The organism is Planctomyces sp. SH-PL62, assembly GCF_001610895.1.
Lineage (GTDB): Bacteria > Planctomycetota > Planctomycetia > Isosphaerales > Isosphaeraceae > Paludisphaera.
Genome location: NZ_CP011273.1, coordinates 3,860,771 through 3,918,441, shown reverse-complemented (window position 1 = coordinate 3,918,441; position 57,671 = coordinate 3,860,771). Strand labels below are relative to the sequence as shown.

General features: G+C 67.8%; 45 protein-coding genes and 1 tRNA gene (2 of these 46 running past the window's edge). 19 read left to right on the top strand and 27 right to left on the bottom strand.

The annotated features are described in order from the left end of the window. Together VT85_RS15250 and VT85_RS15245 are read right to left on the bottom strand one after the other, a co-directional pair. A protein-coding gene (locus VT85_RS15250) for a type IV pilus twitching motility protein PilT (protein WP_068416886.1) crosses the window boundary here: on the bottom strand, window positions 1-131 show its beginning. 982 nt of this gene lie to the left of the window's left edge; 131 of the gene's 1,113 nt are visible here — the first part of the coding sequence; the start codon lies at window positions 129-131; the stop codon falls past the left edge of the window. A 307-nt stretch (window positions 132-438) separates the two neighbouring features. After that, complete coding sequence (locus VT85_RS15245) at window positions 439-2,175, bottom strand: GspE/PulE family protein (protein ID WP_068416883.1); 1,737 nt, start codon at window positions 2,173-2,175, stop codon at window positions 439-441. A 425-nt stretch (window positions 2,176-2,600) separates the two neighbouring features. Between VT85_RS15245 and VT85_RS15240 the strand changes: the two genes are divergently transcribed. From VT85_RS15240 to VT85_RS15230, 3 genes are all read left to right on the top strand, one after another. Next, window positions 2,601-3,869 (top strand): PQQ-dependent sugar dehydrogenase, encoded by a 1,269-nt coding sequence (locus VT85_RS15240; RefSeq protein WP_068416881.1) that lies wholly within the window; start codon window positions 2,601-2,603, stop codon window positions 3,867-3,869. Window positions 3,870-3,953: 84 nt separating this feature from the next. Further along, on the top strand, window positions 3,954-5,525 hold the full coding sequence (locus tag VT85_RS15235) for a UxaA family hydrolase (RefSeq protein WP_068416878.1): 1,572 nt from the start codon (window positions 3,954-3,956) through the stop codon (window positions 5,523-5,525). A 1-nt stretch (window position 5,526) separates the two neighbouring features. Beyond that, a complete protein-coding gene (locus VT85_RS15230) occupies window positions 5,527-7,644 on the top strand; it encodes an ArnT family glycosyltransferase (protein WP_197490741.1) in 2,118 nt (705 codons plus the stop codon). Between the two features lie 9 nt (window positions 7,645-7,653). Here VT85_RS15230 and VT85_RS15225 read toward each other — a convergent pair whose 3' ends face one another. After that, window positions 7,654-8,964, bottom strand: a complete 1,311-nt coding sequence (locus VT85_RS15225; protein ID WP_068416874.1) for a hypothetical protein — start codon at window positions 8,962-8,964, stop codon at window positions 7,654-7,656. Between the two features lie 90 nt (window positions 8,965-9,054). Between VT85_RS15225 and VT85_RS15220 the strand changes: the two genes are divergently transcribed. From VT85_RS15220 to VT85_RS15205, 4 genes are all read left to right on the top strand, one after another. Further along, the gene (locus tag VT85_RS15220; RefSeq protein ID WP_068416871.1) at window positions 9,055-10,044 is read left to right on the top strand and encodes an NAD-dependent epimerase/dehydratase family protein; all 990 of its coding nucleotides are present in this window, start codon (window positions 9,055-9,057) and stop codon (window positions 10,042-10,044) included. Window positions 10,045-10,562: 518 nt separating this feature from the next. Next, window positions 10,563-11,120: an FHA domain-containing protein gene (locus tag VT85_RS15215; protein ID WP_068416868.1), complete on the top strand. Its 558-nt coding sequence runs from the start codon at window positions 10,563-10,565 to the stop codon at window positions 11,118-11,120. Continuing rightward, window positions 11,117-11,515, top strand: a complete 399-nt coding sequence (locus VT85_RS15210; protein WP_082858624.1) for an FHA domain-containing protein — start codon at window positions 11,117-11,119, stop codon at window positions 11,513-11,515. Before VT85_RS15215 ends, VT85_RS15210 begins: the two co-directional genes overlap by 4 nt. 308 nt (window positions 11,516-11,823) lie before the next feature. Further along, window positions 11,824-12,957 carry a hypothetical protein gene (locus VT85_RS15205; RefSeq protein ID WP_156512885.1) on the top strand — a complete coding sequence of 378 codons (1,134 nt, stop codon included), beginning with the start codon at window positions 11,824-11,826 and terminating at the stop codon, window positions 12,955-12,957. A 146-nt stretch (window positions 12,958-13,103) separates the two neighbouring features. On the opposite strand, the gene VT85_RS15200 is transcribed toward VT85_RS15205, so the two are convergent. Continuing rightward, the gene (locus VT85_RS15200; protein ID WP_068416862.1) at window positions 13,104-14,876 is read right to left on the bottom strand and encodes a DUF885 domain-containing protein; all 1,773 of its coding nucleotides are present in this window, start codon (window positions 14,874-14,876) and stop codon (window positions 13,104-13,106) included. A 445-nt stretch (window positions 14,877-15,321) separates the two neighbouring features. On the opposite strand from VT85_RS15200, the gene VT85_RS15195 reads away from it, so the two are divergent. Next, window positions 15,322-15,921: a histidine phosphatase family protein gene (locus tag VT85_RS15195; RefSeq protein ID WP_068422086.1), complete on the top strand. Its 600-nt coding sequence runs from the start codon at window positions 15,322-15,324 to the stop codon at window positions 15,919-15,921. 100 nt (window positions 15,922-16,021) lie between these two features. Next, entirely contained in the window at window positions 16,022-16,867 is an 846-nt protein-coding gene (accD, locus tag VT85_RS15190) for an acetyl-CoA carboxylase, carboxyltransferase subunit beta (protein WP_068416859.1), read from the top strand. 15 nt (window positions 16,868-16,882) lie between these two features. Here the strand turns inward: accD and VT85_RS15185 are convergent, their stop codons facing one another. Next, window positions 16,883-17,671 carry a PIG-L deacetylase family protein gene (locus VT85_RS15185; RefSeq protein ID WP_068416856.1) on the bottom strand — a complete coding sequence of 263 codons (789 nt, stop codon included), beginning with the start codon at window positions 17,669-17,671 and terminating at the stop codon, window positions 16,883-16,885. Between the two features lie 281 nt (window positions 17,672-17,952). On the opposite strand from VT85_RS15185, the gene lexA reads away from it, so the two are divergent. Together lexA and rnhA are read left to right on the top strand one after the other, a co-directional pair. Continuing rightward, the gene (gene lexA / locus VT85_RS15180; RefSeq protein WP_068416853.1) at window positions 17,953-18,561 is read left to right on the top strand and encodes a transcriptional repressor LexA; all 609 of its coding nucleotides are present in this window, start codon (window positions 17,953-17,955) and stop codon (window positions 18,559-18,561) included. 128 nt (window positions 18,562-18,689) lie between these two features. After that, a complete protein-coding gene (gene rnhA, locus VT85_RS15175) occupies window positions 18,690-19,181 on the top strand; it encodes a ribonuclease HI (RefSeq protein ID WP_068416848.1) in 492 nt (163 codons plus the stop codon). A gap of 36 nt (window positions 19,182-19,217) precedes the next feature. Here the strand turns inward: rnhA and VT85_RS15170 are convergent, their stop codons facing one another. The 7 genes from VT85_RS15170 to VT85_RS15140 all read right to left on the bottom strand — a co-directional run bounded on the left by VT85_RS15170 (window position 19,218) and on the right by VT85_RS15140 (window position 28,528). After that, window positions 19,218-20,693, bottom strand: coding sequence for a hypothetical protein (locus VT85_RS15170; RefSeq protein WP_197490739.1), 1,476 nt, complete (start codon window positions 20,691-20,693; stop codon window positions 19,218-19,220). Between the two features lie 131 nt (window positions 20,694-20,824). Next, window positions 20,825-22,225: a sigma-54-dependent transcriptional regulator gene (locus VT85_RS15165; protein WP_197490737.1), complete on the bottom strand. Its 1,401-nt coding sequence runs from the start codon at window positions 22,223-22,225 to the stop codon at window positions 20,825-20,827. A 76-nt stretch (window positions 22,226-22,301) separates the two neighbouring features. Then, window positions 22,302-23,918 carry an ATP-binding protein gene (locus VT85_RS15160; protein ID WP_068416843.1) on the bottom strand — a complete coding sequence of 539 codons (1,617 nt, stop codon included), beginning with the start codon at window positions 23,916-23,918 and terminating at the stop codon, window positions 22,302-22,304. 152 nt (window positions 23,919-24,070) lie between these two features. Further along, window positions 24,071-25,546 (bottom strand): M48 family metallopeptidase, encoded by a 1,476-nt coding sequence (locus VT85_RS15155; protein ID WP_068416840.1) that lies wholly within the window; start codon window positions 25,544-25,546, stop codon window positions 24,071-24,073. Window positions 25,547-25,690: 144 nt separating this feature from the next. Next, window positions 25,691-26,254: a hypothetical protein gene (locus tag VT85_RS15150; protein WP_068416837.1), complete on the bottom strand. Its 564-nt coding sequence runs from the start codon at window positions 26,252-26,254 to the stop codon at window positions 25,691-25,693. Between the two features lie 189 nt (window positions 26,255-26,443). Then, a complete protein-coding gene (locus VT85_RS15145) occupies window positions 26,444-27,964 on the bottom strand; it encodes a helix-turn-helix domain-containing protein (protein ID WP_068416834.1) in 1,521 nt (506 codons plus the stop codon). A gap of 93 nt (window positions 27,965-28,057) precedes the next feature. After that, the gene (locus VT85_RS15140) at window positions 28,058-28,528 is read right to left on the bottom strand and encodes a hypothetical protein (RefSeq protein ID WP_068416829.1); all 471 of its coding nucleotides are present in this window, start codon (window positions 28,526-28,528) and stop codon (window positions 28,058-28,060) included. A gap of 634 nt (window positions 28,529-29,162) precedes the next feature. On the opposite strand from VT85_RS15140, the gene VT85_RS15135 reads away from it, so the two are divergent. Together VT85_RS15135 and VT85_RS15130 are read left to right on the top strand one after the other, a co-directional pair. After that, complete coding sequence (locus tag VT85_RS15135; protein ID WP_068416826.1) at window positions 29,163-31,634, top strand: DUF1549 domain-containing protein; 2,472 nt, start codon at window positions 29,163-29,165, stop codon at window positions 31,632-31,634. A 96-nt stretch (window positions 31,635-31,730) separates the two neighbouring features. Next, entirely contained in the window at window positions 31,731-32,342 is a 612-nt protein-coding gene (locus tag VT85_RS15130; RefSeq protein WP_068416823.1) for an NUDIX domain-containing protein, read from the top strand. Window positions 32,343-32,348: 6 nt separating this feature from the next. Here VT85_RS15130 and VT85_RS15125 read toward each other — a convergent pair whose 3' ends face one another. After that, window positions 32,349-33,533, bottom strand: a complete 1,185-nt coding sequence (locus VT85_RS15125) for an alpha/beta fold hydrolase (protein ID WP_068416821.1) — start codon at window positions 33,531-33,533, stop codon at window positions 32,349-32,351. Between the two features lie 267 nt (window positions 33,534-33,800). On the opposite strand from VT85_RS15125, the gene VT85_RS15120 reads away from it, so the two are divergent. After that, window positions 33,801-34,403: a LemA family protein gene (locus VT85_RS15120; RefSeq protein ID WP_068416818.1), complete on the top strand. Its 603-nt coding sequence runs from the start codon at window positions 33,801-33,803 to the stop codon at window positions 34,401-34,403. A gap of 114 nt (window positions 34,404-34,517) precedes the next feature. Continuing rightward, window positions 34,518-34,588, top strand: a tRNA-Gln gene (locus VT85_RS15115). A 102-nt stretch (window positions 34,589-34,690) separates the two neighbouring features. Here the strand turns inward: VT85_RS15115 and VT85_RS15110 are convergent. The 7 genes from VT85_RS15110 to VT85_RS15080 all read right to left on the bottom strand — a co-directional run bounded on the left by VT85_RS15110 (window position 34,691) and on the right by VT85_RS15080 (window position 41,614). Then, window positions 34,691-35,773, bottom strand: coding sequence for an XdhC family protein (locus VT85_RS15110; protein WP_068416815.1), 1,083 nt, complete (start codon window positions 35,771-35,773; stop codon window positions 34,691-34,693). Window positions 35,774-35,833: 60 nt separating this feature from the next. After that, window positions 35,834-36,517, bottom strand: coding sequence for a hypothetical protein (locus tag VT85_RS15105; protein WP_068416813.1), 684 nt, complete (start codon window positions 36,515-36,517; stop codon window positions 35,834-35,836). 95 nt (window positions 36,518-36,612) lie between these two features. Continuing rightward, window positions 36,613-37,329: a DUF1326 domain-containing protein gene (locus tag VT85_RS15100; RefSeq protein ID WP_068416808.1), complete on the bottom strand. Its 717-nt coding sequence runs from the start codon at window positions 37,327-37,329 to the stop codon at window positions 36,613-36,615. A 247-nt stretch (window positions 37,330-37,576) separates the two neighbouring features. Next, entirely contained in the window at window positions 37,577-37,819 is a 243-nt protein-coding gene (locus VT85_RS15095) for a hypothetical protein (protein WP_068416805.1), read from the bottom strand. Between the two features lie 2 nt (window positions 37,820-37,821). Next, entirely contained in the window at window positions 37,822-38,811 is a 990-nt protein-coding gene (locus VT85_RS15090) for an FAD binding domain-containing protein (RefSeq protein WP_068416801.1), read from the bottom strand. A gap of 4 nt (window positions 38,812-38,815) precedes the next feature. Continuing rightward, window positions 38,816-40,966, bottom strand: a complete 2,151-nt coding sequence (locus tag VT85_RS15085; RefSeq protein ID WP_068416798.1) for a xanthine dehydrogenase family protein molybdopterin-binding subunit — start codon at window positions 40,964-40,966, stop codon at window positions 38,816-38,818. Window positions 40,967-40,969: 3 nt separating this feature from the next. Next, window positions 40,970-41,614, bottom strand: coding sequence for a (2Fe-2S)-binding protein (locus VT85_RS15080; RefSeq protein ID WP_068416795.1), 645 nt, complete (start codon window positions 41,612-41,614; stop codon window positions 40,970-40,972). A gap of 285 nt (window positions 41,615-41,899) precedes the next feature. Here VT85_RS15080 and VT85_RS15075 point away from each other — a divergent pair, with 285 nt between their 5' ends. Continuing rightward, the gene (locus VT85_RS15075; protein ID WP_068416790.1) at window positions 41,900-42,568 is read left to right on the top strand and encodes a hypothetical protein; all 669 of its coding nucleotides are present in this window, start codon (window positions 41,900-41,902) and stop codon (window positions 42,566-42,568) included. 33 nt (window positions 42,569-42,601) lie between these two features. Here the strand turns inward: VT85_RS15075 and VT85_RS15070 are convergent, their stop codons facing one another. Both VT85_RS15070 and VT85_RS15065 read right to left on the bottom strand, forming a co-directional pair. Then, on the bottom strand, window positions 42,602-43,168 hold the full coding sequence (locus VT85_RS15070) for a PepSY-associated TM helix domain-containing protein (protein WP_409999947.1): 567 nt from the start codon (window positions 43,166-43,168) through the stop codon (window positions 42,602-42,604). A gap of 61 nt (window positions 43,169-43,229) precedes the next feature. After that, entirely contained in the window at window positions 43,230-44,762 is a 1,533-nt protein-coding gene (locus VT85_RS15065) for a DUF2271 domain-containing protein (RefSeq protein ID WP_068416787.1), read from the bottom strand. 374 nt (window positions 44,763-45,136) lie between these two features. On the opposite strand from VT85_RS15065, the gene VT85_RS15060 reads away from it, so the two are divergent. Then, entirely contained in the window at window positions 45,137-46,411 is a 1,275-nt protein-coding gene (locus VT85_RS15060) for a TolB family protein (protein ID WP_156512884.1), read from the top strand. A gap of 24 nt (window positions 46,412-46,435) precedes the next feature. Here VT85_RS15060 and VT85_RS15055 read toward each other — a convergent pair whose 3' ends face one another. The 5 genes from VT85_RS15055 to VT85_RS15035 all read right to left on the bottom strand — a co-directional run bounded on the left by VT85_RS15055 (window position 46,436) and on the right by VT85_RS15035 (window position 53,510). After that, on the bottom strand, window positions 46,436-47,617 hold the full coding sequence (locus VT85_RS15055; RefSeq protein WP_068416783.1) for an SGNH/GDSL hydrolase family protein: 1,182 nt from the start codon (window positions 47,615-47,617) through the stop codon (window positions 46,436-46,438). Between the two features lie 72 nt (window positions 47,618-47,689). Further along, a complete protein-coding gene (locus VT85_RS15050) occupies window positions 47,690-49,141 on the bottom strand; it encodes a DUF1501 domain-containing protein (protein ID WP_068416780.1) in 1,452 nt (483 codons plus the stop codon). Between the two features lie 51 nt (window positions 49,142-49,192). Then, complete coding sequence (locus tag VT85_RS15045) at window positions 49,193-50,659, bottom strand: DUF1501 domain-containing protein (RefSeq protein ID WP_156512883.1); 1,467 nt, start codon at window positions 50,657-50,659, stop codon at window positions 49,193-49,195. A 140-nt stretch (window positions 50,660-50,799) separates the two neighbouring features. Continuing rightward, entirely contained in the window at window positions 50,800-51,891 is a 1,092-nt protein-coding gene (locus tag VT85_RS15040) for a Gfo/Idh/MocA family protein (RefSeq protein WP_068416778.1), read from the bottom strand. A 50-nt stretch (window positions 51,892-51,941) separates the two neighbouring features. Continuing rightward, window positions 51,942-53,510 (bottom strand): caspase family protein, encoded by a 1,569-nt coding sequence (locus VT85_RS15035; protein WP_197490734.1) that lies wholly within the window; start codon window positions 53,508-53,510, stop codon window positions 51,942-51,944. A 384-nt stretch (window positions 53,511-53,894) separates the two neighbouring features. Between VT85_RS15035 and VT85_RS15030 the strand changes: the two genes are divergently transcribed. Together VT85_RS15030 and VT85_RS15025 are read left to right on the top strand one after the other, a co-directional pair. Further along, window positions 53,895-55,721 (top strand): carbon-nitrogen hydrolase family protein, encoded by a 1,827-nt coding sequence (locus VT85_RS15030; protein WP_082858622.1) that lies wholly within the window; start codon window positions 53,895-53,897, stop codon window positions 55,719-55,721. A 307-nt stretch (window positions 55,722-56,028) separates the two neighbouring features. After that, on the top strand, window positions 56,029-57,671 hold the 5' portion of the coding sequence (locus tag VT85_RS15025) for an alkaline phosphatase family protein (RefSeq protein WP_197490733.1). It continues 232 nt past the right edge of the window; only the first 1,643 of its 1,875 coding nucleotides appear in the window; its start codon is at window positions 56,029-56,031; its stop codon lies beyond the right edge, outside the window.

The window sequence follows — 57,671 nt, the reverse complement described above, 5'->3', positions numbered from 1 at the left end:
ACCTTCGTGGCGAGCGGGCGCATATGACCGTGCAGCCGCAGCATCGGCTGGCTACCGACGGTCAGGTGCAGGTCGCTGGCGCGCTGCGTGCAAACCGTCTGGAGGAGCTTGTCGATGAGGATCGTGCCCATGCCGTGACTGGCCTCCCCTGGATCTCGATGGAACGTGGACGGGTCGTCGGATCCGCTTCGTGCTGGAGTTGACTTTGTCCTGAAGACCAGGCGTCCATCGAATTCCTGAGGTCCGAGAGAGACTTAGGCGATCGCACCGCGCCCCTCTCGGCCTACCTCATTATTTCGATCTGGCGTGGCTGGATCAAGCGCGCAAGTGCTTGGAATACTTCCCGCTCCGTGCCTTCGGCGGAGCGAAGCGACGATCTCCGGCCGACTTGGCGGGGAAGCTCCCCTTACCCATCGACCGGTATCACGCCAAGATAGACTACTTTTTCTCGGCCGCCGGCTGAGGCGTGGTGCTGACGTCGTGCTGGGTGATCCGCAAGACCTCGTCGAGGGTGGTAATCCCCTTGATCGCCTTGATCACCCCGTCCTCGAAGAGTGTGCGCATCCCCTGCTTTCGGGCGACTTTACGAATCGCCATTGTCGACTCGCCCTTGAAGGACATCTCGCGGACCTGGGTGCTCATGATCATCAACTCGTAGATCCCGAGACGGCCCCGATAGCCCTTCTTGTTGCAGTTCGAGCAGCCCTTCCCTCGAGCGAAATTCGCTTTCTTGGCGAGCTCGGGACGGAGTCCCAGGCTGGCCAGGACGTGGGCCGGGGGCTCATACCGAACCTTGCACTTGGGACAGACCTTTCGCACCAAGCGTTGAGCCAAAACTGCAAGCACGGAACTGGCCACGAGGAACGGTTGGATGCCGACGTCGACCAGACGTGTAATGGCGCTGGGCGCATCGTTCGTGTGCAATGTACTGAAAACCAAGTGTCCTGTCAGTGAGGCCTGGATCGCCGTCTCCGCTGTCTCCAGATCGCGGATTTCGCCCACGAGGAGGATGTTCGGATTCTGGCGGAGCATCGCCCGGATGATGCGGGCGAAGGTCATCCCGATCTTGGCTTTGACCTCGCACTGGTTGACTCCGGGGAGGTAATACTCCACCGGGTCCTCCGCCGTGATGATCTTCACGTCGGGTCGGTTCAACTCGTTGAGGGCGGCGTAGAGCGTCGTCGTCTTCCCCGAACCGGTCGGTCCGGTGACCAGGAGGATGCCGTTCGGCCGCCGGATGAGTTGCTTGAACCGGGCGAAGTCCTCGTCCGAGAAGCCGAGGTCCTGCAGGCTGACCTTGATGTTGTCGCGATCCAGGATTCGCATGACCACCGACTGGCCATGCGTGGTGGGGAGGATGCTGACGCGAAGGTCGATGTCCTTCCCCGCGACGTTGATCTTGATCCGGCCGTCCTGGGGCCGCCGCTTCTCCGCGATGTCGATCGAGCCCATGATCTTGAGCCGGCTGACCATGGCGCCGAGGAGTCGCCGGGGGGCGGAGTCGCGTTCCATCAGCACGCCGTCGACTCGATAGCGGATCCGGACCCGCTCGGCGAACGGCTCGATGTGAATGTCCGAAGCGCGGCTGCGGACGGCCTCCTCGATGATGAGGTGGACCAGCCGGATGACCGGCGCGTCCCCCTCTTCGAGGGTGTTCGTCGTGGAGCGTTTCCCCCCCTCGCCGTCCTCCATGAAGTCCATCTGGGTGTCGGTCCATTCGCCGAGCATCGTGTCGACCGACTCGGTCTCCCCGGCGGAACCTCCATAGTATTTATTGATGGCCTCGATGATCGCCTCGCGCGGGGCGAGAGCGACCTCGATCTCACGGTTGAGGACGAAGCGGAGCTTCTCGATGGTCTCGAAGCCCATCGGATCATGCATGATGACGCGAATCGAGCCGCCGTTCTCCGCCATCGGCATGACGATGTTTTCGCGGGCGAGGGATTCGGGCACCTTGCCGATCACCGAGGCGGGGATCTCGACCTCGCGGAGTTCGACATACTGGAGGCCGTGTTGCTCGGCCTTGGCTTTGGCGACGTCGGTGGCGTCGGCGTAACCGAGCTTGACGAGCGCGTCCTCGACTTCCCCTCCGGAGCGTTCCGCTTCCTTCAGTTGATCGGGGCCGATCACGCCGCGTCGAATGAGGATTTCGGTCCAATCCCGACTCTTGGCCATGACGACACAACTCCCAGGAGGATTTGCAGGGGGGCACGGGACGCGCGTTGGATCCACGCGGCACGTCCGACGACGACGGGCCGGCGCGAGCGGGTCCGAGCGGCGGGGGCGCGCTAGTATGGCGTAACGTCAAGTACGGACACAAGAACCATGGCGTGACGGCGACGAACGACCTCGGTCGTCCCAGGCCGGGTTCCGATGAAGGGAATGTATCGGAATCGATGATGCCGAATTCAAAGTACCAGACCGAAATTTCCCCATCAAGCAATTCCTATGGAATTCGCCGTCCCGAGTTCCGTCTGCGCGGCCGTCGCCGGCGGCTTGACTTGCGGCCCGCCTCCCCACAACTTTAGTTGTCGGCGCGGCTCTTGCACGCCGAGCCGCGAGCGTCACTGGAATCGGGCCACCCTTCGGAGATCAAGCTCTTGCATCCCTTCCCCTCAAAGTCGTCGCGCCTGAGCCGGTCCGGGGCCGTCCCGATCGTCTCGGCCGCCTGCCTGGCGCTGACCATGGCGGCGACGCCGGCCTTCGGTCAGGCCGCCCACCTCCCTGTCGTGGAGACCCAGGTCGCCTACCCGAACCTCCGCTTCGACCGGCCGGTCGCCCTGGACTACCCCGCGGACGACGGCAGTCGCTATTTCGTCGTGGAGCAGCACCAGGCCAAGATCTGGTCGTTCCCGGCCAGCCCGCGAGACACCTCGGAGAAGAAGCTTTTCCTCGAGCTCCCGGACCCGATCAACAAGGGGAATGAGGAGGGTTTGCTCGGCCTGGCTTTCCATCCGAAATACAAGCAGAACGGCCAGTTCTTCGTCTACTACTCGGCGAATGACGGCCCCGAACGGCGTTCGGTGGTCTCGCGGTTCACCGTCTCGTCGGACGACCCGTTGAAGGCCGATCCGGCCAGCGAAGAGCGAATCTGGGTCTCGGACGTGGATCGCTGGGAGAACCACAACGGGGGGACGATCGTGTTCGGCCCCGACGGATTCCTCTATATCACGCTGGGAGACGGCGGCGCGGGGGACGATCCGCTGTCCACGGGCCAGAATCCCAAGGATTGGTTCGGGTCGATCCTGCGGATCGACGTCGATCACCCGGCGGAGGGGAAGGCCTACGGCATCCCGGCCGACAACCCGGCGGTCAAGTCGAAGGCCCACGCCCACTGGGCGCCGGAGGTTTATGCCATCGGCCTGCGGAACGTCTGGAAATTCAGCTTCGACCGTGAGACCGGCGACCTCTGGGCCGGAGACGTCGGGCAAAACCTTTACGAAATGGTCCACAAGATCGACTCGGGGGGCAATTATGGCTGGAGCATCCGCGAGGGCTTCCACGCCTTCCAGCCCCAGCGTCGACAGAAGCCGGACCCGGCGTCGAAGATCCGACCGCCGCTGGCCGAGTATCCCCACAAGCCGACGGCCGACCGCCCGGACGCCGGCCTGAGCATCACCGGCGGCCACGTCTATCGCGGCGAGGCCATCCCCGAACTCAAGGGCTTCTATGTCTACGGCGACTACGACTCGGGCCGCGTCTGGGGCCTGAAGTACGAGCATGGCAAGGTGACGTCGACCGGCGAGTTGCTGGAAGTGACGCCGCAGACGAAGCTGAACATCGCATCATTCGCCGAGACCCCCGACGGCGAGCTTCTGATCCTGGCCTTCGACGGCCGGATTCACGAGGTCGTCTCGGCGTCGAAGTGAAGTCGCGAGGGAGCGAGCCGGCCCTGGCCGATTCGCTCCCTCGCTCGTGTTGGAAATTCGGAACGTTTTCCGCGAGGGACCGTGATGGCGACCGAATCGGGCAGGTTCAAGGCCGTCTTGCTGCGAGACGAAGATGATGTGGCCGTGGCCCCCGCGCCGATCCCAGCGGGGGGGCGTGTCGAGGTCGGCGGCGTCTCGGTCCAGGCCTTGGCGCCCATCGCGCTCGGGCACAAGCTCGCCGTCCGCGACGTGGCCGAGGGATCACCGGTTCGGAAGTACGGCCAGGTGATCGGGTTCGCCTCGAAGCCGATCCGGGCCGGGGACCACGTCCACGTCCAGAACCTCCGGGCCGACCTGTTCGAGCGAGACTACGCCTACGCCTCGGAGCGAGCGCCGGGGCGACAGCCGGAGGCTCCGCGGACCTTTCGGGGCTATCTTCGCCCCGATGGGCGGGTGGGGACGCGGAATTACATCGCCGTCGTCAGCACCGTGAACTGCTCGGCGAGCACCTCGCGCTTCATTTCCGAGCGGTTTCGGGGCCGCGACTTCCGAAGGTCGCATCCCAACATCGACGGCGTGTTCGCCATCACGCACAAGGGGGGCTGCGGGCTTCCTTTCGAGGGGAGCGATCATCAGATCCTGGAGCGCGTTCTGGCCGGCTTCGTGAACCATCCCAACGTCGCGGCCTACGTTCTGGTGGGATTAGGATGCGAGGGCGCCTACGCCCAGCATTTGATCGAGACCCAGCACCTCCGACTGACGCCCAAAGCGGGTGCCAAATCCGCCGCGGAGAAAAGCCTCCCGCCGCGCGTCTTCACGATCCAGGAGGAGGGCGGGGTCGCCCGGACGGTTGAGGCGGCCGTCGCGGCGGTGGAAGGGTTGTTGCCGGCGGCCGACGCCTGGCGACGGACCGAGCAGCCGGCGTCGAAACTCTGCCTGGCCCTGGAATGCGGCGGTTCCGACGGCAACTCCGGCGTCACGGCCAATCCCGCGCTCGGCGTGGCGGCCGATCTCCTCATCGCCCAAGGGGGGGCGGCCGTCCTGGGGGAGACTACGGAGATCTACGGCGCGGAGCACCTTTTGACCCGACGCGCCGTTTCGGCCGAAGTCGGGCGGAAGCTCGTGGAGCGGATCAAGTGGTGGGAGTGGTATACGGGGGTGTTCGGGGCCCAGATCAACAACAATCCGTCCCCCGGCAACAAGGCGGGCGGGCTCTCGACGATCTATGAGAAATCGCTCGGGGCGCTGGCGAAGGCGGGCACGAGCCCGCTGGTCGATGTGATCGGGTACGCCGAACCCGTCCGAGGGCCCGGCCTGTTTTTCATGGACACGCCGGGATACGATCCGGTCTGCACCACGGGCCTCGTCGCCGGTGGCGCCAACGTCCTGGTCTTCACGACGGGCCGGGGGAGCGTGCTGGGCCTCAAGCCGACCCCTTGCGTCAAGGTGGCCACGAACACGCCGATGTATGAGAAGATGAAGGACGATATGGACCTGGACGCCGGGACAATCCTCGCCGGCGAATCGGTCGAGAGCGTGGGCCGCCGACTCTTCGAACAGATCCTCGACGTCGCCGGCGGCGAGCCCACCCGCAGCGAGCGGGTCGGCATGGGTGAGGACGAGTTCGTTCCGTGGAACATCGGGCCGACGCTTTGACATGAACAACCGCGAACGAGTCCCCGGCCCGCCGACGGCCGCCGCCAGCGCCCCCGTCCCCCACCTCGGCTTGATGCGACGCAGCGGCTGGCCGCTCATCATCCTGGCGCTCCTGGAGCTGGGCTGGCTTGGCTGGTTCCTGTCGGAGCCGCTCCCCAACGCCCCCTCGCCGAAGGGGGCGATCACGCGCGGGATCTTGCTGCTGGATTCGTTCCCCGGGCTGGTCCCCGGCGTGACCTTCCACGACTCCCTGCTCGGGAAGGCCGTGGAGGAGATGAGCCACCTCGAAAACCTCCCGCAACGCCTGCCGATCGTGGCCGCCGCGGCGCTCGCCGTTTTGGCCGCGATCGGGATCGGCGACTGGCTCCTCCGGAAGTTCCGGATGGAAGCGACCTGCGAAGTCGCGACGCGGCTCGCGATCGACTACGCGCTCGGTACGGTCGTCCTCGGCCTGGCGACGATGATCGTGGGCCGGTTCGCGGTCCCCAACACCTGGCTCGTCCGTCTGGCGCTCGTCGTGGTCGGCGTCGCGGGGGCTTACGGCTCGAAATTCTGGCGATGGGGGCGTCCACGGTTCGAGCCGGGCGCGGCGATCGCCGCCGCGGTCGTCTCACCGTTCGTCGTTTTGATGCTCCTGGGGTCGATGCTGCCGGCCATCGATTTCGACGTCCTGAGTTACCATCTCCAGGGGCCGAAGGAGTATTACCAGGCCGGGCGGATCGCGTTCCTCCCGCACAACGTGTACACGAACATGCCGTTCGGCGTGGAGATGCTCCACCTGCTCGGGATGGAGATCCTGGGCGACTGGTGGTGGGGAGGGCTCGTCGGTCAGCTCCTCGTCGCGCTTTACGCGCCGTGCGCGGCGGTCTTGATCGCCTCGACCGCGAGCCGACTCGGAACCTGGCGAGCCGGTTGCCTGGCGGCTCTCATTTACGTGTCGACCCCCTGGATTTATCGGCTCGGAGTCATCGCGTACGTCGAAGGGCCGCTCAACTGCTACCAGGCCGCCCTGCTCTGGGCCTTCGTGAAAGGTCGGCGCTCCCCGGAGCCGTCGCCGACGCGTCTGTGGGCGATGCTGGGCTTTCTCGCCGGCGGAGCCATGGCATGCAAGTACACGGCGATTTTGCCGTCGGTGATCCCGTTCGGTGTTATCAGCGTGGTCGAAGCCTGGCGCGGGCGGTCGGCGCGGCCGGTGGTCGCCTTCATCCTGGGCTGGGCCGTCGTCATGAGTCCCTGGATGATCAAGAACGTGGTCGACACCGGCAATCCGGTCTATCCTCTGGCGTATCCGGTGTTCGGGGGTCGCGACTGGACCGAGGCCCGCGAGTTGCAGTGGAGCCGGGCCCACGGCCCAAGGCCGATCACGTGGCCCCTGTTCCGCTACTCGCTGATCGAAGTCGCCGGGCGCTCGGACTGGCAGTCACCCCTGTACGCGGCGTTCGCCCCCCTGGCCTTCCTGAACCCGAGGTTTCGGCGCGTGTCGGCCTGGCTGGCGATCTACCTGGCTTGGATGTTCGTCTCGTGGTGGTTCCTGACCCACCGACTCGACCGCTTCTGGCTGCCGATGCTCCCCGCCGCCGCAGTGATGGCCGGTTTGGGGGCCGACTGGACGAAATCGCTGGCCTGGCGGTTCGTCCGGGCCGGCGTGCTCGCGCTGGCCGTGGCGACGAACCTCGCGTTCGTGTCCACCGCGCTGTCGGGGCTCAACGAGTGGACGGGGGACCTGGAGTTCCTGCGAAACGACATCCCGCGACGGCTGAACGGCCCCCTGGCCGCGATCGACGCCAACCTCCCGCCGAACGCGAAGATCCTCCTCATTGGCCAGGCGGCCGTCTTCCACGTCCGGCATCCGGTCCTCTACAACACCGTCTTCAATCCCGAGACGGTCGAGACGCTCGCCGCCGGAAAGACCCCGGAGGAATTCAGGCGGACCCTCCTCGATCGGAAGATCACGCACGTCTACGTGGACTGGAAGGAGATCCGCCGCCACCGCGACCCCGCGGGATACGGATTCACCGACTTCGTCACGCCCGCGCGGTTCGCGGAGTGGGTCGCCTCCGGAATCCTCGGCAGGCCGATGCCCATCGGGATGGACCAGGATCTTTATGAGGTGCGCTGACGAGCCGGATCAAGGTTTCGCGACCTCTTCGACGAGCCCCAGCGCGTTCTCGATCAGGATTTCTCCCGTCTCCTCGCCCAGCGACGTCCGGGAGATGTAGTCATATCTCGGGAAGCTCTGGAAATCGACGCGGGTCAGGATGTATCCGAACGCGTCGTTGGTCAGGCCGAAGAGCAGGTTGTGCTTCCCTCGCATCTTCCGCTTCAGGTAGAACCCGATGTTGGGCAAGGCCTCGCCCGGGATCGTCAAGATCTGGGCGTCGCCCATTTCCACCAGGTTGATCCGGGCCGAGACCGTCCGATCATCGCCGTGCGGATACCTGAGTGGCGAGCCGGTGACGACGGCCCACATCAGGTCGGACTCGACCGGGAACCGGACGGTCCTTGCGTGGCACGCGAGCTTCGGGTCTTCCTGAACGGGAGCGTCGGCGACGATCCGCAGGGCCTCCGTCGCCATCAGGCGGCCGATCCGCTGGCATTCGGCCCAGCTCCGCTCGTCCTTCGAGTGAGCACCGCCGGGGTCGATCGGTTCGACGAGCCGGCGATTGTCGGCGGTGACCATCCCCCCCTGGGCGCCGTTGACGAACAGGGCGACGCCGCCGGACTCCGCCTCAATCGTCTCGCAGAGCGGGCCCACGAGATCCGGGCTCAGGATGCCCAGGCCATTGCCGAGCACCTCGGGATGGATCGCATAGTTGACCAGGGTGGCGAGGGTCTTGCCGTCCGGGGCGATCGCACGGATGACGCTCATCCGCCGGTCGTAGAGTTCGGGGGCGTAGTAGTTGTAGGCGATCTTCCCTCGGGCCTCTCCGGTCGCGACCTGGAGTCGCGCCGGTTCAAGGCGGTCCAGCGCTTCGTTCAGGGCCTCGGCGGCCCGTTCGCAGACGAGGTCCATGTAGGCCAGATCGCCGGAATGCCCGCCCTTGCCGTCCGGCAGCGCGTAGCAGTCCGGGGCGCTATGGGTGTGTGTGGACCCGATCAGGATGTTCGGGCCGGGGAGGCGAGGAACCCTGGCCCGCACGCGATCGCCAAGGACCGAGGGAAATCCGAGCAGGTCCAGGGCCACGACGCCGACGGAGGCGTCGCCTTTGCGGAGCACGAGCGCCCGGGCCGTCAACTCCCCGCGCTTCTCGCCGGCGGGTTTCGTCGGCCCCATCCCGCCCGAGACCGGAAGGAGCGGGTCGGGCGTGATGACCCGGACGGCCGCGCCTGCTAGAATCTCCGACCTGGCCGGCGTGGCGGCCGTCGCCAGCAAGACGGAGATGCAAGCGCCCAGCGCGACGGCGCGCGAGGACAGAGTGCGAAATCCAGCGTGGGGCATCTCGACGACTCCGAATGGTCGAACGGACTTTTCGATCGTTGATTCGCCACATGCTACAGGTCCGCGTATGCGAAGGAAACAAGGGGGCTCATGAACGGGCTATCGACGGTGACGGGGGGTGCGGGGTTCATCGGCAGCCACCTCGTCGAGCATCTCATCGCCCTCGGACGCCAGGTCCGCGTCGTCGAGCGGCCCGGGGCCGGCGTGGCCCACTTGCCGGAAGGCGTCGAGGTGGTCTTCGCCGACATCCGGCGTCGCGAAGGGCTCGACGAAGCCCTGCGGGGGAGCCGGTTCGTCTACCACCTGGCCGCCAACCCGAACCTCTGGCTCCGCGACCGTCGCGAGTTCGAGGCGGTGAACCACCAGGGCACGGTTCACGTCCTGGAAGCGGCCCTGAACGCGGGCGCGGAGCGCGTCCTGCACACGAGCACCGAGAGCATCCTGACGAAGTCGGGGGCCGCCGGGTTGATTGATGAAGACGTGCGAATCGAGGAGAGCGACGCGGTAGGCCCGTACTGCCTCTCCAAGCTCCGCGCGGAGAACTTCGCGATGGGACTCGCCCGCGAGGGACGGCCGGTCGTCGTCGCCAACCCCACCATGCCGGTCGGCCCCGGCGATCGAGGCTGCTCCCCTCCCACGCGACTGATCCGCGACTTTTGCAACGGGAGCTTGCCGGCGGTCATGGACTGCACGCTGAACCTGATCGACGTTCGCGACGTCGCGATCGGCCTGGCCCGCGTCCTGGAAGTCGGCCGACCTGGTCGGCGATACCTCCTGGGCGGCGCGAACCTCGCGCTGGTGGAACTTCTGGATATCCTGTCCGAATTGACCGGATCGCCAGTGCCGCGTTGGCGCGTTCCTTACGCAATCGGCCTGGGATTCGCTCATCTCAGCGAGTTCTGGGCCGATCACGTCTCGGGCGTCTCGCCGAAGGCGAGCGTGACGGGGCTCAGGCTTGCGAGACGCCTCATGCACTTTGATTCCTCGAAGAGTCTTCAGGAACTCAGCCTCAATCCACGTCCCATTCGGGAATCTCTGGCCGACGCCATCAATTGGTTGCGAGCCGGCCGACCTCTTTAGTCGATAAAAATCAACAGGGCTGCTCACACTCGTGAAGCCGACGCCATCCGGTGGTCATAAGCCTGGATCGAGGCCTCGCAGGGGGCTTGAGGAGGCGACGGAAAGAGCCGCAAAACGCCTGCGGAACTGGACTTCAGCGATACAATCACAATCCTGCGGGATGGTCGAGGTCCCTTGCCGAATCTTGGCCAGTCTTATAAAGCTCTTGAATGGCTCACTGAATCGGCGTTTTTCCGGTCGTTTTCCAGCAAATCGAGAGGGTTTCAAGATTTTCTGCGGTTTCTTCGAGGATTTTTTGTCGTCGTCCGGGGGGGAATGCGGTTAAGTTGATGCAACGGGCCAGGTCATGGAACCCGAGGCTTCGATCGCCCTGGGGACTTGGATGACGCCTTTCGTGTAGACTAGTGTTTTCGACTGGTGGATGAGCGAGCAGACTCTCGTTTATAGTAGCTTGATGACTTTCCGAGATGAGGGATCCGCATGATTTCTCTCTTGGAATCGTCCGAGGATCAAGTCCCATGATCGCCCGACTCGTGGCCCTCGACGAAGGTCCAGACATCAGCCTGGATCGCGCCATGATCGTGGTAGGGAGGCACCCGGCGTGCGATGCGCGTTTGGAGTCGTTGCGAGTCTCCCGACACCATTGCTGCATGACGCACGACGGTGGGGACATCCTCGTCCGTGATCTGGGCAGCACGAACGGGATCCGGATCAACGGCCAGCGCGTCGAAATGGGACGCCTCAAGGTCGGCGACGAGCTCTCGATCGCCCACATCCGCTATCGCCTTGACGACGGGTTGGGCCACGACCGGACGCTGGCCGATTCCTCCTCGGCCGACCCCCTCCTCCCTGTCCGCTCGAATGGCTCCCACACCGACGGCGTTGCGGCGCTGGCCCTCCCGACGCCCTTCCCGTTGTGCGAGATGGAGTTGGCCGCAGCTGTTCGGGAGAAGCTCCCCAGATCGGTAGCCCAGAGATGTCGGATCCAGGTCATCGTCAAGATGGACGATGAGGAGTCCTCCGACTCGACCCCGATCGAGGTCGCGAACTCCCATGCGGAGAACTCCTCGGGATGATCCTCAAGCTGACGCCCCTGATCAAAGGAAGCGGGCCGAGCATCCTGCTCCAGAGGCCGATTTATCTGGTCGGCCGTCATCGGGAATGCGACCTTCGACTGGACCTCCCCAAAATTTCCCGCCGCCACTGCTGCCTGGCCCTGGCCTACGACCGCCTGTTCATCCGGGACCTGGGCAGCCGCAACGGCGTGCGAGTCAACGGTCGGGACGTCGCGGAAACCCAGCTCTTCAGGGGCGACGAGATCGCCATCGGCCCCCTGATCTTCCGCGTCGAGGAGGAAATCCCCAGGGGGGCCTCGCCGTCCCCGGCCTCCGCGTCGCGACGAACTTCAGCTTCGCCCCAGGGCGCCGACGAGCCTCCCGAGATCGATCTGGTCCCCCTGGACGACGTCTGAGCCGTTGCGTCCTCCTCTCAGCAGGGCCGTATACCCCGGCGATCGGAGCGGAAGGCTCGCGGATCGGCGGCTGCTTCGGATCGATGGGCGATCGGGTGCATCGTGTGGATTTCCGCCGCCGCGGTGTTATAGTTCGAAAAACAGGCTGTCATTGTAGGGATTGCCTCGCGATCGAAGGCCGCTCGTGGCGGCCCCGAGCGGGGCGAACGGCGAGCCCCCGCGTCATTTCGGGTGGAACCGCGCCGGACTCCGATTCGCGTCCACTGAACTCGCTTCGCCGTCGCCGAGATCACCCGAGAGGTAGTCACATGATTCGACGAATGATTCCCGCAGCGCTGGGACTGGCGATCGCCCTGGCGTTCTCGCCCGTGGACGCCCACGCCCAGTGGGGCTACGGCCATTACCCCGGCGGTTACGGCGGCTATGGCTGGGGAGGTTGGGGCGGGGCCGGTTCAACCGTCGGTGGGAGCGTCGCCCAGGGCCTCGGCATGTTCAACATGGGGGCGGGGGTCTACAACGAGAAGACCGCCGTCGCCAACTCCATCAACACCGATACGGTGATGCGATGGAACGAGTACGTCTACGAGTCCCAGAAGGAAGCCACCCGGCAGTACTACGGCCGTCGCGACATCAACATCGCCCGCAACAAAGACGCCTTCAACGCGCAGATGGACCGGATCCAGAATAATCCGAGCCCGCGGGACGTCCAGCAAGGGGACGCCCTGAACGCGATCCTCGACCAGCTCTCGGACCCGCGAATCCCCCCCTCGGCGCTGCGGTCGATCGACGCGCCGGTCGACGCCGACCTGATCCGTCAGATCCCCTTCGTCAACGCGTCCGAGGCGATCACGATCAGCCTGGCCAAGATTCGCGACGCCGCGACCTGGCCCGCCCGGCTGCGCGACCCCAGGCTCGAACCTGAACAGAAGGACTTCGAGAAGCTCGTCGATCAGGCCCGCAAGGAGAACCAGGACGGCGAAATCTCGAACGAGACCCTCGAGCAGCTTCGCGGCGTGGCCCTGCGGATCAAGAGCAAGCTGACCGAGATGCCGCTGGAGAACAAGCGCGAGGACATCGACGCCCAGAACTTCGCGAAGACCCTCGTCGCCATGGTCCGGCTGCTGGAGAAGCCCGAGATCGAACAGGTGCTCAACGAGCTGAAGAACATCGAGAAGACCAACATCGGCAACCTGCTCGGCTTCATGCACACCTTCAACCTGCGCTTCGGCCCGGCCGTCACCCCTCCGCAGCGGACTGCCTACTCCGAGCTCTTCCCGACCATGGACGGAGTCCGCGACCGGTTGCTCGCCGACCTTAAGCTTGGGGATCGCACGTCGCCCAGTTCCAAGGCCCAACCCCACGACTTCTTCTCGGCCATGGGCGACGAGTACATCGAAGGCAAGAAGAAGCCCACGCCGGCCCCCCCGGCCCCGCAGCCCTGACGCTCTCAGCGCCGGAACTCGGTCGATCTTCCAATCAGGCCCCGCTCGCGACGTATTCGTCGCGAGCGGGGCCTTTTCTTATTCACATCTTCGGACGCCTCGGCGGCTTGCTGAAAAGCCCGATCTGGAACGACCCGGCAGGTGTTTCAGCGAATTTCTTCGGGTGCGAGGCCGAGCCTCGTCCGCACGAGCTGAGGAAGGTGCTTAACCGGAAGAGTTCCCTCGGAAAGCACGGCTTCATGATATGCGGCCAGGTCGAACCGTTCGCCCTGCTCGCGCTGGATCGAGCGGCGGAGGCGGGTGAACGCCGTACGGCCCACGAAGTAGGTCGAGAGCTGGCAGGACGACTGCTTGGACCGGATGATCTTCCCCTCGGCTTCCCCCTCGGTCTGGAACGCCCGGCCGACGAGCAGCTCGCGCGCCTGGTCGTCGGTCATCCCGCCGCGGTGCATCTCCGAATCGAGGATCGCGTTGACCACGGCCCGAAGATAAAACTTGAGTTGCTGGAGCCGAAGCACGAGATCGCCGGCCCCGAATCCCTGATCGAGCATCATCTGCTCCGTGTACACCGCCCAGCCCTCGGCGAACGTCCCGGACGAGAGGACGCGACGGATCAGGCTGGGACAGCGATTGCTGTATTCCAGCTGGACATAATGACCGGGATAGGCCTCGTGGACGGTCAAGATCTTGAGCATCGCCCGGTTGTATTCGTGGAGGAAGCTCTCGGCCCGGGCGGGACTCCAATCGGAAGGCGGCGGGCTGATCGCGTACTCGCTCGACCCCCGGGCGTCGAGCGGCGGCGCGGGATTGAGATAGGCGACGGAGTTCCCCCGCAAGAACTCGGGCATCTCGATGATCCGGAGCTGGTCGGGCTCCGGCAGGGCCAGGATCTTGCGTTCCGTGATGAATTTCCGGATCTCCTGGACGGTCGATCGGGCGTCCGCCACCAGGGTCTCGGCGGTGCCGTGGTCGTCGCCGATCCTGGCGAGCACGCGACGGATCATCGCTCGACGGCCCGCGTCGTCATCGGGAGGGACGACCTCGCCCGGGAAAGACACCGCCCAGAGCTGCCGAGCGAGAACGGCCATCTCCGATTCGACGCGGGACGCCTCGCGTTCGGCCTCGGCGAGAATCTCGTCGGCGGACAGGCCCGCGTCGAGCTCGTAATCGAGCTTCTTCACGAACTTGTCGCGGCCGATCCGCCAGTCCTCGTGGCTCCTGGGGAGGACCTCGTCCTTCAAGAACGCGAGGTGTCCCCCAAGGGCGTCGACCACCTTCGCGGCGGGACCGGCGAACCCCCCCTCCCCCGGCTCGTCGCCGGCGAGCCGAAACACATCCGTCTTGTAGAAGGCCACCGCCCCCTCGGTCTGGCGGATCGCGGTCTCGACCTTGACCCGAGGTGAGGGGCCGATCGTCACGCGGGCCGTCTCCAGGACGCGCGGAATCTGATCCATCCGTTTGAGGGCGTTCCGCCGATTCACCTCGCGCGGCAGGGACGACTGCGTCAGCAGCAGATAGACGCTCTCGGCGACGTAATCGCCGTAGATTCGCGGATCGTCCCGGAACGGATCGAACGTCTCACGGCTCCAGATCGCCCCTTCAAGGTGCCTCCGGAAGACGTCGTAATCGACCTTTCCCGCGTCGGAGAGCTTGTCAGGCCGGACCTCGCTCGACAGCTTTCGGAGCGTCTCGCGGAGGAACTCCAGGTTCGACCGCCTCGCCTCGGGCGAAACGTCGTCGAGCCGATCGTCGTAGGCATGCTCGCCCAGCCTCGTCGCGGACAGAGGCTCGCGACGAAACGACTCCTTCAGATGGGCGTCGAAGACAGCGGCCAGAGTGTCGTCTTCCTCCGCAGGTTGGCCCGCGAGGACTGCAGGTCCCAGCATCAGGACGAGGCACGTCGCATAGAGCCGATTCATGGCGCTCTCCCCTCCCGACGGCCGACCGACGCGCTTCGCCGCTCTGGCGATTCGAAATCTTGTCAGGCCCGTTCAAAAATGGTAGAACGAGACCATACGATGCGGCCTGATCCTCCGTCAACCAAGGCGCATCCCCCGATCGCATCGGTTCGATTTCCGAATCGTTCGACCAATCGGATCCACCGCCCAAGCTCCCGACCGTCCTGCCTCTTCCTTCTTCGCGAAATCAAGCGACGCCGATTCGAGAATCAAGCGACGCCGATTCGAGAAGGGGATCGCCCCTCCGCCTCGGCCTGTCGCGGCGAGCCAAGATCGTGACCCTGGGGTGGAAATCCGGCTCAACTGAAAGGTGCAAGGAGGGATCGACCTGGGCGAGACGCCGCCGCAACGGGGCGGTGCTCGAATACGCCGAGGCCGATCTCGACGAGAAACGATGGCCGTGTCGATGTCATCGCAGGTTCTACTGATCCGCCCCGGCGCCACGCTCTACGACGAGCAGAACCGGGTGCAAGGCGTGCTCGACATCCCGCTGAGCGACCAGGGACGCACCGAAGTCGTCGAGCTGGCGGAACGTCTGGCCGTGCGCGAGGATCAGACCCGCCTCTCCGCGCTCTACTGTGGGCCCGGCGAGAGTGTGGTGCGCACCGCCGAAATCGTCGGCAAGGCGCTGGGACTGCGTCCCAAGCGGATCGACGACTTCCGGAACCTCGATCAAGGGCTCTGGCAGGGCCTCCAGATCGAGGAGATCCGACGACGCAACATCAAACTCTTCCGCCAGTGGATCGACGACCCCAGGACCATCCGCCCCCCTCAGGGCGAAACGATCGAGGAGGCCATGGAACGGATTCGAGGAGCCTTCCGCCCCCTCTTCCGTCGCCACCCCGACGAGGCCTTCGGACTCGTCGCCGGCGAGCCGATCGGACGGCTGATCGCCGGATACCTGAAACGCGTGCCCCGGCTCCAGCTCGATGAATTCCTCCCCTGCTGCGGATTTGAATGCATCGAGGTCCCCGCCGACTTCCTCGGCGGCCCCGGCTCCTCTTGACAAGATCGCCCCGCCCGGAAAGTGTGGGACGTCCCGCGCGACAAGGCGCATGGCGGGTGCGCGGTAAGACCTTCAGATCCACTCAGGAGTCAGATCGCCCATGGCCGCCAAAGGAGGACCCCTTCACGCCTGGCATGGCCACTTCGAAGCGAAGCGCGTCCCGGAAGGCGTCTGGATGCGCTGCGACGGCTGCGGCGCGACGCTCTTCCGCAAGCAGGTTGAGCAGAACCTGAGCGTCTGCCCGGAATGCAACCACCATATGGCCCTGACGGCCGTCGAGCGGATCCGTCAGCTCCTCGACCAGGACACGTTCGAGAACTGGTTCCCCGACCTCCAGCCCGCCGACCCCCTGGAGTTCGACGACCGCCGCCCCTACCCCGAACGCGTCCGGGCCGAGCAGGCCCGCACCGGGCTCAACGAGGCCGCTCTCGTGGGCCAGGGCTTCATCAAGGGCCGCCGCATCGTCTTCGGCATCACCGACAGCGGCTTCATCATGGGGAGCATGGGCTCGGTCGTCGGCGAGAAGCTGACTCGAGCCGTCGAGGAAGCCACCCGCCAGAAGCTCCCGCTCGTGATCGTCTCCGGTTCCGGCGGCGGCGCCCGAATGCACGAAGGGATCTACTCCCTGATGCAGATGGCCAAGGTCTCCACCGCCCTGGGCCGCTATCGATCGGCCGGCGGCCTGTTCATCAGCGTCCTGACCCATCCGACGATGGGGGGCGTCGCCGCGAGCTTCGCCTCGCTCGGCGACATCATCATCGCCGAGCCCAAGGCCCTCATCGGCTTTGCCGGGCCCCGCGTCATCGAGCAGACGGTCCGCGTCCAGCTCCCCGAGGGATTCCAGACCAGCGAGTTCCATCTCAAGCACGGCTTCATCGACCGGATCGTCCACCGGCGCGACCTCAAGAGCCTGATCGCGCAGCTGATCGACTACACCACCCCCTGACCCGTGGCGGCCGGCTCACGGCTTCGCGACCGCCCGGCCGCCCCGCCCGTCCTGCCCGAGCAGCTCCAGCAGCAGATTGTCGTGCGGGTAAGGATGCCCCTGGTACTGCCGGAAAGCCTCGGCCTTCGCGACCCCGATCTCCTTCCCCCGAACCTCACCCCAGCGCTTCTGGCTCTCCAGATACTCGTCGATTCCATGCTGCCGCAGCAACCAGTCGCGCTGGCTGGCGTGGCAGGCGAGCATCTTCCGCTTGACCTCGAAGACCTCGGTCACGTCCACGTGGAAGTCCACCGGCGCGGGACGGCCGTCGCGATCGATCCCCTCCAGCGCATCGACGAAGTAGAGGTGGGGGATCCGATCCAGGGCTTTCGCCGGCTCCCATTGCCGGGTGGCGTAATTCGGGCACCCCGCCGCGAAGCAGGCGTCGCGCACCAGCAGGCTCGTCATCTCGTGATCGCAGAGGTAGTCGACCGGGGGCGCCGTCAGGATCACGTCGGGACGGATCCTCCGGAGAGCCTCCGTCACCCGTCGCCGGGACTCGTCGTCGTTGAAGATCGACAGGTCCCGGAACTCCAGGCACACGTAGTCGGCCTCGATCAGATCGGCCGCCGCCTTGGCCTCGCCGCGACGGATCGCGGCGATGGTCTCGCAATCGTGCTCGGCGCTGCCGCAGTCCCCCGGGGTCATCGTCGCGATCGTGACCGAATAGCCCGCCTGCTTCAGAAGAGCGAGCGTCCCGGCGCACTGGAACTCGACGTCGTCAGGATGAGCGTGGATGGCGAGGACGTGCTTTTGCGTGTGCATCGATGATCGATCCGAATACGCCTGCGGTGGGAAAAAACGACGGCCCTCGAAATTAACCGACATCCAGCTCTAAGGCAATTCCTTCCTTGATCTTGCGTGGCGATGAAAGGATCTTGTGCAGGGCTGCGGGACACGGCTGGAAAAATGTTCTGGCGTGCGCTAGACGACCGCTGTACATTAGCCACAAAGGGTCAGTTACTGATCGTCCGTGTGCTATGACTGTCCCATAACGCATGCGGGCTCCCAGTCCCAAGCCGGACATCACTTGAACGGAGCCTTCGATGGCCGATGTTGACTCCCTCACCGCGCGTCAGCGCGAAATCTACAATTTCATCCGAAGCAAGATTCAGGGACGTGGATACGGCCCCACGGTCCGAGAGATCGGGCTCCATTTCCAGATCAAGAGCCCCAACGGCGTGATGTGCCACCTCAAGGCCCTTCAGAAGAAAGGCCTGATCCATCGCGAGCCGAATATGTCTCGGGCGATCCAGCTCCTGGAAGACCCGGCGACGCTCCCGCAGGCGGCGGGCCTGAAGCTGGTGGGGCGGATCGCCGCGGGCCAGCCGATCGAGGCGATCGAGCAGGACGACGAATTGACCTTCTCCGACTGGGTCGAGGATGGTTCGAAATTCGCGCTCCGGGTCACGGGAGACTCGATGATCGAGGAGCATATCGCCGACGGCGACTTCGTCATCATCAAGCAGCAGGATCAGGCCCGCGACGGCCAGATCGTCGCCGTCCGCGACGAGGACGGCGAGGCGACGCTCAAGCGAATCTTCCGCGATCGCAGCCGGGTGCGGCTGGAGCCGGCCAACCGGGCCATGAAGCCCATCTTCCGTGATCACGTCGACATCCTGGGCGTCCTGGTCGGCGTCGTCCGCAAATACTGATCGACGGGTCGACTTGACGGCGTCCGGCGTTGTTCCGATCATCAAGGACCGGCCGGGAGGGGTCTCCCGAGCCCGCTCACGTCGATCCGCTCACCCGCGAGCGGCCCTTGAAGGATCGAACAGCGATTATGGAACCGGACGCCTCGGCCCCCGCCGACCTCGTTAAGCTCTTCACGGACGGTGCCTGCAGCGGCAACCCGGGGCCCGGAGGATGGGCCTACATCCTCCAGCACCCCGCCAGCGGCCAGGTGCGCGAGGCCTCAGGGGCCGAGTGGGAGACGACGAACAACCGGATGGAGCTGATGGGCCCCATCGAGGGCCTCGCCTCGCTCAAGCGACGATGCCAGGTCGAACTGGTGACCGACAGCCAGTATGTGGCCAAGGGCATCAAGGAGTGGATGCCCAACTGGAAGCGTCGAGGCTGGCAGCGGAAGGACGGCAACGTCCTCAAGCCGGTGATGAACGTGGACCTCTGGAAGCGGCTCGACGAGTTGCTCGCCGGTCACCAGATTCGCGTCACCCACGTCCTGGGCCATCGCGGGCATGCCGAGAACGAGGCCTGCGACCGCATGGCCGTCGAGGCTTACAAGGAACTGAAGCGGAACGGCCGATCCGCCTGACGGACGGTCGGCGGTCCCGCATTTTCGAGTTCGGCGTCAGCCCAGAACGTTCGCGACCGCCTCACGGGCGCGAATCATGAGCGGGCTGTCGGGCCGACTCGCACCCGGCAGGTGGTACATGGCCGCAGCGGCGAGGCGAGGCCGCCATTTCGGGTCGGTCGTGTGCAGGGCCTCTTCCCACACGGCCGCTCCGTACTTGTAGTCGTGGCTGTCCGTCCCCTTGAGGAAGATCATCCGCGAGGCCGCGTCGAACAGCTCACGGGGGGAACCACCTCGCGACAGGAAGCTGACCGTCTCGGCTGCGGCCCGCTCGCGGTCCTTGCCGACGGCCTCGAAGATTCCCTGGACGGCCTCCAGGTCGGTCGACACCGGCGCGTCTTCCGGGATCGCGTCGATGGCGATCGGATTGGGCGACTTGATCCGCTCGCGGTAGAGCGGCTGCCAACCGACGGCCTGGAGCAAGGCGAGCTTGCGCGTGGTGTCGTCGCCGCTCGCCCCGTAGATGTAGTGCAGCGAATTGGCGGCCGTCGTGGCGTGGATCGCGATGATCCCGGGGTTCCGCATCATCAATTCGCTGGAGAACAGGAGCACGGCGTCCCAGATCGACCCGGGGTCGATCCCGCTTTTCAGCAGCTTGACGACCTCCGCCGACGCGGCCTCCGGCGTGGCCTCCCGAAGCATCGTCAGGAGCGCGACGGTGGCGTCGGGGTCCGGGCGGCCGACCTGCCAGTCGGCCCCGATCTCGCCGGCGTTCCTGAGGTTCTCCTCATAGGGGCCGATGGGTCCGGGACGATCGCCGCGCAGGTCGAGCAAGCCGTAGGCCAGCGACCGGAGCACGGGCTCGGCGTGTTCCCAGCCGATCGCCTGGAGGGTCCGCCAGCTCTGGGCGGCGAAGATCGGCTTGTGTCCGATGTCGCGCTGATCGCGCACGGCCATCCGCCAGAAGGGTTCCATCGCCTCGGCGGCCCCGGAGCCTCGGCAGAGGCCCGCGACGGCCACGTCGGCCCCGTCGACGTCCCAGGCCTCCATCGCCCGAACGAAGTCCTCCTTCGCCCGGTGCGGCTTCGGCACGCGGCCCTCGTCCACAGACCCGAGGGTCCAGTCCCCCTCCTCGACGTCCTTCGCCTGGGACGACTTGAAGTTGTCGAGCGCCCAGAACATCGGCAGCAGCCGCTGGGACGTCGGAGCCGACTGGCCTAGCAAGTGGGCCGAGTTGATCACCATCACCGCATGGAACTTGAACCCGACCGGACGGGGCTGGATATTCCGAACTCCGGCCAGGAATAGTCCGCCGAGCAGCGATCGATACGAGAGCCCGGACTTCAGCTCGGCGACGGCCTTCTCGAAAACCGCCTCGCGAGGGGTCTCCTCGATCCAGCGGACGACAGGCTCGATCTCGGGTCGGAGCCGCACGGCGTCGGGTCGGACCTTCGCGTCCTCGGCCGCCGGCGTGATCCCCCGCAACAGCTCCCAGCTCCCCAGCGACGCGCCCGCGACGGACGCCGAACGCAAGAAATCCCGACGAAGCCAGTCACGACCCACGGTACACCCCCTTCGCTCGTGCCCGACAGATGCGTCAACCCTCATCGTAGGCGGGGGGCGAGCGGAAGGGAACGACCAATCGGGGGCCGCGACGCTCCGGATCACATTTGCTGGAGCTGATTGATCTTGTTGTACAGCGTCTTGAGGCTGATCCCCAACTCCTTGGAGGCGGCCGGTTTGTTGCCGTTATGCTTTTCCAGGACGACCTGGATGTAGCTCATCTCGATGTCGCGGAGGGTGGGGTTGCCGTCCGGGATGGCGAAATGGGGAGCGGCGATCGGCTGGGCCGAACCGTGCTGGACGCGGTTCCGGGCGGGAAACTGGGTCGGCAGGTGTTCGGCCCGGATCGGGCCGTTGCCGGCGAGGATCAGGGCTCGCTCGACGGCGTTGGCCAGCTCGCGGATGTTGCCGGGCCAGTCGTGCGCCGTGAGGACTTCCACCGCCTCGGGCGAGATCGAGGTCTCGGTCAGCCCTCGCCGGGCCGCGTAGCGCGAGAGCATGTGGCGGGCCAGTTCGGGGATGTCGTAGCGACGCTCTCGGAGCGGCGGCAGGATGATCTCGAAGGTGTTGAGCCGGAAGAAGAGGTCCTCGCGGAACAGGTCGTTCGAGACCATCTCGCGAAGGTCGCGGTTGGTCGCGCAGACGACCCGAACGTCCACGCGAAACGGCTCGTTCTCGCCGACCCGGCGGATCTCGCCCGATTCGAGGAACCGGAGGAGCTTGACCTGGACGCTCTTGTCCAGTTCGCCCACCTCGTCGAGGAACAGCGTGCCGCCGTTGGCGACCTCGAACAGGCCCTTGCGGTTGGACTCCGCGCCCGTGAAGGCCCCCTTGCGATGCCCGAACAGCTCGCTCTCGACGAGGCTCTCGGGCAGAGCGCCGCAGTTGACGGGGATGAAGACTCGCTGCGAGCGGTCGCTCCGCTCGTGGAGGTTCCGGGCGACCAGTTCCTTGCCGGTGCCGGTGTCGCCCAGGATCATGACCGTGGCGTCGGTGGGTGCGATGGTCTCGATCAGGCGGCGGACCTGCTGCATCGCCGGAGTCTCGCCGATGATCAGCGGGGCCCCCTCGGCCGCCTTGAGTCGGCTCTCCAGGGCGACCGCCTTGTTCGACAGGTCGCGGCGCTCGGCGACGCGATTGAGCAGCACCTCAAGCTCGGCCCATTTGCAAGGCTTGGTCAGGTAGTCGAACGCGCCCAGCCGGAGCGCCTGTACGGCGGTGTCTACGGTGGCGTGGCCGGTCAGCAGGATGACCTGCGTGTCGGGGCTGATCTGCTTGATCTGCGTGAGGACCTCGATGCCGGTGATCCCGGGCATGCGGATGTCGAGCAGGGCTGCGTCATAGCTGCCGCGATCGAGGGCCTTCAGGGCGGCGGTGCCGTCGGGACAGACGGTGACCTCGTGGCCGAGGCGGGGCAGTTCCATCTGCATCAGGTCGCGGAGGTGCGCCTCATCGTCGGCGAACAGGATCCGCAAACCTCCGCGATGCGACTTGTCGATCATGGCTTCCTCCCTGACCTCTTCCCGAGCGTTGATTTCGATGTCTGCGAGCGTCCGCGACCGGGTCGCGAGGGCCCGCTCAGGCGAACTGGACCGGCGCGGCGAGTTCGCGAGGAGCGTCCTCGACCTTCTCGGACGGGTGGATCGGCAGGCGGACGCGGAACGTCGACCCCCGGCCCTCTCCGGGGCTCGTCGCCGTGATCTCGCCGTGATGCTGGTTGACGATCCTGTGGGTGATGGAAAGCCCCAGCCCGGTCCCCTTGCCGTCGCGTCGCCGCGTGAAGAACGGCTCGAAGATGTTCTCAAGCACGTCGGGCGACATGCCGCAGCCGTTGTCGGCGAGGACGATCTCGGCCATCCCCCGGTCGTAGCGGACGTCGATCCGCAGTACGCCTCCGGCGTCCATCGATTCGAGGGCGTTGACGGCCAGGTTCAGGATGACCTGCTTGATCTCCTGGCTGTCTACATGGGCGAGGACCGCTTCCTTCGGCTGAAACTGGATGGTCTTGCCGCGATACTTCCCGATGTGCCTGATCATGTCGACCACCCCCTGAATCAGACTGGGGAGGTCGGCCCGCTCGCGTTTGATGTCGCCGCAACGGGCGAAGTCGAGCAGCTTCTCGGTGATGTTCTTACACCGGAACGCCTCTTCCTGGATCATCTTGAGGTAGTTGCCGATGACCCGGTGCTCCGGGTCGTCGGCCGATCCGGCAAGGGCCCCCAGGCGGTTTTCCAGGGCTTCGGAGCAGAAGGCGATCGAGGCGAGCGGGTTGTTGATCTCGTGGGCGACGCCGGCCGCCAGGAACCCGACTCCCGCCAGCCGCTCGGAGCGGACGAGTTCGCGGCTCCGCTCCTGGACCTGCTGTTCCAGTTCCGCGTATGTCATGCTGATCCGCGCCGTCATGTCATTGAAGGCGGCGGCCAGGTCTTCCATCTCGTCGCCGGAGTTCAGGTCGATCTTGTAGTCGAAGGAGCCCCTCGCAACCCGACGCACACCGCGCTGGAGGAGCCGAACCGGGTTGAGCACCCAACGATGGAACAGGGCCATCAGGCCGCAGAGCATGCCGAGGACCATCAAGGCCGACGTCCAGACGATGACCCGGCTCGCCTGGTACTGCGTTTTGGACATCGACAAAATCTCGAAAAAGTCCTCGTGCAACTCTTTTGGGAGCAGCATGACGATGTGCTTCAGCCGCTCGATCCGCGAGGCCAGGTCGGTGGCCGGTTCGAGCTGCGGGAGCATCTCCGGGTGCTGCGTGACGTAGTAGCTTGTGCCGTGGAGCGCCGGACCGACCGGCGGGTCGGTCGGCCTCAGATCCTGGAGGACCGCCGCCAACCCGTCGTCCATCAGGAACGACAGCCCCAGCTCGTCCAGGCCGCTGTTGGCCCGATTCCCGCGCATGGTGTTCTGCTTCAGCTCCTGGAAGTACCCCGCCAGGGCCTCGCGGGCGGACTCGGCCGATGCGATCAGGTTGGCCCGTTCCTGGGCGGTATGCTCCCGAGGCGCATGCAGGCGGAAGACCGATTCGATGAGGTCCTTCGACGCCCCCAACTCGCGAAGCTGGTCGGTGAGCGAGAGGTTGCTGACGTGGAAGGAATGCAGCCCGAAGATCGAGCCGCCCATCAGGATGAGCATCATCCCGACGACCACGCAGAGGCCGACCATGAGCTTGATGCGAATCGGCCACCGGACCATGACGACCTCCTTGTCGTGCTGGTGGGCTCGGGCAATCCAGGCCGTCCCCCGTCGCCAATCCGGGGATGAGCCGAGACCTTATACCAGAAGTCGCGAGATCGCTCAAATCCGACTCAAGCGACATCGCGAAGAAACCGAGGCCCGGCGCCGGATCAGCGAAGGACGCCGAACCAGTGCGCCGCGCCAGCGAGGCCGACCGAGGCGGCCAGGCCGGCCGCAAGCCCGTACCTCACGTTGCGCACCTGACGCTGGAACGCCGCTTCGCGTTCCGGGGCGACGGCCAGCTTCTGGAGGAAGGCGATTCGACTGGCGATGCTCCCATGACGCCACGAGCGGGCCTCGGCGTCGATCCCGTTCTGATGGGCGACCGACGCCAGCGCGTCGGCGAAGATCCGCACCCCGGTGGGGCAGACGTTCCGGATGGGCGTGTCGCCGCTCTCGGGGAACTCGTCGAAGTCGAAGTGGTGCGGACAGTCGGCCGAGCCGCACGAGACGACCTTGCAGCCGTAAACGTCGGCCTGGCGTTCGAATCGCCGGGAGAGGTGGCCGAAGACCGTCCCAAAAGCCAGGCCGACCGCGACCAGGACGACGAGCCCCTCGATCACGTCGCGAAACGCGGACGGGGCCGCGGGATCGGCCGTCGTCAGGGTCGCGATCCAGGCTTCCAGGCCGGCGAAGACCTCCGACCCCATCGTCAGGACGGCGAGGCAGCCCACGAAGAAGAACAGGAAATATTGCAGGTGACGATGTGCGACGTGGCCGATCTCATGGCCGAAAACGGCCGCGATCTCCAGTGGGGTCAGGGCGTCGATCAAGGCGTCCGACAGCAGCACGTAGCGGAATCGGGGCAAGATGCCGGTCACGCAAGCGTTGATCATCGTGTGATCGGTGTCCCAGACCAGCACGTCCGCGAAACGGAACCCCGATCGTCGCGCGACCGCCTCCAGTCGTCGTCGCAGCGGACCGTCGGGGAGCGAACGGGTCGGCCAGGCCAGTCGGATGAAGGCCGGAGAGACCGCCAGGACGAGGACGCCCAGCACGGCGAGTTCCGCCGTCTCGGCGTACGGGTTCTGCTGCCAGGACGGCCAGAGTCGGCCGAGGAGGTCGTTCCGGATGACGAAGATCGTGACGATGGGCAGGACCAGGGCTAGCGACTGCCGCTCCCGAAGGTAGAGGTGACGGCCCACCCGATACCCCACGTGCGAGGGGGGAAGCCCATGAATCGCGCGTTCGCCGTAGAACGTCCCCCACCAGGAGAGGAGTTGCATCGCAAGGAACGGGGCGATGAGAAGCGCATCGTCGACGAGGATCGAACCCCGCCACCCCCAGGTCCCCAGCACGAGCCCCGGCCACCCCCCGAAGTGGATCATCCAGCCGAAGGCGGCCACCGTCGCCAGGCTCAGCAGTCGGGAGCCGGCGACGAAGGACCGCCGCACCCGAACGGTGGCGAATCCCCGGCGGCGCACGCGGAAGGCCGTCCACAACCCGAGGGCGAACGAGACCGCGGCGACCCCGAGCGCCGCCCCGACGGCTCCGGCGATCGTCCCTCGAACGTCGTCAGGAGGCGAGGAGGGGGACTCGATGCCGAAGGCCAGCAAGAGCGCGATCAGAAGCGGGATCGGTATCATGGGCGCCTGGGGGCGAGGTCGACCGCCGCCGGCCGAAAGGCGGACGGCCCCCGGGCCGGAGCGGACGGCTGGGGCGGTTCTCGGACGTCCCCAAGGGATCACGCCCGACGTCCGCGGAATTATCCAAGCCGGATCCCGGTCACGTCAAGGGGACGGATCGAGGCTCGGCTCGTCGCGCCGGGGTGGCGACGACGCGGGGCCCCACTCGCCTCGGGGCCGTTCGGTCGCCTCATGCTCGGTCGCGACGGGCTTCCTGCGCTCCTGACGTGGGGCGGCCACCGGCGTCGGGGGCGTGACGTCGCTCACCTCCGAGGCTCGGTCGGTATCCAGGGCGACGCGGGCTCCAGACTCGGACATGGCGGACCGCACGGCCGAGGGCAGGCTGTCACGCAGCTCTCGGAAGGCGGTCTTCAACTCGTCGTGCTCGGCCTGGTAGGCGTGCACGCTGCGGCGAAGCCCCTCGATGGTGTCGCTCTGGACGGCGAGGCGGCGAGCGTCGTCGACCGACCGCTCCGAGAAGTCCTGGTTCTGGTTCCGGAAGGCCAGGATCTGATCCTTGAGCTGGTCGTTCTCCGAGCGCAGGGCCTGGATGTAACGACGGCTCTCCTCGACCCGCTGACGCGAGCTGAACTGGCTGCACCCCGATCCGGCCGCGGCGCACGCCAGGGCGAGGATCGTCCAGGCTCGTCGACGAGGCGCGGGGATCATTCGTCCCGATTCCCTCCAGGAACAGACCGAAGCGGGAGAAGCCGAAAGATGCGACGCGACGCGACCCGCCGCCGCACGAGAGATTCGGCGGGGACGGGTCGTCGTGGGTGTCTCGCGAAGGCTTCGCGACGTCGTCTTAGCGGATTCCGGCGGATCGGGCAAGCCCGACCCGGCCGGACTCCCCGGGGATCATTGGAAGACCAGCCCGGAGATCGACTTGACGAGCCCGGACGCGGGGCCGCCTTCGTTGAAGTCGTAGAGGTTCCGGACGAGGTCGTACGCGAGGAACGAGGACAGGAGGATGAAGACGCTGGCGACGGCCAGGAGCCCGACGGAGAGGCCGTCCCAGTCGGCGGCCGGCTCGCGGGAGATGACCACGCCGGGCGCCGAGGCGGAGCTGGACGGGGAGTCGTCGGAGGCCCAGGCGGTCGCCATCTCGCTGGAGACCGCGTCGTCGAAGCCGTCGTCCTCGTCGTCGTCGTCGTCGCTGAACGAGGCGGGCGCCATGGCGGTGGCGGCGTTGATGTCGACGTCCTCCTCGTCGATCGCGAAGACCTCCGAGGCGCTGTCGCTGTCTTCCAGGTCGAAGTCGCTGCCGGCGTTGAGCTGGACGGTCTTGTCGTCCGACTCGTCGTCGAGCGCGGCGTCGACCTCGAAGTCGGTGTCGTCGAAGATGTCCTTCTCCCCCTTGCCCACGGCCGGCGGCGGGGTGGCGGAGAGCGACGCCTTGGGCTTGGCCGGAGCCGCGGCGGCGGGCCTGGGCCTGTTCGTCGGCAGGTCCTCGTCACTCAGAGGGGCCAGTTCGATCGACTCGCCGCCCCCTCCGGAGTTGAACGAGCCGAGCAGGTTGATGCCCGAGTCGCTGGGGCGCGAGAGGTTGATGCCGGAGAGGTTCGGGTCGGCGGCGGTGACGTCCGAGTCGCTCGGCTTCAGCGGAGTGGCCTCGAACTCGTCGCTGGCGTCGAGGGCGCTGAGCTCGAAGTCGCTGCCGGACTCGGGCTGGAGGGCGTCGACGAGCTCGCTCGACGGATTGAGTTCGAAGTCGCTGTCGGACGAGCCGACGGCGGGGACCTCGGCCGAGGAGCCGATCATCGGGCCGGGCCGCATCCCGCTGTCCGACGCGCTCGAGGCGGCGAACAGGCCGTGCTCCGAGGTGTCGTCCTTGATGAGGGTGACGTCCGAGTCGCTCGGGCCCCGATAGATCGGCGAGCCCAGGCGGACGTCGGAGTCGCTGGCGCCCTTCACATTGTCGGGGACCAGTCGGACGTCGGAGTCGGTGGGAAGCTTGCCGCTGGAGGACATGCCGATGATGACCGAGCTCGACCCGGTGACCGGGTTGGGGGGGACCGAGAGGTCGTCGATCATCAGGTCGTGGTCGGAGACGGCCTCATCGTCCTGGCCGGTGCTGCCGAACTGCATCGTCTCGGAGCCTAGGTCCGCCTTGGCGACGCCGAGCTGGAACTCGGAGAGGTCGAGCTCGTCGAGGTCGCCGGCGGAGGGGGTGGGGACTTCCAGGTCGGAGAGCCGCAACTCGGCGTCGCTCCCCAGGCCGTGGCGACGGGCCAGCTCGTCGATGTCGACGACGCGAAACCGCCAGGTCCCGCCGTCGAGGAACGCCCGGACCTCGCGCTGCTGGGCCTTCGCCTTGAGTTCCTCAGGACTCATCCCCAGGACGCGGGCGGCTTCTTCAAGCGTGTAAAACTGAGCCATGGACAGGGTCCTCGCGGTCGATATCGGCCCGGCGGGCCGTGGGTGGGTCGATTTTCAGTGTGCCGAGGACCGAGGCCGACTCGCGCGCCCGCCTTAGCGGTCCCTCGTGGTTCGTCCGGGCTGCGACAGCGCCTTCACCGTCGCCTCGATGGCGCTGGGCTCCGGCGCCATGTTGTTGTAGTGTTCCAGCTTCAGGTCCCACTCGTATTGCCGGGCGGCTTCCAGCTTGAGCGACCCCTTCGGATTCGAGGGGTCGAACCGGTAAACCGCCAGGGCCTGAGCTTTCGGGTCGATCAAGTAGAGCCACTGTCCCGGCATTCCCTGTGAGGTCGTCACGAAGGCCAACGTCCCTCCGGCCTCGCCGGCGACCACCGGTCGATTCGGCTGGGCCCGGCCCGCCTCGATCGCCCGCGGCGGCGGAGAAGCCTGTCCCGGGACCTCCCCCCCCGCCGTCTGGGCCGCGAGGTCCGGACCTCGCGCGCCGCCGATCCAGGAAACGGCGACCCCCAGGATCAGGCCGGGAAGTCCGAATCGCGCCACCCCGTTCCAGTCGCGAACCTTCATCACGCCCCCTCCTTGAGATCCTCGGCAGGCTTTCGTCCCGATCGCCGGCCCCACGGACGTGCGGGATGCGGCGGGGCCGCCCGCGCACGCCGAGTGGGCTTTTCGACTTCAGTCTATCACACGGTTTCCGAGAGATTCGACGGAACGAACCCCAGAATCCCGCGGAGGTCGACGGCGAGACGAGACGTGCGGATTCTCGGACGACCTTTTCATCTCATATTTTAGGGCTTAGGCCCCTGCGAACAAGCCCGTCCCCCCGGGCGTCATTCTCGCTTTCCGAGTCGCCGAGGCGAGCGGTTCTCGTCCCCGTGGTCCGGACGGCCCGCCCGGACGTCGAAGACACGGAAATTCCGATCGTCCGGCCGGGTGCCCGCCCCGCCCCCGCCGACCAGTCCGCTTCAATCACCTTGCGAGACGCTCCGCGATCCAGGGCCCCACCCGCCCCTCGAAAACACCGATTGCACAATTGCTTGAAAAATGCTCCGCTTCCGGGTAGCTTGTTAAACAATTGCCGTAAGGATCGCGCCGAAACGGCGTGGGTCCAGGCCGGCGCCGGGTGGGGAGTTCCCCGGCCGGACGCCGAAGTGACCGGGCATGGCCCCGTTTTCCCGCTCCGATCCCAAGGAACGCCGCCATGATTGGAAACCGAGGCCGAACCTCCCGCCGGACGTGGACCTTACTGACCGGAATTCTGATCGCGTCGGCGATCTCGACCGCACACGCCGACGAGGCGGCCGACGCCCTGATCGGCTCCCCGGCGTCGCTCGAGATCGGCCCGGCGGACACGGTCCTGACGGGCCGACGCGCCACGGCGCGGCTGATCGCGACGGGCACCTACGCGGACGGCAACGTCCGCGATCTGACCCGGGCGCTCGAGTGGTCGAGCGGGAACGAAGACGTGGCGATCGTCTCGAAGACCGGCCTGGTCACGCCCAAGGCCGACGGCGAGGCCGTGATCACGGCCCGGAAGGGGAGCGTCGAGGTCTCGACGAAGGTGCGGGTCGAAGGGATGACCAAGCCCGCCCCGGTCAGCTTCCGTCGGGACGTGATGCCCGTCCTCAGCCAGGCAGGCTGCAACATGGGCGCCTGCCACGGCACGCCGACCGGCAAGGGAGGGCTCAAGCTCAGCCTTCGCGGCTACCTGCCGGATGAGGATTTCGTCACCCTCAGCCGCGAGTCGGGCGGCCGTCGCGTCAACACCTTCGACGCCGACGCCAGCGTGATCCTCCGCAAGCCCCTGGGCGAAGCCCCTCACGAGGGAGGCATCCGGCTCAAGCGCGATTCCAAGAGCTTCGAGTATCTGCACGACTGGATCGCCGAGGGCGCCCACGACGACCCCGCCGCCGTCGAGCCCGTGAAGCTCGAGATCGTCCCCGGGTCCCGCGTCCTCAACGCCCCCGCCAAGACTCAGCAGGTCGCCGTCCTCCTCACCATGGCCGACGGCTCCCGACGAGACGTCACCTCCATCTGCTATTACGACTCGTCGAGCCCGGACGTGGCCGAGGTCGACGCCGACGGCTACGTCACCTTCAAGAACCGGGGCGAGGCGGCGATCATCGCCCACTACCTCAGCCTGGTCGCCATCGTCCGGCTGACCCACCTGGTCGAGGTCCCCGACTTCCAGGTCGCCGAGGTCCCGCAGGACAACGTGGTCGACCGCGCGGTGGTCGCCAAGCTCAACCGCATGAGGATCGCCCCGTCCGAGTCCTGCACCGACGCCGAGTTCATCCGCCGCGCCTATCTCGACGTGATCGGCGTCCTGCCCCGACCGGAAGAGGTCGACGCCTTCCTCAAGGACAGCCCGGCCGACCGCCGCGCCCACCTCATCGACGCCCTGCTTGAGCGTCCCGAATTCTACGACTTCTGGGCGCTCAAGTTCGCGGACGTCCTCCGCTCGAACGGTCGTCTGATCGAGCCCAAGGGGGCCTACGTCTTCCATCGCTGGATCCGCTCGGCGCTCGAATCGGGCATGCCGATGGACCGATTCGTCCACGCCCTGCTCTCCTCCGACGGCTCCACCTACGCCAACCCGGCGACCAACTACTACCGGATCAGCCGCGACCCCGAGACCTCGGTCGAGACCACGGCCCAGCTCTTCCTGGGGGTGCGGATCCAGTGCGCCAAGTGTCACAACCATCCGTTCGAGAAGTGGACGCAGGACGACTACTACGGCTTCGCCGCGTTCTTCTCGCAGGTCGGCCGCAAGCCGGGCGCCCTGCCCGGCGAGGAGGTCGTCTATCCGACCGGCTCGGGCGACGTGAAGCAGCCCCGGACCGGCCAGGTGATGCCCCCCAAGGCCCTCGGCGGACCCGTCCTCGACGACGCCGCCGTGGATCGCCGCGAACGACTCGCCGACTGGCTGACCTCCAAGGACAACCCATTCTTCGGCAAGAGCCTCGTGAACCGGATCTGGTATCACCTGATGGGCCGCGGGATCGTCGAGCCGGTGGATGACTTCCGCGACTCGAACCCCGCGTCGAACGACGAGCTGATCGACGGCCTGACGCAGGAGTTCGCCGCGAGCGGCTACAACCTCAAGTCGTTGATCCGGACGATCCTCCAGAGCCGGACGTATCAGCTCTCGGCGGCGACGACCCCGCTGAACGTCGACGACTCGATCTACTTCTCGCACGCGGCGACCAAGCTCCTCCCCGCCGAGGTCCTCCTCGACGCCATCGCCGACGTCACCGGGACGCCCAACGCCTTCCCCGGCCTCCCCGCGGCGGCCCGGGCCACCCAGATCCCGGACGGCAAGATGGACGATCCGTTCCTCAAGACGTTCGGCCGACCGGCGCGCGAGCTGGCCTGCGAATGCGAACGCGAGAGCGACTCCAACCTCTCGCAGGCCTTGCAGCTCATCGGCGGGGCCACCGTCAACAACAAGCTCCGCAACGACGCCGGCCGCATCGCCGTCCTGGCCAAGAGCGGCAAAACCCCCGAGGCGATCACCGACGAGCTATACCTGGTCGCCTTCAGCCGCGCCCCCAACCCGTCCGAGATGGACGCGGCGGTCAAGCACCTGAAGGACGCCAAGGACCAGCGCGCGGCGATCGAAGACCTGGCCTGGGTGCTGATCAACTCCAAGGAGTTCCTGTTCCGCCATTGACGCCGGGCGGCCCGCCTCGGTCGCCGGGCCTCGGAAAATGCTAGAGTAGCCTCGGTTTTGGTCCGCACCGACGTCCCGATCACGAGGCTTCCGAGAGTGACTGCGAAATCCAGCGAGCGCGTCCTGGTCGTCCCCGCCGCCGAGTTCGACCGGCTGGGGCGGTTCCAGGGCTTCGAGGCCGACGCCCAGCGTTATCTCGACGCCCTGCTCCGCCCCGAGTCGACGTCGTTCCGGCCTCGAGCCGACGTCGAGGACGACCCCAGTCTGAAGCAGATCATCCCCTACGTCGTCCTCCGCTCCCAGGGGAAGGTCTTCTGCTACACGCGGGGGAACTCGCAGGGCGAGGCCAGGCTCCACAGCCTCCGCTCGCTGGGTGTCGGCGGACACGTCGACGAGGCCGACGCCGAAGGTTGCTGCGGCTTCGAAGCCTACGACACGGCCATGAGGCGCGAGCTGGACGAGGAGGTCGACATCCGTAGTCGGGGCGTCCTCAAGCTCGCCGGCCTCATCAACGACGACTCCACCCCGGTCGGCTCGGTCCACCTCGGCGTGGTCCACATCTACGAGCTGGAGAACCCCTTCGTCGCTCCTCGCGAGCGCGGTCTGGTCGACTCCCGCTTCATCCCGATCGCCGAGCTGGCGCCGTCGCGAGAAAGCTTCGAGACCTGGTCCCGGTTCTGCATCGACGAACTCCTGAGCGGACGCTGATCGCGCTCAGCCGGCCGCCACGGCCTGCGGGCTCGCGTGGGATTGCGAGCTCGGTCGCGGGACCGGCTGTCGCTCGTCGAGCCAGCGGATGACCTCTGGGAAAATCTCGCGGGGCGCGTACTTGCTCCAGACGAGGTCGCAATGCCCATAGCGGCCGAGGCTCCCCTCGGATTCGCCGAAGATCAAGAGGGTCTTGTCCGGGCTCCCGAGTCGGTCGAACGTCATCCGGGTGGAGGGGACGTCCGAGATCAGGTCGGTCTCGCCGGCCACCATGAGGGTCGGCACGACCACCTCCGGCAGGTGATCGACGTAATCGATCCGCTGGTCCGCCGACAGCAGATGGCCGAACCGCAGATAGGGAGCGAACTGGCGAAGCGCGCCCGACCCGGGATCTTCCAGGGTGTAGCCGTAGAACCGTGAAACCGTCCGTGAGTCGACGTTCTCGGCCGTATAGTAGAAGCGGTCGATCTTGTCCATCCCCGGCATGCGGAAGTAGGTCAACGGCCGCCCCAGCCGCCCCGCGCTCGCGACGTTCAGCAGGAGTCGGATTCCGGCGTTGGCCTGGATCATCGGCTTCTGAGGCGTCGTGGCCTGGATGATTGTGCTCCCCATCCCCACGAAATTGGCGATCCGATAGGGCTCCGGGCTGAGCTGCTGGAAGGGGAACATGACCATCCCCCCCAGGCTGTGGCCGATCCAGTTGACCTGCCGTCGCCCGGTCGCGCGTTCGACGTGGGCGAGGATCGCGGGCATGTCGTGACGGACCACGTCGTCCACCGTCCAGTTCGACTCGCCGCGCTCGCGCAAGGGCGTCTCGCGAAGGAAGCGATTGAATCGCTCGCAAGAGCCGAGGCGCGAATTCTCCCCCGACCCCCGGAGATCGAACAGGAACACCTCGTACCCGTGGGCCGCGAGCTGCGAGGGGAGATGGTCGTCGGTGATCGTCCAGAACGTCGCGTTGAGGCCCAACCCATGGCAAAGGATCACAGGGAGCTTGCCCGGGTCCGGGTGCTCGGGACGGTAGCGACGCACCCCCAGCCGCCAGCCGTCCGCCGTCTCCACGAACTCGTCGGTGCAGGGACGAAGGTCGGGAGAGGGGGCGTTGCGTCGCATCGCCGCGCAGCCGGACAGACCCGACAGGCCGAGACCCAAGACGGCGGCCGCCCACTCCCTGCGGGACAGTCGATTCATACGGTTCGGAGTCCTTCCACCAACGACGAGCCCCGGTCCTCCTGACCACGAGCGGGGCGATTCTAATCGAGTCGCCCACGCATGGGAACGCGACCCTGACCGGGACCCGTCGTCCCTGAATAACCCCAGCGCGATTCGCGCACGTCGGAGGGGTTCCGACTTGAACGGAGCCCCCCTGCACCGCAAGATCAGTAACGACTCGAGACATCCGAATCGTCCATCGCCACCCTCTCCGCTCAAGCCGGGAATGAACAAGGGAACGCAGCCATGTTTTCAGGGATCTCGGGCGTCCTCGTGGTGGTGGGGATCGTCGTTTTGGCCGTGATGGGCTGGATCGCCATGGCCTACAACGGCCTGGTGGCGCTCCGCAATCGCTTCAAAACGGCGTTCAGCCAGATCGACGTGCAGCTCAAGCGGCGGTACGACCTGATCCCCAACCTGATCGAAACGGCCAAGGGCTACCTGAACCACGAACGGCAGACGCTCGAAGCCGTCGTCCAGGCTCGCAACACCGCACTCTCGGCCAGCCGGACGGCCTCGGCCAACCCCGGCGATCCCTCGTCGATGGCCGGACTGGCCGCCGCCGAGACCCAGCTCAACGGCGTACTCGGCCGCCTCTTCGCGGTCGCCGAGGCCTATCCCGACCTGAAGGCCAACCAGAACATGATGGCGCTTCAGCAAGAGTTGAGCACGACCGAGGGCCTGATCGCCTCCGCGCGTCAGGTCTTCAACAACAGCGTCCAGCAATACAACACCGCCCGGGAGAGCTTTCCGACCAACCTCGTGGCCAATGCGATGGGATTCGCCCCCGCACAGCTCTTCGAACTCGGCTCAGAAAAGGAACGTGAGACCCCCGGCGTCTCCTTCTAACCCAGCGGCCGGCGCCCCGTCTTCAATTCCTTGGCCAAGCCGGTCTTGCAAGTTCGGCTCCGGGTCTTTATCATGCCTCCAGACGCGTCGAGACCAACCCGACGCCCGAGTAAATGGGGATTGGTGTAACGGTAGCACGGCTGACTCTGGATCAGTTAGTCTAGGTTCGAATCCTAGATCCCCAGCTTGCAGGAAACCCGGCCCAAGGCCGGGTTTTTTGTTGCGCCGAACTCCCCTGCGAGGCTGAGCCGGATCGGCTCGCTCCGGATGGCTGACGTGCTCGTCGGTCAGGCCGGGCGGGGTGCGAGCGCTGACTTTCGGGCGGAGTGGGCGTCGGCGCCCAGGTTGCGACGGGCGATCAACTCGGCGACGATGCTCACCGCGATCTCGTCGACGCTCTCGGAGCCGATGTCCAGCCCCACCGGGGCCGCGACGCGGGCCAGGGCTTCCTCGGAGATCCCTTCGTCGAGCAGCGTATCGAAGATCAGTCGAATCTTCCGCTTGCTGCCGATCAGGCCCACGTAGGGGGCGACCGTGGGCGCCATGTGCTGGAGCGCTTCCTGGTCGTGCCCGTGGCCCCGCGTGACGATCACGACGTAGGTGTGCGGCGTGACGTCAAGGTCGCGAAGGACGATCCCCATCGGGCCGACGATCAGCCGCCGAGCGTTCGGGAGGCGTTCGCGGTTGGCGTACTGGGGGCGGTCGTCGACGACCCAGACGTCGAAATCGACCCGGGCCGCCAGCTCGGCCACCGCCTGCCCGACGTGCCCCGCTCCGATGACGATCAAGCGGATACGCGGCATCGTCGGGAGATAGGCCACGCCGCCGGACTCCGAGGGCCGTGGCCGTTGATCAAGCGGCGCCACTCTGCCGGCGATCTCGGCGGCAGGCTCCCGGCCGTCGAGTGAGGCGACGAAGGCCCCCTCGTGGTCGAAAAGGAACCGAGCGCCGAGCGTCGAAGCCCCCGACTTCTCCGGGTCGAGCGCCACGGCCTCGGTGAAGCCGAGCCCGGCCTCGAGCAATCCAAGATGGGCCTGATGGTAGGCGAGCTGGCCCGGACCTCGCGGGCACTCGGCCAGGATGACCATTTTGCCGCCGCAGATCAGGCCGTCGGCCCAGGCGTAGTCATGGTTGAGGACGTAGCTGTAGAGCTCGGCGCCGTCTCGACCGATGCGGCCGGCCGCCTTGCGTCGGACCTCGTCCTCGACGCACCCCCCGCCGAGCGTGCCGATCTGGCCGCCGTCGGGGGTCAGGAGCATTGCGGCCCCGGCCTTCTGAGGGGTCGAGCCTCGGGTCGCCACGACCCGGCAGAGCAGGACCTCGCGGCCCGACGTCAGGGAATCGGTCAGGTGCCGCATCAGGTTCCGCATGGACCGGGAGCCTCTCGAAATTCGACTTCGGCCTCGTCGCGAATCGACGAGCCTCCGGGTTCAATCGGTCTTCGCCCCGACGACGGTGAGCTGCAAGGGCAAGGGCGCGGGTTCCGATCGCCCCTCGACCTGGAGCGGGAGCGTCAGGATCGCCCCCCAGGTGTTGAGCGTCTGGTCGTTGATCATGGTCGGGGCGTCGGGAAGCTTCTCCGGGGCCGCCAGCAGCAGGAGCACGCCGGGATGGGTGGTCCCGACCGACGCGGGGCTTTCCTTCTCCAGCGTCTTGCGCGGCAGATCGGCTACATCGACGTCCTTGGCCGCGGGGACCAGCAGGGCGTAGTCGCGGTTGACGCTCACGCCCAGGTGATCGCCGTCGACCGGCTGGAGGCCGTAGCGCAGGGTGAAGACGCCCGGCTCGATGGTCTGATCGCGGTAGTCATATCCCTCGGCGACGTACTTGACCGCGCCGATCAACTCGCCCTCCGTGAGGACAGGGTAGAGGATCGCGCCCTTGGGGCCGGAGGGCGCGGCCGTCGCCGGGGTCGCCTTGCGCAACCAGATGTCGACCAGCGGCGAGCCCTGCGCGTCGAGGACGCGATGGCCGGTGGTTTCGAGCGTCTCCTTGACGGCGGCGGCCAGTTCCGACGGCGGTGCTTCGTCGAGCTTCTCGAGCTTATACGAATCTTGCGCGGCTGCCGTCGAGGCCGCCCCCAGGAGGAGGACGGCCAGGAATTTCAGGGACATTCACGACCCCCATCGAAAAAGGACGAGCGATAGGCGACGACGGCCCTTCGGCGCGGGCGGTCGTCGCCGCGGATAGACGGCGGGACCGGGCCCGCTCAGTACGAGAAGCGGCCGACGAAGCTGCTGCGGCAGTTCGGGTCGTTCCACAGGGTGTCGAGCTCATCCCCCGAGTATCGGTGGCGGAGCGTGTAGGCCGGCAGGGCCTGGACCCCACTCGAGAGCGGCTCATAGGCGACGGCCTCGTTGCCGCAGACATGGTCGTCGGCCCCCAGCGGGCGGGTCAGGATCTCGGCCAATCCGGCCGCCGAGAACAGGGCCTGGGGCGCGCGGGGCATGCCGTGGGCCTTGTGGGAGTCGGCTTCCTCCGATTCCGAAGAGCCCTTGTGGTCCTCGACGGTGACGATGAGGCTGGCGGTCCGCACGGCGACGACGTGCTTGAGCCGATCGCCGCCGAGGGCCTTGGCCATCTCGATCAAGGCGTCGTGCTGGGCGGGGGTGGCCTTCTGGTCGACCACGAGGACCGCCTTGGCCGCGCTCATGTCGTCCTGCGAGAACGTCGTCGTGCCGACGACGGCGGCGGCGACCGAAAGGCCGTTCAGCTCCACGCCCTTCCACGATCCCTCGGTCACCTTCCAGGCGAGGACCGCCTGGTGGCCGGTGATGAAGATCTCGGCGTTGGAGAAGCAGGGGCCGGTATAGACGTCGGCGGTGCGGGCCTCGATGTAATCCCCCGCGACTCGCGTCGCGGCGGACGAAACGGGCGAGGCCGCGGGGAGCAAAGATGCGAGGACGGCCAGGGCGCTAGCGAGCATGGGTGAACCTCTCCAGTTCTCCGGCGGAACCGCCGGGCGGCGCCGGGCGACCCGGCGGGGCGTCATCCCGACACGTGAAGGCGTGATTCGACTTCGTCTGATTATACCGGGATGGGAAACCCGGCGTCGACGCCGGTCGCCGCGAGGCTGTGACGGCCGGTGGCGCGGCGATCACGGAGTCGAGCAGGCGAGCCCCTCGGGGTTCCTCGGCGTGAGGGGCTCGCTCGTTTCCCGGAGAGATCGCCGGTCAGTCCGTTTCGTAGCAGCTTCGCCAGGTCTCCCGACAGTCTTCCCGGCCGACGAACCCCTGGTCCGGGCCGACATCTTTGAGCGTCTTCTGGCACCAGAAGATGGTGTTGTCGTGGTCGCCCGGCTCGGTCGAGGCGGAGACGTCCGTGTAGACGTACATCCCCTTGAACCGCAGGTGCCGGCACGGGGGGCCGACGGGCGGCGGGGCGGCTTCGGGCGTCGCGTCCGGTCGGACTTCCATGATCAGCCCTCCTCCCAGTAGCGGTCGCCGATCGCGGCGAGCAGCGCCCGCTTGACGGTCGTTCGGACCAGAGCCACCTTGTAACCGTTCATCGAGAGAGGTTTGGCCCCCTCGGCGGCGGCGGCGGCGACGGTCTCGGCAGTCTGCCGGGTGACGGCCTGGCCTCGGATCGCGCGTTCGGCCGCCTCACTCCGCCAGGGGATCGGCGCGACCCCGTACAGGACGACCCGGCAGTCGCCGACCGAGCCGCCGTCCATCTTCAGGTTGACGGCCGTCGCGACCAGCGGCCAGTCGTGGGCCTGCTTCTGGCGGACCTCGTAGAACCCGTTCTTGCCCGCCCCGGCCGGGATCGTGATCCTGGTCAGCAACTCCCCGGGGGCGAGGGTCAGCTCCCGCTCGTCGTTCGATTTGGGCGCCCGGTAGAGCTTCTCGACCGGGATCGTCCGGGCGCCGTCGGCCCCGAGGATCGTCGCCTGGGCGCCCAGGGCGATCAGGGGGACCGCCAGGCTCGACGGGTTGACGAAGAGGGCGTCGCCCTCGGTCATGAAGATCGCGGAATAGCGGTTTTCGCCGTCGCGGACCAGACTCTTGCCGTCCTTCACGCCCAGCAGGCCGAAGCCGTTGCGGAAATACCAGCAGCGGGGACGCTGGAGGAGGTTGCCGCCGACGGTCGCCATGTTGCGGATCTGGAGCGTGCCGACTTCGAGCGTCGCCTGCCGAAGCGCCGGATAGCGCTCCTGGACGATCGGGTTCGAAGCCAGGTCGACCAGCCGGGCGCCGGCGCCGATCTCCAGGCCGCCGGACTTCTCGGCGATCCCGCCGAGTGCGCCGACGCCCTTGAGATAGACGACCCGGTCGGGGCTGCTGACGTAGTCCTTCATCCGGCCGATCAGGTCGGTGCCGCCGGAGAGCGCCTCCACGGTCCCGGGGCCGGCGAGATCCTCGACGGCGGCCTCGGGGGTCGCCGGGCTGGAGTAGTCGAAAGCCTTCATCGGATCACGCCTTCCCTTCTTTGGAGGCCAGGGCGTCGAGGACGTTCATGGGAGACATGGGCCACTTCGGAACCCGGACCCCGATCGCGTTGGCCACGGCGTTGCCGATCGCGGCGGCCGTGCTGATCGTCGGCGGCTCGCCGACGCCGATGACGCCGCGCTCGCGCATCTCCGGAGTGTCGTACGCCTCGATGACGATCTCGGGGATGTCGGTCGCCCCGGCGAGCTTGTACATCTCCATGTCGGGGTTGAGCATCACCCCGGTAGCCTCGTCCATGATCCGCTCCTCGAACAGCCCGTAGTTCAGGCCGCCGATGACGCCGCCGTAGATCTGGCTGCGCCAGGTGAGCATGTCGAGGATGAGCCCGGAATCCTGGACGGCCACGATCTTCTTGAGGCGCACCACCCCGGTCTCGACGTCGACGACGGCCTCGACGAACTGGCAGCCGCCGACTCCCGTCGAGGCGAGCCCCGGGGCGAACTGGCCGATCACGTTGATGGGCATCATGCCCAGCTTGCGGCAGGCCTGCTCCCAGGTCAGCTTCTCCTCCCCCTTGACCAGGACCTTGCCCCCCTTGAGGCTCAGGTCCTCGACGGCGGCCTCCAGGCCCGGGGCGATCCTCCGGAACAGCTCGTCGCGGGCCTTGGTCGCCGCGTCCAGGCAGGGCGGGGCCATCGAGGGCGTGGTGGTCGAGCCGCCCGAACTCTGCCCGGGGGGGAAGGTCGAGTTGCCGATGTTCGACTTGATCCGGCCGACTTCCAGGCCGAGGACCTCGGCGGCGATGATCGCCAGGATGGTCCGGGCGCCGGTGCCGATGTCCTGCGTGGCGCTCCGAAGTTCGACGGAGCCGTCGGGGTTGACGATGCAGGCGACCTGCTTGTCCTGGGCCCCGCCGCCGCCCCACTGGTGCAGGGCCAGGCCCATACCGCGCTTGATCGGGCCGTCGCCCCCCTGGCCGCGCGGCTTCCAACGGTCCCAGCCGATCAGCCTGGCGCCCCGTTCGAGCTGCTCCTTGTAGATGTCCGTCCGGTTGATCCCGCCGGCGACCATGTCGGCCTCGGCCAGGTTCTTGAGGCGGAACTCCAGGGGGTTCATGCCGAGCTTGTCGGCCAGGTCGTCCATCGCCGCTTCCATGACGGCGCAGCCCTGGGGATGCCCCGGCGCGCGCATGGCCCGGGCGCTCCCGCAGTTGACGAAGACCTCGGTGTGCGTCCGGGATCGGTTGTCGACCCGGTAGACGTACGGGAGCGGGAAGTTCGACCCGCCCCGGCCGCCGGTCCCGGAGGTCTCGGCGACCATCGCGACGAGCTGGCCGTCCTTCGTCGCCCCGAGCTTGACGTCGGCCCTGGCGCTGGGGCGGTTGCCGCCGATCAGGTGCTCCTGGGCGCGGTCGAGGAACATCCGAACCGGGAGGCCCGCCTCCTTGGCGAGCTTGGCCGCGGCGATCCCCCAGACGTCGGCGTTGAACTTGGAGCCGAAGCCCCCCCCCATCACCTCGGTCAGGACGGTGACGTTGGAGGCGTCCAGGCCCAGGTTCTCCACCATGTCGTTGGCGACGCCGGAGACCGACTGGGTGCTGGAGTAGACGGTGATCGCGTCCGTCCCCTTCCATTCGGCGGTCAGGCCGTGGGTCTCCAGGCAGAGGTGGGTGATGACGGGCAGCTCATAGGTCGCCTCGATGGTCACCTCGGCCTGCTGCATCGCCTCGTCGGGCTTGCCGGTGGTCTGGGCGCGGGCGGCCCGGGTGTTGCCGGCCGGGAAGACCTTCGGGGCGTCGGCGGACGCCGATCGGCCTTCGGTGACGACGTGCGGCAGGACCTCGTATTCCACACGGATCGCCCGAGCGGCGTCGCGGGCCTTCTCCTCGGTCTCGGCGGCGACCGCGGCGATCTCCTGCCCCTGATAGAAGACGGTCGACTCGCCGGCGGTCGCCAGGGCGAGCACGGCCTTGACCCCGGGCATCTTCCGCGCCGGCTCGACGTCGATCGCCTTGACCTTGGCGTGGGCGTGGGGGCTGGACAGGAGCACCCCGAAGAGCAAGCCCTTGGGATGGACGTCGGAGGGGTATTTCGCCCGGCCGGTGGCCTTGGCCAGGCCGTCGACCCGGGTGATGCTGGAGCCGATCAGTCGGGGGGATTCGGGCCAAGAGGGCATGGGTCAGGCTCCCTTCATCGTCTTGGCCGCGGCCAGGGCCGCTTCGAACACGCCGATGTAAGTCCCGCAGCGGCAGATGTTGCCGTCCAGGCCGCTCTTGATCTCCTCGAGGGTCGGCGTCCGGCCCGGGTTCTTGTCGAGGTAGGCCTTGCAGGCGGTGACGAAGCCGGGCGTGCAGTAGCCGCACATCAGGCCGTCGTGCTGATGGAAGGCGTGGGGGACGCCCCCCACGCCGTCGTCGAAGCCCTCGACGGTCTCGATGGCCTTGCCCTTGCAGGAGACGGCCAGGGTGGTGCAGGAGTAGACCGGGTCGCCGTCGAGGATGACCGTGCAGGCGCCGCAGCTGGCGCGGTCGCAGACGCGTTTCGGGCCGGTCACGTCGAGGCGGTCCCGCAGCGTGTCGAGCAGCGTGCTCCTCGGCTCGACGGTGCAAGCCATCTCCTTGCCGTTGACCTTCAGCGTCAGGGGGACGTCGCCGGAGAGGACCCGCGGCTCGGTCGCCGCGGCCTCGGCCTGCGCCTCCTCGATCGCGGCGGCGGCCTGGCTGGTCAGGACGGCGGAGGCGGCGGCGAGGCCCGACCCGCGCAGGAACTTGCGCCGGCTCTGCCCCCCCGGCCCCATCGGCGACCTGGAGTCGTGTTCTGCCATGGAGGCTCCTCCCTCTGGGAATGCGGCCCGGGACGTGATCGGTCGGCCAGGACGAGTGCGACGCCCTCGGCTCCGTGGCGGCCGTCGGACCGGCAGCCCCGTATTGTGCGGCCCGGTTTGATCGGAAGCAAGGATCGCGGTCCCAATTTCGTCCGATCTCGGACGCCCGCCCGACCGGTACGAAACCTGCAACGGCACGAACTCGTCGCATGAAGACATGGCGACGGCTCCCGAAGCCCGGGGCCTCGTTCGACCGGGCGACTTCCGACGAAAGGGACGATCCAGATGAGACACGCATGCGTCGCGCGGCTCAAATCGGCGGCGGCCGTCGGCTCGACGCTGTTCCTGCTCGGCCCGGACCTCGGTCCGGCGCAGGAGAGTAAGCCGGCCCCGGCGGACAAGCGCCCGGCCGGCAAGGAGATCGCCTCGGGGGTGATCCTGAAGGTCGAGAAGCTCGCGAAAGCAGACGCCAAGGACCAGGAAAAGTCGGCGGCCCCCCGGATGCGCCTGTCGATCAACTCCAACGCCGTCTGGCGCGACTGGGCCCGAGACCAGGCCCGGCTTCGCGACGAGAAATCGCCCAGGCGGGATGCCGCCGAGGGGGCGAAGTCCGTCGCCGCAACCGGCCAACCCGCCGACGAGAACAGCGTCGTCGTGGTCGAGATCACCGACGACACCCGAATCGAGACGCGGTTCCGCTCCCCGACCGACGAGACGAGCACGGGAGAGAGCAGTCCCGAGAAGGTCAAGACCGACGAGGGGACGGCTTCGAAAACGCCGACCAGGGGGAAACCCGTCAAGTTCCGCGCCGAGGATCTGCTCCCCGGCCTGTTCGTCGAGGCCCAGTTCGGGCCTTCCGGGGCGCGGAAAGGCGACGCGGCCTCGGTCGTCACCGTCATCCGGCCGATCGAGGTCCCCCAGACGCCCCCGGCGGACGCCCCCTCGCCGAAGTGAACGGGACGACGCCGACGAGCCTTCCTCCTCTTTTCAACCGACGCCCAGGAAGAAGGCCGCCGCCAGCGCGACGGCCCCGGCCAGGGCCGTCAAAAGTCCCAGCGCGCGGCGACGCTTGATGTAGAACAGCAGGAACAGGCCCGTCGCCGCGGCCAGGGCCGTCATCGCGGCCGAGACGTCGACCACCGCCGACCAGACCGGCCCGGTGTCGCGTCCCTTGTGAAGGTCGTTGATCACCGCGACGAGGCCGTGCCGCTCCTCGAACACGCGGTAGGTCCCCTCAGGCCGACGGATGAAGGCGTCGGCCGAGTAGCCCGGCCCCTTGAAGGTGACGACGCACTCGTCCTCCTCCGTCGTGAACGACGCCAGGGCGCCCCGGAGCCCGTGCTCGCGCCGGAGATGCTCGACGACTTCCAGCTTGTCTGTATCGCCCTGGATCAGGGCCGGATCGAGGCGGCCCTCGACCTCGACGCTCGTCGCCACCCCGTCGTAGAACCATCGGGGATGATTCAGGGTGATCCCCGTCAGGCTGAAGAACAGCACGGCGGCCAGGCCGAACATCGACAGATACGTATGAATCCATCGGATCGGACCGGCCAGCCGGACGCCCAGCGGCCGGACGGACGGGGAAGGACGCGGCCCGGCGGGCGCGGACGGGGAGTCATCGATCGGCCCCTCGGGACTTGTATTCGAGCTTGGCGGACTTGATCTCGTCATTCCCTTTCAATTCCTTCACGAACGGAGCGTCGCCCAGGGTGACCCGCTGACGGATCAGCCCATGCCCCCCCTGCTCCCGGACGGCCTCGATCAGGACCGTGTACTCGCCCGGCTTCACCGGACGGCCCTTGTCGTCCTTGCCGTCCCAGAGGGCCGAATACTCGCCGGGGGCCCGGGTCGGCTGGGCGATGACGAACGGGTCGAACTTGGTGGTCTTCACGCGGGTCATCACGTCGGCATACCAACGCTTCAGGTCGGGGAGCCATTGAAACGGCCCGGCCCCTCCCGTCGAGACCCAAAAAAGGAGGTTCCGAACCGGGGTCCCCTTCTCGTCCTCGACCCAGATCGCCACGTAGGGCCGGCGATAGCGCCCCGCTTCCTTCGGACGGTTAATCGCGAAGCTGACGAGCAATTCGTGGGTGTCGCCCCAGCCGCCCCCGGCCTCGACCTTGCCCTTGTCCTTGGCGGCGGCAGGCCGGGCGGGCGCCGGTTCCTCGTAGGCGAGCCATGCGGCGTTTCGCAGGATTCGGCCGTCGGCGGCGACGATCAGGCAGGCCACGCCCCGGAGGGAATCGACCAGGCGCAGGCCGTCTTCGGGGGGCAGGATGTTGAGGATCGTGGCCAGGACGTCGGCCTCGTCGGACCGCTCGGCGATCACCGAGGCGGCGGCCACCCGCTCGGCCGGCTCGCCGGTCCCCGGGTCGATGAGATGCGAGTACCAGCGTCCCTGAATCCGATGGCCCCGGTGCTTTCGGCCGCTGGTGGCGACGGCGCAGTCCTTCACGGAAACCCAGGCCAGCGGCTCGGTCGTCTCGGAGCCGAGCCGGGGGCCGGCGATGGCCACTTTCCGCTCGATTTCGCCCTGGATGCGAAGGTCGCCGCCGACGTTGAGAGCCACGCCGCGGATCGCCGGGTCGTCCGCCATCGCCGCGGCGCAGGCCCGTTCGACGATGTATCCCTTGGCGATCGCGTCGAGGGTCAACGGGGCGTCGGAGAGCCGCTCGGCGTGCCCGGCCGAGGGGGCGAGCCGCCAGGCCGGGTCGGCGGCGAGGTCTCTCGCGGCCTGGAGCTCGGCGAGGCTCGGCGCCCGGTCGCGACGGGCGGCCTCGGCCCAGAGGTTCGAGAAGACCTGGACCCGAGGGTCGAACGCCCCGCCGCTCCGCTCACGCCAGGCGTCGCTCGCCGCGAGCAGCTCGATCAGCTCGGGAGAGGCCGCACGCGGGCCTCTCGCGCCCGCTTGCCAGCGCCGGAACTCGCTGGACGGGTCGTGGTTGCTGAGGAGGGCCGCGAGGCGGTCGATCTCGCGGAGCGTCCGGGCCTCGGCCCGTCGGGCGGCCCCGGCGTCGTCCGCGCGGACGCTCAGCTCCAGCGAGGTCCCCATCACGTCGTCGTGGGCGAAGGAATAGTCCTCGCCGATCGCCGTACGAACGAGAAAGAAGCAGAAAACGAGGGCGAAGCTGGCGGCCAGGCGTAGCATGAGGGCGTTTCTCCCGTCGACGTCCTCCCCGGGGCGGACGGCCCGTTCCGGACGCTCGATCCGCCGAGCCTATTGGAGCCGGGATCGCGTCTGGCGGTCAAGGCTCCTACTCGGCTGTCGGCCCCGGACAAACGCCGAAATCCAGATTTGATGCGAAGCCGATCCGAAGCAGACGCCGCCACGAGGGACCGCAGCAAGGCCGAATCCCCCCCCGTTATCAGGGAACCCAGGCGATCCATCCAAGAATTCATCTATTATAGTGAAGCGGACGCACGGCGACGCTCGCGACGTGATTCCGTCCGACCGTGCGACGGCAGCCCGACCCGCGTGCGAACAAAATGAGACCGAACCGCAAACGCTCAGGGACCTTTCCCATGTCCGAAGCCTCGCCGCGCGGCTTTCGTACGTTCGATTCAGGTCGACGCCGGTTCCTGGCCGCGATGACCCTGTCGCCGATCCTCTCGACCATCGCCGGGGAATCCAGGGGCCTGGCGGCCGGCCGTGAAGCGGCCCGGCCGGCCCGGCTCGCATTCACGTCGCAGGGCAAGACGGGCCTCGTCGACGCCGACGGCGCAGGACTGCGTTACCTCGATTTCGACAAGCCCGGCCAGGCGACCTGGCAAGTCGGCGCGACGTTCCCGGACGGCCGCCGCATTCTCCTCCTGAGCATGGAGCCGCGACGCGACGGCCCCGGGCGACCCTTCGAGGAGTACTACACCCAGACCCCGACGCACCTCTGGATCCACGACCTCCAGACCGGCTCCCTGGAGGAAATCTGCACCAGGGAGCGACTGGCGCCGTTCACGACCCCGGCCCTCCTGCTGGGAGAGGATCGACTCCTCGTGCAGGTGGTTCGCGACAAGGTGGGCCAGATTTTCAGCGTACGCCTCGACGGGACCGACGCCCGCGAGTTCACCCGCGCCGGCGAGGGGCTCCCCTACGGCCTGAGCCTCAGCCCCGACGCCCGTCGGGTCGCTTACCATCTCGCGAGCCCGGAAGGCTATCAGGTCTGGACCAGCGACGTCGACGGGACCCACCGCGTTCGCATCGCAGCCCGGCCGGGGCACCTCTATTTCGGCACGAGCTGGTCGCCGGACGGGCGCTGGATCCTCTACGTCGACTGCCTGTCCGGCGAGGACCCGGGTCACGACTGGGCCGACGTCTGCATTGGACGCGCCGACGGCGGCGAATCTCGCGTGCTGACGACCGGCCAGGCCATGTGGTTCGCAGCGACCTACGGCGATCCGAAGACGCGGGGAGGCGGCTCCAACGTCCCCGCCTGGACCCGCGACGGATCGATCCTCTTCCCGAGACGCCTGCCGGACTCCAGGGTCGCCTGGGAGTACCAGCCGAGTCGTCCCGACGTCGACCACTTCAACCGCGACTACAAGCCCGAACTCGCGCGGGGAGGCGCCGAGATCGTCCGGATCGATCCTCGCGACGGTCGGGTCGTTGCGCTGACGAGCAGCCGGCCGCCCGTCTGGGACTTCCGCGCGAGCGAATCTCCAGACGGACGGCATGTGGCGTTCTGCCGGGCCAAGACCGGTGGCGTCCCCGAGATCTGGGTCATGAACGCCGATGGAAGCGACCCCCGCCCCATCACCCGAGGGATCAACGACCTCGGGGCCGATCACCCGCGCTGGCTTTGACGCGCGGGCGGGAGGCCCGTCGGCTCACTCCGACCGCTTCGCTTCGTCGGGCGTGAGGAGCGAGGTGATGACCTGGGCATAGACGCGATGGCCGAAGTCGTTGGGGTGGTTCACGCCGTTCCCCGTCTGGTCCCAGTCCTGCTTCAACTCCAGGAAGCGGGCCCAGATCGAGGTCAGGTCGGCCAGTGCGACGCCGGGGCCCTGGAGCGTCGCCAGGGCGTCGCGGTATTCGGCGAACGCCTCGTGGCGGAGCCGCGTCCACGCCGGGTTGCCGAGCATCGTGGCCACCAGGATGAATTCCGCGTCAGGGAGACGCTCGCGGACCCTGGCGACGACCGCCTCGGTGTTCGCCCGATAATCCGCCGCCGACCGGCCCGCGGAATCGTTCATCCCGAAGGCCACGACGACCAGGTCGGGATGGGGTTCGACGACCTTGTCGATCATCGTCAGCGCCCAGCCGGTGTCCATCCCGCCGACGGAGAGGTTGGTGAGATTGACCTCGCCCTGATAGCGTTCCTGGAGTTGGCGCCGCACCAGCTCGGGGTAGCCGGGCTGGAACGGGGCCGCGCCGGCCCATCCCGAAGCGTTGCAGCCGGTCGAGATGCTGTCGCCCAGCACCACGATCGAGACGGGCTCCCGACCGGCCAGCTTCTTCACCGTGCGCGGCAGCGCCTTGGGGTCGAACATCGGGACGGGCGCGGTCCACTGACCCTCGTCGTGGGCATAGGTGATGCAGGTCTGCAAGGCGTGGTATTCCAGCTTCGCGCCGAAGAAGATCTCGCCGTTTCCGTCGCGATGCGTCAGCTCGAACATCTGGGATTTCGGAGGCCGTCGCAGCTCGGCGGGCGTCGATGCGACGATCCGCGAGCCCGGCGGGAGGACGATCTCGCGGCTCCCCGGCTTCCAGAGGTAGTCGCGGCCCTCTTCATAGGTCACGGCGCCCGCCGAGTCGCGGACGGCCAGCACTTTCCGGATCGGGAAGAGGACCGAGGCCCGGGCCTCGCCGTCGCCGGCGTCCTTGATGAAGAGGACGGATTCCCCTTCCATGACGGGGCCCTTCCAGAAGGGCCGCATCAGTTCCGCCGAGTAATTCCAGGCCGGGGCCGGAGGCTCGTCGGCGGTCGCGACGCCCGAAACGACCAGGACGAAAACGGACGTGATCCGGGCGAAAGTCTTGATTCGTCGCGCGAGACGGTTCGACGGCATGTGGATGGGTCCGAAATCGAGGAGAGGTCTGCGGGACGACCGAAGGCGGCCCGACGGGGTGGTTCGAGGCCGTCAGCCGAACAGTTCGACGAGCGGCCGGCCGCCTTCCATGACGAGCGGGACGGGGCGGCCCAGGGGGTCCATGATGCGGGCGTCGGGATCGATGCCGAGCGCGTGGAAGATGGTGGCGGACAGGTCCTCGGGGGAGACCGGGCGATCCACGGGGTAGGCCGCATCCTTGTCGGAGCGGCCGTAGGCGACGCCGCCCTGGATCCCGGCCCCGGCGAGCACGGCGGGGAAGCAGTAGCTCCAGTGCCCTCGGCCCCAGGTCGCGGTGTCGGGCCGAGGCGTGCGGCCCATCTCGCCCAGACAGACGACGAGCGTCTCATCCAGGAGGCCGCGAGCGTTCATGTCGTCCAGGAGCGCGGAGAGGGTCTGGTCGAGACCCGGCAGCAGGTGCCGGCCGACGTCGTGCGAGCCGGCGTGGCTGTCCCAGCTGTATCCGTCGGGGGCGTCCCAGACCACCGTGACGAACCGGGCGCCGGCCTCGATCATCCGGCGTCCCATCAGCGCCGACTGGCCGAACAGGTGCCGCCCGTAGCGGTCGCGGACCCGCGCGGGCTCCTGGCGGATGTCGAACGCGGCCCGCATCGCCTCCGAGGTCATCAGGCGCGCGGCCCGCTCTTGCAGCCGGCCGAATTCCCGCGCCGCCTGCGAGCGGTCGAGCCTGCCCCGAGCCGCGTCGAACTGGTCGAGCAGGCCGATCCGGCTCCGGGTGCGTTCGAGGGTCAGCAGGGCGGGGCCGTCGAGGCCCTGGAGGCGGAAGTCCATCTCGTCGTCGTCGCAGTCGCGGAAGTAGGGGTTGTCGTCCGGGCCGCGCCTGGGGATCCGGGTCGCGAGGCCGTCGTAGGCGGAGCCCAGCCAGCCGGCGTAGCCCCCCGCGCGGTCGTAGCCCTGGATGTGGCCGAGCGGGTTCGGCAGGTAGACGTAGCTCGGGAAGTCGCGTCGCCGGTCGCCCGGGGCCGCGGACTCCGCGCGGCGGTCGAGGTATTCGACGATCGACCCCATCGCCGGCCAGTCCTGGGCGGTGGCGTCGACTCCCGCCGCCCCACGCTGGGCGGGCGGCAGGGGATAGCCGGTCTGGACGTAATGGCAGGCGTTGTGGTCGTTGTAGCGGTGCGACATCGTCCGGATGACGGCGAACCGATCCGAGATGTCGGCGAGTTTGGGGAGGTGCTCGCACATCAACAGCCCCGGCGTCCGTGAGGCGATCGGCCTGTACGGCCCGCGGATCCCTGAGGCGGCGTCGGGCTTCAGGTCGAAAGTTTCGAGCTGGCTGGGCCCGCCGAACAGGAACAGGAAGAGCACGGACCTCGCCCGGGGCCGCGCCGCGATCCCGGCCTCCTCGGCGGCCAGGAGCGAGGTCAGGCTCGTGCCGAGCAATCCCGCCCCCCCGGCCCGGAGGAGGTCGCGACGAGTGAGCCCGTTGCAGACGCGGCGCGAGCGGCCTTCGACGGCGAGCATGGTCACGACTCCGGTCCGGTGGGGAGGGCCTCGAACGCCGGCCGACGGCGATCAGATCAATCCGGGGATCGGCGAACCTTGATAGATCAGGTGGGGGCGGTCGAGGTCGTCCCGCCAGCTCGCCACGTCCGGGATCCCGAGCGCCTTGTAGATCGTGGCGGCCATGTTCTCGGGCGTCTGCGGGAGCGAGGTCGGGTACGCGCCGATCTTGTCGGACGAGCCGATCACCGTGCCGCCGCGGACGCCCCCCCCGGCGAACCAGACGCTCTGCAACGCTCCCCAGTGGTCGCGACCGACGCCCTGATAGGACTCCGGGAGGATCGAGAGTTTGGGGGTGCGGCCGAACTCGCTCGCCATGACGACGAGGGTGGAATCGAGCAACCCGCTCGCTTCCAGGTCGTCGAGCAGGGCGCTCAGGGCGCGATCCGTCGGGGGGAAGAGCTTGTCCTTGAGCCGGGGGAACATATCGCCGTGGGTGTCCCACGTCTCGTTGCTTCCCAGGTTGACCTGGATCAGCGGGACGCCGGCCTCGACGAGGCGGGAGGCCATCAGCAGCGACCAGCCGAAGCTGTTCTTGCCGTAACGCTCTTGGATCGGCTCGTCGGCCTTGGTCACGTCGAAGGCGTAGCGGACCTCGGGGGAGGCCAGGAGCGAGATGGCCGACTGGCGATGGCGATCGAACCGCTCGGCGACGGCGGTCGCTTCCAGAACCCCGCGCTGTCGGTCCAGCTCGTCCAGAAGTTCGGTCCGTTGGGCGAGCCTCCCCGCCGTCATGCCGGGGGAGAGGGTCAGGCTGGGAGCCTGGAACACGCGTTCGTCGGGGCTTTTCGGGGGCTTTTTGGTCTCGTTCGGGAAGCTGTATTCGGGATAGGCCCCCTTCCAGAAGGGATTTCCGTAGGGGGAGGCCTCGATGAAGAAGGGGTCGCGATGGGAGCCCATCTGACCGCCGTAGAGTCCCGCCAGTACGCCCCCGGACCAGTGGACCAGGCGATCGGGAAGCACGATGGCTGGGGGAAGGTGGTGCCCTCTTCCGGAGAAGGCGTCGCCGACCACCGAGGCCATGGACGGCCAGTCGGTCGGCCTGGGCTGGCGGTCGCCTCGGAATCCGGGGTCGGCCTTGCTCCGGCCCGTCAGCATCAGGTAATGCCCGAGCGTGTGGTCGTTCGTCCCATGCGTCAACGACCGGACGAGCGCCCAGTGGCGGCTTCGCTGGGCGAGGCCCGGGAGATGCTCGCAGACGTCGATCCCCGGGGTCGCGCTCGCGATCGGGCTGAACTCGCCCCGGACGCCGTCGGGGGCGTCGGGCTTCATGTCGAAGCTCTCATGCTGCGCCAGGCCGCCCGACAGGAAGATGTAGATGCAGGACTTCGCGGTCCCCCCGGCCGGGCCCGCTCCGGGCGTCGCGGCGCGCAGGGCGTCCAGATGGTTCATCCCCAGGCCGAGCAGCCCCAGGGCCCCGGCCTGGACGGCGGTCCGCCGGGTGACGCCGGGATGAGAGCCGCGATGCGTCGTCATCATCGATTCGCCTCCAGGACTCCCGGCCGAGACGACCCGGCGGCGGCGCCAGGCCGGAGCCCCACCCGTGCAACGATTGTTGAACAGGCGGTTCGGGCTCAAAGATACCGGCCGGCGTCGGCGTCGGCAACCGTTTGTTTGGTTCAGGCGTCGGTGGGGAGGCCGGAGGCTTCGAGCACAGCCGTCTGCACGGCGAGGTCGTGCCGAGGCGGGAAATCGATCTCCTTCTCGCCCCGGATGACGCGGGCCATGTCGGCGGCGTCGTCCACGTAGCGAGTGTATTTCGGCAATGTCACGTCCTGGTAGCCCTTGCGATACGAGCCGCGAGGGGCCGAGAAGGCAACGCGGACCGCCGGATCGTCGAGAGGCTGGATGTGAAAGGTCCCTTCGGAGCCGCAGACGGTCAGGTGGCGTCGCGCGAAGCCTTCCACCTCCAGGGCGGTCGAGCGCACCGTGGCGGTCGCGCTGGGGTACTCGAAGACGGCGAGCATGTTGTCGAGCAGCCCGTCGTCGAACCTCGAGGCACGCCGGGGGAACGGGGTGACCTTCGACGGCGCCCCCAGCACGCCGACGACCAGGTCGATGACGTGGCAGCCGAGCTCGAACATGGTCCCGCCGCGATACGCGGCGAACTCGGCCCGAGCGGCGGGCTCGACCACCTTGCTCATGACCGCGTGGACCTCGAAGACCTCGCCCAGCCACCCCCGTTCGAGCACCTCACGGAGCAGGACGACGGCCGGGTTGTATCGGTACATGTAGCCCATCTGGACCCAGAGCCGCTTCCCGGCCGCGGCGTCCAGAATGCGACGATACTGCGGGAGCGACTCCCCGGCCGGCTTGTCGAGATGGACGTGCTTCCCAGCGTCCACGACGGCCTCGGCCGTATCCAGCAGGTCGCGCACGCGGGTCTCGACGAGCACGGCCTGGAGCCCCGGCGCGGCGAGGAGCTGCTCGCGAGTCATCCAGGGGAGATCCCGGAAGGCCTCCTTCGACCCGGCCCGCTCCCGCAACCGATCGTCCGGCTCGACGACGCCGACGACCTCGTAATCCTCGGAATTCCGGTAGACCTCCAGCTTGTCGGCGTGCGCATGCCCCACGCCGATCTGGCCGATCTTGATGCGAGGCGGGCGAGTTCGGCCGGCATCTTGCCCGGCTCTCGCCCGGTCCCCGAGCATCGAGGCGGCGAGCAACCCGCCGGCCCGTCGAATCACGGTGCGTCGATCCATCCCTTCCATCGTCTCTCCCATCGTTCGCCGTTGATTCAAGCCCCGGGGGTTCGCCGTCGTCACTCGATGAACCTGACGACGACCTCGGGAATCTCCCGGACTCGCTGATCGTTCGCGTCCGCCGCCGCCACGTCGTCGAGGAGATCGTCCACGAAAACGGCCGGGACGAGCTGAGCCTGGTTGGTCAAGGAGGCGAGTACGTCGGGGCGCGTGGCTCCCGGATTTCTCAGAATTGCATCCCGCTTCGTTTGGTAGAACTCGTCAGTCCGTGCGGACAGGGTCCCGAGGAACGGCGGCCACGCTTCGAAGCGGGCGATCAGGTTCGCGAAGTTGTACGTGAACCAGCCGCCGAAGGGGAGGCTGAACCAACTGTACTGGCCTCGGGACGAGGCGCTCACGTCGAGCGACCCGCGATGGTTGAAGAGGAGCTTTTCCAGCGGCGTCAGGCCGACGATCCGGCGGAGGGCGACCTCGCTGACGGCGCGGGCCGGGGAGACGGGCGTCGCCTGGACGTTGCAGGTGTCGCTGAACAGGATCTTCAGCCGCCCGGGCTTGTCGCGGATCGCGTCCGCCAGCGTGATCCGGTAGAGGTCGCCGCCGGGCATCGAGAAGAAATGCCCCTGCGAGGGATCGCGCGGGTCGGCGGTCGGCGCGTGGGCGCCGTGGCCGAGGTAGTAGACGAGGAACGTATCGTCGGGGCCGCAAGGGACGTCCCGCACGCGGGCGAGCAGGTTGGCCGCGGTGCACTCGTCCCCCTGGATGACCGAGAGGCGGAGCCGCTCCTCGGCGACTTCGTTCTTGAAGATCGGCTCAAGGTATTCGAGGCTCGCCTTGATGCTCGCGCCGATGTTCGGGTCGTTCGTGAGTCCGACCAGGAGGACGTAGGCGCTCCGACGCGCCCCGGTCCCCTCCCTCGGCACGCGCACCGCCAGCGTCTGGCTGACCCAGTCGCCGACCTGGCCCGACGCGCCGTCGATGATGCGGAGCGTGACCGACCCCGGCGTGCTGTTCAACGCCCTCGAATAGCTATCCGGCGAGGCCACCGCCTGGTCGTTGACGTGGGTGATGACGTCGCCCGGGACGATGGCCGCCACGAAGTTCGGGTTCGATGCGGATCGCAGGACCCTCGCCGGACTCTCGGGGGTTACGCTCTGAACGAGGGCTCCCCCCTCGGGCCGGAACGTCACGAAGAGGCCGAGGCGTTGCTGGACGGGGACGGTCTCGGCGAGCCAGTCCTCGGTGGTGCCGGACGCCCGGTCGATGATCGTCAGCACGGCCCGGCCCGGCGTACGAGCGAGCGCGCGGGCGTAAGTGAACGGTGAATCGATCTCGACGCCGTTGACGTGGGTGATGACGTCGCCCGCGATCAGCATCGCGGTCTGGCTCGGATCTCGCGCCGGCTTGAGCTGGAGGGTCGGGCTCTGCGGATCGACCGCCACGACCTTCATCCCCCCCTCGGGGCGGTACTCCACTGAGATGAGCAGCCGTTCCTCGGTCGCGCCCGCGATCGACGCGGGCCCCGGCTCGGGCCCCTCCTGCCCCCTCGCCGAGAGGCCCCCGGAACCGAGGATCGTCGCGGCGAGAGCGAGAGGAACGATCCACCTGCCTGCGGCGTTTCGGCTGGCCATGACCTTGCCCCCGTGAGGGAAGACGATCGGTCGGATCCCATCGGTCCCGTGCATACTTATGAGGCTGAGACGTCTCGAAAATCAAGCGAAATCGTCTCAACCCGCCATCCAAGACCGCTCCGTCCGCCGCGGCCCTCGGCATCGAATCGCGGCGGGCTGCCCCCCCCGCTGGCGCTTCGAGCGACCGTCGGCGAGTCCGGAGGTACGGCCGAGCCGCCCGGCCCTTGCTTCGAGAATCGAGGCGCAAGACAATCCGGACCTCGACCGGATTGCGGGCGTGGTCAGACGCCCCTGACGCAACGCGAGGTTGGGACTGGCCGTGTCGGACGCTGCTCGTGACACGGGACGCCCCACCGTCCGGCCAGATGACATCAGGAGATCGACATGGATCCGAGAACGTCGGGCGAATCCGCGCCGTGTCGCCGGGAACGGTGGGGCCGCCGTCCCCGGTGGGTCTTGCTGGTCCTGCTCCTCGCGACCTCGGCGTCGCTCCGGCCCGCCCGGGCGGCGGGCGACGATCTCGTGGTCTCCGTCTATCAAGGGGTCTGCCGGGAGGGGGACTTCGCCGCGAACCTCGCCACGGCGCGAACGGTGGTCGAGGAGGCCCACGCCCGAGGCAGCCATTTCGTGGCCCTCCCGGAGTGCTTCCTGTCCGGGTACGAGAGCGTCGAGGCGGTGCAGCGCGGCGCGCGGCCGCTCGACGATCCGGAACTCGCCGGCTTCATCGAGGAGTCGGCTTCGCACGAGATGGTCGTGCTGGTCGGCCTGGCCCGGAAGGCGAAGGATGGGCTGTATAACAGCGTCCTCGTGATCGCTCGCGGCCGACTCCTGGGCGTCTACGACAAGGTGATGCTCACCGGCGGCGATCGCGAAGTCCTGGGCTTCAAGCCGGGGACCGCCGTCCCGGTCTTCTCGGCTCACGGGGTCCGATTCGCCGCGATCATCTGCCACGACAGCTCGTTCCCGCACGCCGCGATGGTCGCGAGGCTCCAGGGGGCGACGCTGCTCTTCTCCCCCCACAACAACGAGATCGGCGCGGAGGTCGCCGACGGCCACCGGCTCGCCGTCCGGAACTGTCACGTCGGCCTGGCTTCCCAGCTCAAAATGGTCGTCGCCCGGGCGAACATCGTGAAGTCCGATCGGGAGGGGCGGATCGGCTACGGCGACAGCTTCGTCCTCAGCCCGCAGGGGACGCCGATCGCCGAGGCCGGTCTCTTCAGGACCGAGCTGGTCACCGCCCGCGTCGCCCGTTCGCTGCTCGAAACGCCGTCGGCCTGGGCCGACGACGGCGAGGTCCCCGCGTGGCTGAGGACCCAGCTCGCGCAGATGCTCACCGAGTTTCGCAGACCGCCCGGCGACGCCGCCCTGAAGACCTGGCTGGAGAACATGATCGTCCACCATCGCTTCGCCCCTCGGGAGGTCTCCGCCGCCACCGGCCTTACGATCCAGGAAGTCCGCGACGCCTCGCGACGGCTGGGTCTCGAGGGCGCGAAGCCTGAGCCGCGAAGGCCCGAGGAGCCCTTGCTCGTCCTGCCGTATCCCGGGGGCCGACATCCTCGGATCGGCTTCCTGGACGGCGCCGTCATGCCCCAGCGCGAGACGAAGCTGAGCGTGTTCACCCCCTGGGACGACGCGAGCTACGTCGTCGTCGACGTCCCCGAAGCCGTCTTCTCGAACCTGGGCCTGATCTACCTCGCGCACACCCACGTCCCCATGATCTGGGACGCGAAGGGGGTCGCGCTCCCGCGCCTGGAGTGGCGGCGGGACGAGGACGGCTCGTTCCACGGCGAGCGGACGCTCCCCAACGGCATCGCCTTCGGCGCCGACGTCGCGCCCTCGCCGAGCGGCGTCCGAATGGGGCTCTGGCTCCGCAACGGGACCGACGAGCGTCTGACCGGCCTCCGCGTCCAGAACTGCGTCATGCTGGCCGGCGCCCGGGGCTTCGCCGCTCAGACGAACGCGAACAAGGTCTTCCGGGCCCCCTACGCCGCCGCCCGATCCCAGGACGGTCGCCGATGGGTCGTCACCGCCTGGGAGCCCAACCAGCGATGCTGGGGGAACCCGGATTGCCCCTGCCTGCATTCGGATCCCCAATTCCCGGACTGCGAGCCCGGCGAGACCGTCCGACTCCGGGGCTGGCTCTCCTTCTACGAGGGCGACGACCTCGACGGCGAGCTCGAACGCATCGACCAGTCCGGATGGCGGGAATAATCTCCGGGCGGCCCCAAGTCCCGGCGATCGATCCGGGCGGTCGATTCGCTGACCGGGCACCCGCCGGCTTCGCCACCCCCAGGAGTTCCGCATCGAGCCGACGCCCGGCGATGATCGGCTCACCCTGAAGCGGGGCGAGGAGTCGCTTCCGCCGCGCCGATGGGGGGGCGTCCGCCTCGCAACCGAGCTTGCCTCGCTTCCGGGGCCCTGTTAGCTTGACCTTCGGGGAGGGATCTCCGCCCCTCGGCGCGCCGGCGCCGGGCAGGACGCTTTGCGCGCACTCGAGAGCAGGAGCAGGCCGGATGGGTTGGACGGAGCCTTGAGCGGCGCGGCGATTCACAAGGTCATCGTGATCGGCCTGGACGGCCTGGAGCCGAGCCTCGTCGAACCGATGCTGGCGCGCGGCGAACTGCCCCACCTCGAGCGGCTGGCCGGGACGGCCGGGCTCGCGCGGGTGGCGACGACCGCCCCCGCCCAGACCCCCGTCGCCTGGTCGACGTTCGCCACGGGGGTCAACCCCGGCGGGCACGGCGTGTTCGACTTCCTCCGGCGCGACCCCGCCACCTACCGGATCGACAGCGGGCTGAACCACTACGAGCAGAAGAACGCCCTGCTCCCCCCGAAGGCCGTCAACCAGCGGCGCGGGACGACGGTCTGGGACCTCCTCACGGCGGCCGGCGTCCCCTCGACGGTCCTCCGGTGCCCCTGCTCCTATCCGCCCGACCGCCTCCGCGGCTCGCTGCTCGCCGGCATGGGCGTCCCCGACCTCCGAGGCGGGTTCGGCACCTCGACGTACTACACCGCCGAGCCCGACGCCGCGGCCCGCGAGAGCGAGAATCTCGTGGCCCTGGCGGACGACGGCCTCGGCCCGGTCACCACCCACGTGATCGGCCCCCGGAATCCCAAAACCCGCGCCGACCATCGCGTGGAGGTCCAGCTCGTCCGGGCCTCCGAGGCCGGCGTCCTGACGATCCGGTCGCCGGGCGAGCCCCGCGAGCTTCACGTCCGCGAGGGCGAGTGGAGCGGCTGGCTCAAGGTCAAGTTCAAGCTCGGCCCGCTCCAGTCGGCCCACGGCCTGGTCCGCTTCCTGCTCATCCGACGCGATCCGACGATCCTCCTGTACGCCTCCCCCGTCAACTTCGACCCTGCCGCCCCACTCTTCCCGATCAGCGCCCCGCCCGAGTTCGCTCGCAAGCTGGCTGACGGCGTGGGCAAGTTCCACACGGCCGGGTTCGTCGAGGACCACAACGGACTCATCAACGAACGCATCTCCGAGGAGCAGTTCCTGGCCCAGTGCGACGACGCCTGGCGAGAGCGCAGGGCGATGATGGAGCACGAGTTGGCGCGGTTCGATTCGGGCCTGTTCTACTGCCTGTTCGACACGCCCGACCGGGTCCAACATATGCTCTGGCGTTTCCGGGAGCCCGAGCACCCCGCGAACCGAGGCCGGCCCGAGACCCCCGCGCTGGCGACGGCGATCGAGGATCACTACCGCCGGAGCGACGAGGTCGTCGGCCAGGCGCTCGACCACGTCGATGACCGGACGCTCCTGGTCGTCCTCAGCGACCACGGCTTCAGCAGCTTCCAGCGCCAGTTCCACCTCAACTCCTGGCTCCATCGCGAGGGGCTCCTGGCCCTGAAGCCGGGCATCGCCCCGGGCCACGAGGCGGGCGAGTTCCTCCAGGGGATCGACTGGGAGAAGACGCGGGCGTACGCGATGGGCCTCAGCGGCGTGTTCCTCAACCTGCAAGGCCGCGAGGGCCGCGGGATCGTCGCCGCCGAGGACGCCGAGCCGCTCCGGCGCGCGATCGCCGAGAAGCTGACGGGCGTCCGCGACGACGAGCGGGGCCGCACGGCGGTGCGGTCGGCCCGGCCTCGCGATCGCGTCTACTCCGGCCCCCATGTGGACGAGGCCCCGGACGTGATCGTCGACTATGCGCCGGGGCATCG

Excerpts from the sequence above, each read along its gene's own strand:
- VT85_RS15245 (WP_068416883.1), bottom strand. The coding sequence starts at position 2,175 with ATGGCCAAGAGTCGGGATTGGACCGAAATCCTCATTCGACGCGGCGTG.
- VT85_RS15235 (WP_068416878.1), top strand. The coding sequence starts at position 3,954 with ATGGCGACCGAATCGGGCAGGTTCAAGGCCGTCTTGCTGCGAGACGAA.
- VT85_RS15230 (WP_197490741.1), top strand. The coding sequence starts at position 5,527 with ATGAACAACCGCGAACGAGTCCCCGGCCCGCCGACGGCCGCCGCCAGC.
- VT85_RS15225 (WP_068416874.1), bottom strand. The coding sequence starts at position 8,964 with ATGCCCCACGCTGGATTTCGCACTCTGTCCTCGCGCGCCGTCGCGCTG.
- VT85_RS15220 (WP_068416871.1), top strand. The coding sequence starts at position 9,055 with ATGAACGGGCTATCGACGGTGACGGGGGGTGCGGGGTTCATCGGCAGC.
- VT85_RS15215 (WP_068416868.1), top strand. The coding sequence starts at position 10,563 with ATGATCGCCCGACTCGTGGCCCTCGACGAAGGTCCAGACATCAGCCTG.
- VT85_RS15210 (WP_082858624.1), top strand. The coding sequence starts at position 11,117 with ATGATCCTCAAGCTGACGCCCCTGATCAAAGGAAGCGGGCCGAGCATC.
- VT85_RS15205 (WP_156512885.1), top strand. The coding sequence starts at position 11,824 with ATGATTCGACGAATGATTCCCGCAGCGCTGGGACTGGCGATCGCCCTG.
- VT85_RS15200 (WP_068416862.1), bottom strand. The coding sequence starts at position 14,876 with ATGAATCGGCTCTATGCGACGTGCCTCGTCCTGATGCTGGGACCTGCA.
- VT85_RS15195 (WP_068422086.1), top strand. The coding sequence starts at position 15,322 with ATGTCATCGCAGGTTCTACTGATCCGCCCCGGCGCCACGCTCTACGAC.
- accD (WP_068416859.1), top strand. The coding sequence starts at position 16,022 with ATGGCCGCCAAAGGAGGACCCCTTCACGCCTGGCATGGCCACTTCGAA.
- VT85_RS15185 (WP_068416856.1), bottom strand. The coding sequence starts at position 17,671 with ATGCACACGCAAAAGCACGTCCTCGCCATCCACGCTCATCCTGACGAC.
- lexA (WP_068416853.1), top strand. The coding sequence starts at position 17,953 with ATGGCCGATGTTGACTCCCTCACCGCGCGTCAGCGCGAAATCTACAAT.
- rnhA (WP_068416848.1), top strand. The coding sequence starts at position 18,690 with ATGGAACCGGACGCCTCGGCCCCCGCCGACCTCGTTAAGCTCTTCACG.
- VT85_RS15165 (WP_197490737.1), bottom strand. The coding sequence starts at position 22,225 with ATGATCGACAAGTCGCATCGCGGAGGTTTGCGGATCCTGTTCGCCGAC.
- VT85_RS15160 (WP_068416843.1), bottom strand. The coding sequence starts at position 23,918 with ATGGTCCGGTGGCCGATTCGCATCAAGCTCATGGTCGGCCTCTGCGTG.
- VT85_RS15155 (WP_068416840.1), bottom strand. The coding sequence starts at position 25,546 with ATGATACCGATCCCGCTTCTGATCGCGCTCTTGCTGGCCTTCGGCATC.
- VT85_RS15150 (WP_068416837.1), bottom strand. The coding sequence starts at position 26,254 with ATGATCCCCGCGCCTCGTCGACGAGCCTGGACGATCCTCGCCCTGGCG.
- VT85_RS15145 (WP_068416834.1), bottom strand. The coding sequence starts at position 27,964 with ATGGCTCAGTTTTACACGCTTGAAGAAGCCGCCCGCGTCCTGGGGATG.
- VT85_RS15140 (WP_068416829.1), bottom strand. The coding sequence starts at position 28,528 with ATGAAGGTTCGCGACTGGAACGGGGTGGCGCGATTCGGACTTCCCGGC.
- VT85_RS15135 (WP_068416826.1), top strand. The coding sequence starts at position 29,163 with ATGATTGGAAACCGAGGCCGAACCTCCCGCCGGACGTGGACCTTACTG.
- VT85_RS15125 (WP_068416821.1), bottom strand. The coding sequence starts at position 33,533 with ATGAATCGACTGTCCCGCAGGGAGTGGGCGGCCGCCGTCTTGGGTCTC.
- VT85_RS15120 (WP_068416818.1), top strand. The coding sequence starts at position 33,801 with ATGTTTTCAGGGATCTCGGGCGTCCTCGTGGTGGTGGGGATCGTCGTT.
- VT85_RS15110 (WP_068416815.1), bottom strand. The coding sequence starts at position 35,773 with ATGCGGAACCTGATGCGGCACCTGACCGATTCCCTGACGTCGGGCCGC.
- VT85_RS15105 (WP_068416813.1), bottom strand. The coding sequence starts at position 36,517 with ATGTCCCTGAAATTCCTGGCCGTCCTCCTCCTGGGGGCGGCCTCGACG.
- VT85_RS15100 (WP_068416808.1), bottom strand. The coding sequence starts at position 37,329 with ATGCTCGCTAGCGCCCTGGCCGTCCTCGCATCTTTGCTCCCCGCGGCC.
- VT85_RS15095 (WP_068416805.1), bottom strand. The coding sequence starts at position 37,819 with ATGGAAGTCCGACCGGACGCGACGCCCGAAGCCGCCCCGCCGCCCGTC.
- VT85_RS15090 (WP_068416801.1), bottom strand. The coding sequence starts at position 38,811 with ATGAAGGCTTTCGACTACTCCAGCCCGGCGACCCCCGAGGCCGCCGTC.
- VT85_RS15085 (WP_068416798.1), bottom strand. The coding sequence starts at position 40,966 with ATGCCCTCTTGGCCCGAATCCCCCCGACTGATCGGCTCCAGCATCACC.
- VT85_RS15080 (WP_068416795.1), bottom strand. The coding sequence starts at position 41,614 with ATGGCAGAACACGACTCCAGGTCGCCGATGGGGCCGGGGGGGCAGAGC.
- VT85_RS15075 (WP_068416790.1), top strand. The coding sequence starts at position 41,900 with ATGAGACACGCATGCGTCGCGCGGCTCAAATCGGCGGCGGCCGTCGGC.
- VT85_RS15065 (WP_068416787.1), bottom strand. The coding sequence starts at position 44,762 with ATGCTACGCCTGGCCGCCAGCTTCGCCCTCGTTTTCTGCTTCTTTCTC.
- VT85_RS15060 (WP_156512884.1), top strand. The coding sequence starts at position 45,137 with ATGTCCGAAGCCTCGCCGCGCGGCTTTCGTACGTTCGATTCAGGTCGA.
- VT85_RS15055 (WP_068416783.1), bottom strand. The coding sequence starts at position 47,617 with ATGCCGTCGAACCGTCTCGCGCGACGAATCAAGACTTTCGCCCGGATC.
- VT85_RS15050 (WP_068416780.1), bottom strand. The coding sequence starts at position 49,141 with ATGCTCGCCGTCGAAGGCCGCTCGCGCCGCGTCTGCAACGGGCTCACT.
- VT85_RS15045 (WP_156512883.1), bottom strand. The coding sequence starts at position 50,659 with ATGATGACGACGCATCGCGGCTCTCATCCCGGCGTCACCCGGCGGACC.
- VT85_RS15040 (WP_068416778.1), bottom strand. The coding sequence starts at position 51,891 with ATGGAAGGGATGGATCGACGCACCGTGATTCGACGGGCCGGCGGGTTG.
- VT85_RS15035 (WP_197490734.1), bottom strand. The coding sequence starts at position 53,510 with ATGGCCAGCCGAAACGCCGCAGGCAGGTGGATCGTTCCTCTCGCTCTC.
- VT85_RS15030 (WP_082858622.1), top strand. The coding sequence starts at position 53,895 with ATGGATCCGAGAACGTCGGGCGAATCCGCGCCGTGTCGCCGGGAACGG.